This is a genomic window from Acholeplasma hippikon (genome assembly GCF_900660755.1).
Lineage (GTDB): Bacteria > Bacillota_I > Bacilli_A > Acholeplasmatales > Acholeplasmataceae > Acholeplasma > Acholeplasma hippikon.
In genome coordinates this window covers 461,372-519,042 of the sequence record NZ_LR215050.1, presented here as the reverse complement: position 1 = coordinate 519,042, position 57,671 = coordinate 461,372, and the positions used below count along the sequence as shown (strand labels likewise).

Sequence of the window (57,671 nt, the reverse complement as noted above, 5' to 3'; positions counted from 1 at the left end):
ATGAAGAAGCAGTAGAAATAATCAATAAATTTATTTACGATTTAAAGAAGATTATGGTTATTCTAGGCGTGAAAGAAATTGCTGATTTAAACAAAGTTAAATACAAAATCAAATAAAAAAAAGACTTATTGAAATAGTAAGATGTTAGTAGACACAAAAAACTACTAGCATCTTTTTTGTATAATTTATTTATCAGGAGGAACAATTAATGGGAAGACCCAAAGGTGTTAAGAATAAAACTGAATCACGTTACTGGAGTAAAGAAGCAAAATATAAATATGTTAAGCTGGTTCTATCGGGTGAATATAGTGCCATGGAACTAGGAAGAAAAAATAATGTATCTCATGGAATGATATCAAACTGGATTAGAAAATATAATGAAGGTGGAATAGAGGCATTATAGAATAAAAGAAAACCAGGAAACCCACTAACTAAATTCAGTCGTAAGAAAAAACTCTCAGAATTAGAACAACTTCAATATGAAAATATGAAATTAAGAATAGAGAATGAACGTTTAAAAAAAGGATACACAACCGAGGAGGTGATGGAAATAAAATTAAAAAGACAATCCAAAGTGAATACGAAATCATAGATTTATTAAGTAAAGAAATGAATATTGAAAGCTTATGTCTATATATGAGTGTATCGCGTTCTGGATATTATAAATGGGTAAAAAGAAAAGGTATCATAAACAGATACCAAGCAAATAGATTATGGTTAATAGAAGAAATTAAAGAAACTTATGTTAAACATAAGATATGGGGATATAAACATAGAGCATCGTATATTAGAGATAAAACAAATTGATACTTTTCAGATCTTTTATGTCATAAGTGTTGTAAGTTATTAGGTATTCGTTCAAAAGCAAGAATAAAGCGACACAAGGCTGGAAAAGAACATGAGATTTATCCAAATTTACTACATGATTTTGATGCAAGTCGTCCATTTGAGAAAGTATGTACAGATACAACAATACTCACTCATAAAAGTGGTAAATATGACTGGAATCTATATATTGATTTATTCGATAATACAATTATAGCCTACGATATAAGACGCAGTAATTATGGTTTAAGTCCAATAAATCATTATAATGCTGCAAAAAACTTTATAGATGAAAAAGAAAAAAGAGGATATATGAACCTTGACACGATTGTGCACTCTGATCAAGGAGCAATATATACCTCAAGAGGCTTCAACTCTTTATTTAATCATACCATAAAAAGATCAATGTCGAGAATAGCAACCCCTACAGATAATCCAATTGTTGAATCACTTAATGGTTGGATTAAAGACGAACTTAAATATGATTATGATTTTTATCATAGTGATAAACCATTAGAAATTATTAAAAAGTATGTAGCATATTTTAATAATGAAAGACTCGCATACTCATTAAAATATAAAACCCCAATACAGTATAGAACTGAATTAGGGTTTAGATAATTTTTTATGTCTACAAAGTACTGACTACTTCATTATGTCCTTTTTAAATTTTAACGTTTTTTCTTATCTTTTTTCTTATTAGATTTGAAGAAAAATCCAAATGGAATAATATTAGCTAATGCTAAAGCTAAACCGTAGTAATACCATGAGATGATAGGTTTATTTAATGTTAAAGAAGAACTTGGAACTTCATTTGTTGGAACTAAGTGTATTCTTTCGTTATCATAAGCAATATGAACATAGAATTTGGCTTCACCTAATTCAATTTCATAGTATTCAGTAGCCGCAACAACTGGCTTTTCAAATGCATAATATTGGACAGGATTTAATTTAACAAAATTATAATCTAGTGCGAAGAATAAGATAATTAATAATGATAGGATTAATCTGTTAAAAACAAGTCTAAGTAAAAATTTCATGGTTGAGGCTTCCTTTCAATAATAATATGGTATCACATTTTTTTGAAAAATTACATATCCTTTCAAAGATGTGTGAAAAAAAGTATAATGGTATTAAGGAGTATGCATATGTATAAAGAAAACCGAGTGGTTAAAGCATCAGAAATTGGCTTTCATAACCATATTAGAATCAAAGACTTAATAGATGTCATTCAAGACTTAGAAGGGTCTCATATTGAGTCTATAGAGCCACTTTCGGCACTATCAAAAGAAAATAATGTAGGTATTTTATTAAATTACCGCTATGTTCATATAAAGAAATGGCCAGTCTATAATGATGCATTAACTTTAGTAACTTTTCCATACGATACTAAACCTTTTTTAGGATATAGAAATTCGTTAGTTTATGGAAAAAATAACGAGATTATAGTTGAATCATATTGCTTAGGTTCATTTATTAGCATGGACACATTAACACCGTATCGATTACCACTTGATGTGATTGAAGCAATCACTTCAAGCACAAAACATCCAATGCATTATGAAGGCAGAAAAATTAATTTAGATCGTAATCAAAAGTTTGTGAAGGAATCAAAACAAGTTGTTGAAGCTTCTCATTTAGATTATTATAATCATTTAAATAATGCCTTCTATGTTGAGTTTGCATATAATCAATTACCGTTTGATTTTGAATTTGATACATTAGTATGTGAGTATAAATATGCATTTAATTATTTAGATGTAATGACATTAAAAACATATGTAGTAGATAATGGATATATAATATATTTTTATGATGATGAAAATAACTTGAATGTTATTGTTGAATTTAGGAAAGGGAAGTAATTGATAGTTACTTTCCTTTTAATTTTATCAGTTAATGTGATATCATAATTTTGGTTCAAAAAAATAAAAGGAGAGAGAGAAACGATGCAAGTATTTGATTATGAAGATATACAACTAATTCCTTCTAAATGTATAGTAAAAAGTAGAAGTGAGTGTGACACAACCGTAGAATTTGGTAATAGAAGGTTTAAATTACCAGTAGTTCCAGCTAACATGGCAACAATTATTGATGAGAAACTAGCGATTTGGTTAGCGCAAAACGGTTATTTCTATATCATGCACCGTTTTGATGAAGCAGGAAGAATTCCTTTCATTCAAAAGATGAATGAATTAGGGCTATACACATCTATTTCGGTTGGTGTGAAGGATAAAGAATATGAATTTGTTGAAGAAATGGCTAAATTAGGGTTAAAACCTGATTATGTAACAATTGATATTGCGCATGGTCATTCTGATCAAGTGATTGATATGATTCACCACCTAAAAAAACATTTACCTGAAACATTTGTTATTGCAGGTAATGTTGCAACACCAGAAGCAGTTAGAGAATTAGAAAATGCTGGTGCAGATGCAACTAAGGTTGGTGTTGGTCCAGGTAAAGTATGTATTACTAAAATTAAAACAGGATTTGGTACAGGTGGTTGGCAGTTAGCTGCATTAGCGCGTTGTGCAAAAGCAGCAAGAAAACCAATTATTGCTGATGGTGGTGTAAGAACACATGGGGATATCGCTAAATCAATTAGATTTGGTGCAACCATGATTATGATTGGTTACTTATTTGCTGGACATGAAGAATCACCAGGTAAAACAATCCCAGTTGGTGAACAATTATTCAAAGAATATTTTGGTTCAGCATCTGAATACCAAAAAGGTGCTAAAGTTAATGTTGAAGGTAAGAAAATTTTAATTCCTCACAAAGGTAAGATTCAAGATACATTAAAAGAAATGGAACAAGACTTACAATCAAGTATTTCATATGCTGGTGGTAAAGATTTAGAAGCAATTACTAAAGTTGATTATGTTATTGTTAAAAATTCAATCTTTAATGGAGATACAATTTAACAATGGTTTCAGATAATCAAAAATAGGAGAAAAAATGAAAAAAATATTAACAGGTTTTATGATTATCATAAGTATGGTTATACTGGTTTCTTGTTTTAAAACCGAAGAAGAAAAAGAAACTTTTAAAATAACATACATGGTTGATTATAAAACTTATTTAGAACAAACCATTGTTGCTGGAAAAATTGCTTTAGAGCCTCAAAGTCCAAGTAAAGATAATTATGAGTTTAAAGGCTGGTATTTAGATTTAGATTTTTCAACAAAATATGATTTTGTTGATCCGGTTACTAGTGATTTATATTTATTTGCGAAATTTATTGATAGTAACCCTAATAAACCTGAAAACGCTGAATTTACGTTCTATTATATTAATGACTTACATGGGGCAGTTTTAGCAGATGGTTCGAGTATGGGTTTAGCAAGTATTGCCAACGTTGTTTTAACGGATAAAACAAATAAGCCAGATGAAACTTTATTTTTAGGTGGCGGGGATTTATTGCAAGGTCAAATTATTTCAAATTATTATGATGGTGCGTCTGTAATTGATATTTTAAATGATATGAAATTAGATGCCTTCGTTGTAGGTAATCATGAATTTGATTGGGGCTTTGAAGAAGTAATTATGCCTTATTTTAATGGCGAAAATGAACTTCAAGCAAATTACCCAATTTTAGGTGCAAATATTTATGATAAAAATACCTACAAACTAATTGATGATATGGGTGAATACACAATCATTAATAAACAAGGATTAAAGATTGCAGTAATTGGAACGATTGGTTATGGTTTAGAATCAAGTATTTCCTTTACAAGAGTTGAAAAATACATTTTTATAGATCCGGTTGAACGTACACAAAAGTTAGCAGAACATGTGAGAACAAACGAAGGTGCTGATATTGTGATTGCGGTGAATCACCAAGATAGTTCACAATATAATGAAGCAGTTACACGTTTTACTGGTAATCAAACAGTTGATGCTGTGTTTAATGGTCATACACATTATAATTATGTAAGATATGTAAATGGTAAACCTGTGATTCAATCTGGAGCAAATGGCACTTACCTAGGAAAACTTGTGTTAAGTTATGATCAAAAAAATGGTGTAAAAGTAAAAGAAGCAATTAACTTAAATAAATATAATGAACCTAGATTAAATACTGAACATCCAAAAGTAAAAGAAAAGGTTGATTTCTATCATGAAGAAATCGAACCATTGTATGAACCAATTCTTTATTCAAGTAAATATTATTCAAGAGATGAAGTTGCTTATTTTATCACTGATTTAATGCTTGAAAAAACGAATGCTGATGTAGCTATTCATAACTTTGGTGGAACAAGAGATGATATTAGTCAAGGTGAAGGTATGAGTTACTCTAAACTGTTCCAAATTTCACCATTTGATAATACAGTAGTTACAGTTAAAATTTTAGGTAGAAATTTAAATTATGTTTTAAGTGGAAATGCAAATACTTTTAAAACAGGTTTAAACCAAAATAATATAGACCCAAACAAATACTATGTGGTTGCAACTAACGATTATATATATGGTGGCAGTTCAATCTTAAAAGCAGGGCTTGATGTGAAGTATACTGGTTTAACTATATTAGATATGTTTGTTGAAAATGTTGAACTTCAAAAAGAGATGGGCTACTTAAATTGGAATATGGAAAACCGAGTTACATTGACTCAGTTAGTATCAATTACTTTCATTAATAAAAAAGAGTCTTATTTAGAGTTTTAAAAATGGATGTTAACTCATCCTTTTTTATTATTAGGTTAAACATTGACATGTTTTAATTTAGTGTTAGAATGGTTTTATATTATGAAAATAAAAAAGATTTGAGGATTTTACGATGTTAGAAAAACTTACACAGTATAGAAGAGACTTACATCAAATACCAGAACTAGGTTTTGATTTAGAGAAAACAAGTGCATATGTGAAAGAAAAATTAATCTCTTTTGGCTATGAACCAAAAGTAAATGCTAAAACTGGGTTGGTCGCTTTTAAAAAAGGAAAACTTAATCGTGCAGTTGCATTTCGTGCAGATATGGATGCCTTACCTGTAACTGAAATGTGTGATGTTCCATTTAAATCTAAACATGAAGGTAAAATGCATGCATGTGGTCATGATGGACATACAGCAATGTTATTAGGTTTTGCTGAATATGTAAGTAAACAAGAATTATTAAATGAATCTATCGTCTTTATTTTTCAGCCTGCAGAAGAAGGACCAGGTGGTGCTGAGGTAATGATTAAAGAGGGTGCTTTAAAAGATTATAATGTAACTAAAATATTTGGCTTGCATTTATTTCCTGGACTAGAAGAAGGATTAATCGGTATTAAAGAAGGACCATTCTTAGCAAGAAATGCCGAGCTTGAATTCATCATTAAAGGTAAGAGTGCACATGGAGCACAACCACATCAAGGCGTAGATGCAATTTTAGCAGCATCCAACTTAGTTGTAGGTCTCCATCAAATTGTAAGTCGTAACATTAATCCATTTGATCCTGCTGTTATCACAATTGGTACTATTAATGGTGGTGAGGCTGAAAATATTATAGCAAATGAAGTAAAAATCACAGGTACAGTTAGAGCGTTTACCGATGAAGTTTTTGAAACGTTAAAGTCACAAATTTTAAAAACAGTTCATGCCAATAAAGAACAATTCAATGTTGAATATGATGGCTTTATCTTTAAAGAATATTATCCAGCAGTTAATAATGATAAAACATTATTTGAATTAGTAAAATCATCGTTTGAAGAAAATGAATATAAATTGGAAAATGCTTATACATTTAGCGAAGACTTTGCATATTACCAAAAAGAAGTGCCAGGTATATTTTCATTTATTGGAACTAAAAATGTAGAAAAAGATTTTATCTATCCTTTGCATAATAATAAATTCAACTTTGATGAAAAAGTATTAGTTAATGGATTGAATTTTTATATTCGAGTTTCAAAAAAATTAAACTTATTTAAATAACTTTGGTGTTGGTTTTCCAACACCTTTTTTATATAATGAAATCGAGGTATAAGATGAAGAAAAATATTTTTGCTGATCTAAATATTGATCGTGTGTATAAAAATGAGTTTAAAAAGTTAAATGATAAAGATTTTATCGTATGGATTAATGAAATATTTGGTCCTTATGATTTTTCAAGTTATAGCAAGTTAAAGGATGAGATTTTAAATCATTTTGATAAAAACTTAAATGAATATATTATGCAAATAGATGAGTTACTAAAACATGAAATCAAATATGAAAAATACTTCCTACAAGCGCTAAAAGAACTTATTTTAAGTCAAAAAAATAAAGAAAATATTTTTAAATCATTAGATTTATTAACAAAGTATGTCTATAAATATACGAAATCACTAGATGAGATGATTGCTGAAAAACTTAGACATTATAAGTTGCTTATTAAATGAAGTTTGAAGGATTAAATTCAACTTTTTCTAATCATGTTAATCATAAATTTTTTTGATAATTTTATGTAATATAATAGTAATTTATAAATTCTTTTGATATAATCAAAACTGCTTACGGGACCCATTGGGCCTAAAAAGGAGAAAAAGAAATGAAAAAAACTGAAATATTTGACATAACACTTACCAGTGTCTTTGTAGCGATTATTTTAATGATGTCACTTGTTCAACAGCTAGGATTCTTAACGATTTTACCTGGGGTTGCAATTACATTAGTACATATTCCTACAATGATTGGTATTTTTATTTTAAAACCTAGATATGGATTTATTCTTGGGGTAATATTTGGATTGGGTTCGTTAATTGCTTCATACATGTATGGTGCAACTGCATTCGATCTAGCTTTCCATAACCCATTAGTATCCGTCTTACCTAGAGCACTATTTGGTGTTGCTGCTTGGGGTGTTTTCCAAGGATTACAAAAATTAAGTAAGATTAAAAATGGTAACTATTTAGTTGTCTTGCTTGTATCAATTATTGCAATTATAGCAACTGTATTTGGAGCTAGACAAATTGCTATTAATGGTGGCGTTACTAATGAAACTACGATGATCGTAGTAACGTTAATTGCATCTGTATTTGCCTTAGCATTTGTTGCCTTCTATATTTATTTAACAGTTAAAAATAACGAAAAAGAATTATATGTATCTTCAAGTTTCATTGTAGGTACCTTAGTACATACTGTACTTGTTTTAACAGCAGTAGTATTATTCTCAGATTTTTTTGAAATGAGTTTTGGCGATGCTGTTCCTGTAATTTTAGGAGTTGCAGCAAGCAATGGACTAATTGAAGCATTAGCAGCTGCAGTGATTGGAACACCAATTTATATTGCATTAAGACAATTACCACAACTACAAAGAAAAACAAAAAAACATTCAGCATAAATACCCGTTATGGGTATTTTTTTATTCTAAAAATTTTAAATGTAAGATAATGAAACTTTTCACACATTTTCATTGTAAATTATAACTTTCTTTGCAAAACTTTATTTAATTAGGTAAACTATAAGTGTAAAAAACGATGCTAAAAAATTAAATAAAGGAGAAACATTATGAGCACAAAAGATAAACTATTAGTAATTAGAGAGGCTGTTGAAAATCGCCTTAAAGAGGTTTATAAGAAGGATGAATTCAGCAAAGAAGCAGGTTTATTAGAATACATCATGTGTGTGATCGAAGCTGATGATAACACTGTAGACTTTGCAAAAGAATGCTTATTCAAAATGTATGAATAAAGACTTGCCTTTGCAAGTCTTTTTTTCATTGTAAAGATAGTGATTTTGAAGTATAATATAAGTATAACAACGGGGCTGTTTATGGATTCGCCGGGGTTAGGAATCTATTGTATGCATGTACAGGTAGCGCTGTTAAAAACGCGAGGTTAAAATAACCGGAAACAATTCTTATAATTACGCATTAGCATAATAGTCTAAGCGTGGCGACCTAATATTTACCTACGATATTAGCTAGCCTCAGAAAGTAGGGTATACTCGTTAATATGCCTAGGTTATCGAAAGAATCAATACTCGGCTCGTACGTGTTAATTTTGTCAATTTACTAGACACGTATTAAATTATTAAATTGACTAAACATGTAGATTATAATAGAAGATCAATTTCGTACAGGGGTTCGACTCCCCTCAGCTCCACCATATTAGCACAATAGTGTTGATACAATTGTATCGTCCTTATAGAATACGAAAATAGGGAGAATTGAAGTAGTCAATACTTTGTAGACATAAAAAATTATTTAAACCTCAATTCAGTTCTATACTGTATTGGGGTTTTATATCTTAATGAGTATGCTAATCTTTCATTATTGAAATACTCAACATACTTTTTTATAATCTCTAATGGATTATCACTGTGATAAAAATTATAGTCATATTTAAGTTCATCTTTGATCCAACCATTTAGGGATTCAATAATTGGATTATCTGTAGGGGTTGCTATTCTCGACATTGATCTTTTTATGGTATGATTAAATAAAGAGTTGAATCCTCTTGAGGTATATATTGCTCCTTGATCAGAATGCACAATCGTGTCAAGGTTCATATATCCTCTTTTTTGTTTTTGTCTTAAAAAGTTTTTTGCAGCTGTATAGTGATTTGAAGGACTTGCACCATAATTACTGCGTCTAATATCGTAAGATATAATCGTATGATCAAATAAATCAATATATAGATTCCAGTCATATTTACCACTTTTATGCGTTAGTATTGTTGTATCTGTACATACTTTCTCAAATGGACGACTTGTATGAAAATCATGTAGTAAATTAGGATATATCTCGTGTTCTTTTCCGGACTTGTGGCGCTTCATTCTTGCTTTTGAACGAATACCTAATAATTTACAGCACTGATGGCATAAAAGGTCTGAAAAGTATCGTTTTGTTTTATTCCTAATATGCTCCGCTCTATGTTTATAACCCCATACTTTATGCTTCTTATAACTTTCTTTGATTTCTTCGATTAACCATAATCTGTTAATTTGGTACCTGTTTAAGGTACCTTTTCTTTTTATCCATTTATAATATCCTGATCGTGATACACCCATATATATACATAAATTTTCAATATTCATTTCTTTACTTAATAAAGCTATGATTTCGTATTCGCTTTGGATTTTCTTCTTAACTTTATTTCCATCACCTCCTCGGTTGTGTATCCTTTTTTTAAACGTTCATTCTCTATTCTTAATTTCATGTTTTCATATTGGAGTTGTTCTAATTCTGTTAGGTTTTTCTTTAGCATAAATTTAGAAAGTGGATTCCCTGGCTTTCTCTTATTCTCTAGTGCATCTATGCCACCTTCATTATATTTTCTGACCCATGTTGAAATCATTCCATTAGATATATTATTCTTTCTTCCTAATTCCAGTGCACTACATTCGCCCGATAGAACCAGCTTAACATATTCATACTTAGCTTCTTTACTCCAGTATCGTGATTCAGTCTTATTCTTAACACCTTTTGGTCTTCCCATAGTTATGCCTCCTTTTACTTAAATTATACAAAAAAAGATGCTAGTAGTTTTTTGTGTCTACTAACATCTTACTATTTCAAGAATATCCCTTTTTTCTTTCTAAAATGCAAGTCTGTGAATCACTTTATCAAAGTGGTTTGTAGACTTTTTAATTTTTAGGCTCAATTAAAACACGATAGGTCATCTAAAACACGAAAGCATGAGTTTTATATCTAAATAGCAACAGTATTTTTAAAACATAAAAAGAAGTTATTTTAAAATTGATACAAAAAAATATAATATGATAAAATAAAGATATTGAAATCGATTAAATTATGGTGGGGCAATGTTGTTTTAGGGTGATTGGGTATTCGTTAATAAATTTTTTTATATAAATTATGATATATAATCTATTTAAAATTTATAAGAATTATAAATTTACTCTTAGCAAGTTTTTTTATTGAACCACTTCTTGTTTTACATGTAGATTTTGTTTTGAAGGTATATATGTAATGAAATTGTAATATTAAAAAGTATAATAAATATTAAATCTAATATTTTTTATTATTATATAACGATTCAAAATTTTATTAATACATTAGACAAATATTTTGATAAAAAACAATTTAAGGAGGACAATGGAAAATGTTTAGAAGAATTTCTTATACAATAAGCGTAGTAATACTCTTGATTGGGTTTATGGTAATGCTTGCCGGATGTGAGAATTACACCGAAAGTAAAAACTTGATTAGCGTGGATTTTGAAACACGGGAAAATATCTTTTTAAACATCAACGAAACGATTGAAATAGACTTTCTCGAATTATTTAAAGATTATGCCCTAAATATTAAAAAGGTTGAAATGACTAGTTCTGATAAAAGCATATTTACTGTGAAAGGAAGCAAAATTGAAGCTGTCGGTATGGGAACTGCATATGCAAAAACTACAATTTATGATAAAAATACACGGAAAAAACAAACTGTAATTGCAATTAATGTATATGTCGTTAATCAGTCAAAAATGAAAGAAGTAAAAACTGCACAAGATTTAGCAGACATAAGCAAAGATATAGATGGTACATATATTTTAAAAAGTGACATTGACCTTAAAAATTTTGGTAATTGGTTACCGATTGCTGAATATTCTGAGGAAGGTAATCCGATAGGTGGATTTAGAGGAATGTTTATTAATCCCGATGGCTACAAAATAAAAAATCTAGCCATTAATTCGGTAATAAATCTTCCTTCTACGAATCGTAATTATTTAGGTTTAGGATTGTTTGAGACAATAGCGGATGCATATATCGACGGTCTAATTTTGGAAAATATTACCATTAACACATCGTCATATATTACTGATGATTATCAAGATCTCTGTGCAGGAGGGATTTGTGGTTTCGCAATTAATAGCGTGATACGTAATTGCATGGTAGATGGTTTAGTTGTTTCGCAAAAAGTGGCCGGCGGTATCACTGGTATATTTTCTAGGGGACTAATTATAGGATGTGATTTTAAAGGGATAGTTAATAATACATCTCCCACTAAATTTGGTGGTTCAGGCGGAATTGCGGGAATCGGTTATGAAGAAGCACAAATAATCGACTGTGCTGTGGAAGCAACAATCAACGGAAAAATTTTTGCAGGTGGTATACTTGGTCATTATACTGGCCATCCTTTGTACTATGATAAATTAGATAATTATATTAAAAATTGCTCTTTTGAAGGTGAGTTAAATGCTCAATACACGAATGAAATGTGCGGACTTGTAGGATTTCAGTATTAAAAACGATGGCAGTCTTATCAAAATGTATTAGGATTAATATTCAAAAAAATTAACACAACACATACGAAAATTGATAACAGGGGTACGAAATTTACTGACAAGGGTACGAACTTTTTTGAGGGGGTACGAAATTGTATCAAAATTGTCGCTCTAACACATATTGAATGCATAGGTTTGATACATAGTTATCAAGCCTTTTTTCTTTGGCAGAAAGGGGAAAATCTCCTATTCGCCAGTTTTGTAGAGACCTGTGGTAGTCATTTTTTAGGCTATTATTAGGTCTTTTTTTTATTTTCTAATCAACTATTTAACGATTACCCTACTTTTTAACGATTTGAATACTTTTTAACGATTACCCTACAATTTAACGATTTGAATACTTTTTAAACTATTTGAGAAAAATATGACTTAAATTGACAGTTTATTTAATAAATTATGGACGATTTGATAAAAAAGTGCTATACTAATTACAAGACGTTTACAATCAAAAAAGGTGAATATTATGAACTATAAAAAATTAGTTAAAGAAATAAGAGAAAAGCTGATCATCACTCAAGAAGAGTTAGCAGCTCTTTTAGGCGTTTCATTTGCATCAATTAATAGATGGGAAACAGGAAAACATGAACCCACAACTAAGATCAAAAGAAAAATTGTAGAGTTATGTAAAGCAAATAATATTGATTTGGAGGAGAAAGAATAATGGATATTAAAGTTAATAAAGGACAAGAAAGAGAAGAATTGCATCGCTCAATTTGGAATATCGCAAATGAATTAAGAGGCTCAGTAGATGGATGGGATTTTAAGCAATATGTGTTAGGTATCATGTTTTATCGTTATATATCTGAAAATCTTACTTCATATATTAATAAAGGTGAAATAGAAGCAGGTAATGCATCATTTGATTATGCAAAATTATCAGATGCTGAAGCTGAAGTTGCAAGAGAAGGATTAGTAAGTTCAAAAGGATTTTTTATTCTCCCATCTGAACTATTCTGTAATGTTAGAGCAAATGCATACAATGATGAAAATTTAAATGAAACTCTTGAAAGAGTGTTTAAGCATATCGAGGAATCAGCAAAAGGCACTGAATCTGAAAATGACTTCACAGGTTTATTTGATGATATCGATGTAAACTCAAATAAACTTGGATCAACTGTTGAAAAAAGAAATAAAAAGTTAGCCGAAATATTAAATTACATTGGTGATATGAAACTGGGTGACTATCAAGATAACACAATTGATGCTTTTGGAGACGCATATGAATATTTAATGAGTATGTATGCTTCAAATGCAGGTAAATCAGGCGGAGAATTTTTTACTCCTCAAGAAGTGTCTGAACTTCTAACAAGATTAGCAATCATTGATAAAACAAGTGTTAACAAAGTTTATGACCCAGCATGTGGATCAGGGTCGTTACTTCTTCAAGCATTAAAATTATTAGGTAAAGATAATATTAAGCAAGGTTTCTATGGTCAAGAGAAAAATATAACTACATATAACCTTTGTCGTATCAATATGTTTTTGCATGATGTTGATTTTGATAAATTTAACATTGCATGTGAGGATACTTTAATTGCTCCAAAACATTGGGATGATGAACCTTTTGATGTAATCGTCTCTAATCCACCTTATTCAGTTAAATGGGAAGGTGATAATAATCCATTATTAATTAATGATCCACGTTTTTCACCAGCAAGTGTATTAGCACCAAAAGGAAAAGCAGATTTAGCTTTTATCATGCATTCACTTGCTTGGCTTTCGACTAATGGTGTTGCATCTATTGTTTGTTTCCCAGGAATTATGTATCGTGGAGGAGCAGAACAAAAAATTAGAAAGTATCTAGTTGATAACAATTATGTTGATGCTATTATTCAACTCCCTGAGAATCTTTTCTTTGGGACATCCATTGCAACATGTATTATGGTTTTAAAGAAATCAAAAAAAGATACAAATGTTTTATTTATTGATGCATCAAATGAATTCATTAAAGTTACAAATAATAACAAATTGACTCCAGATAACATTCAAAATATTGTTAAAGCTTATAAAGATAGAACTGATAAAGACTATATGGTGAAAGTAGCATCTTATGAAGATGTAAAAAACAATGATTATAATCTTTCAGTTTCTACATATGTCGTTAAAGAAGATACAAGAGAAAAAATTGATATAAAAAAACTTAATGCAGAAATCGAAGAGATAGTCGCCAGAGAAAATATCTTAAGAGAAGAAATTGATAAGATCATCAAGGAGATAGAACATGAGTAGACTTGATGAACTAATAAAAACATATTGTCCTATCGGTGTTACCTATAGAAAAATAAGCAATTTATGTTCTATTGCAACTGGTAAGTTGAATGCTAATGCCATGGTTAATAACGGTAAATATCCCTTTTTTACATGTTCGCAAGAAACTTATAAAATTGATTCATATTCTTTTGATTGCGAGGCACTATTAATAGCTGGTAATGGATATATAGGGGATGTAAAGCACTATATTGGAAAATTTGATGCATATCAGAGAACATATATATTAAAAGACTTTAATGAAGATATTAATGTTAGGTTTTTATTTCATTGTTTTAAACGAGATTTCAGAGATTATGCTCAAAAATTTCAAAAAGAAGGCTCTGTTCCATATATAACTTTAGGTACTTTAGAATCCTATGTTGTGCCCGTTCCACCTATAGAGGTGCAACGTGAAATTGTCAGAATATTAGACAATTTCACAGAGCTTACAGCAGAGCTTACAGCAGAGCTTACAGCAGAGCTTACAGCAAGAAAAAAGCAGTATGAGTATTATAGGGATTTACTGTTGAATTTTGGAGAAGAGGTAGAGTGGAGGACTTTAGGTGAAATCGCTAGATATACAAAAAGTCGTATAGAAGCTAGGGAAGTAAATTCGGAGACATATGTTGGTGTGGACAACCTTCTTCCTGATAAGATGGGAAAGACAACATCAAACTACGTGCCATTAGAAGGCCGTTTAATAAAATATGATATTGGAGACATACTCATAGGTAATATTCGTCCATATCTAAAAAAAATATGGTTAGCAACGGACGCAGGCGGAACAAATGGAGATGTTCTTGTTATACACATAAATGATATAAAAGCTGTTTTACCAAAGTATTTATATTTCGTTCTTTCATCAGATAACTTTTTTGTATATAATATGCAAAATGCGAAAGGTGCAAAAATGCCTCGTGGAGATAAAACTGCAATTATGAAATATCCAATCCCTGTCCCTTCACTTAAAGAACAAGAGCGCATCGTGGCTATCTTAGAGCGCTTTGACACTCTCTGCAGTGACCTAACCAGTGGTATACCAGCTGAAATAGAAGCCAGAAAAAACCAATACGAATACTATAGAGATGAACTTTTAACTTTTAAAGAACTGGAGGTTTAATATGCCAAACTATAACATTATTACTGAATCATCTGATTCTACTGTTGTTACTGAGTATAAACCTGTGGTTTCTAAATCGGATTCATATCAAAGTGAAGCAGAACTAGAAAAAGAGTTTATTAATCTATTATGCCAACAATCATATGAATATTTATCAATTCATAATGAAGAGGATCTAATTAAAAATTTAAGAAAACAATTAGAGATACTTAACAATTATCAATTTAGTGATGATGAATGGGATAGATTTTTTAAGCATAGACTTGCTAATCCCAATGATGGTATAGCTGAAAAAACAAAGATTATCCAAGAAGATTATCGTCAAGTACTTATTAAAGATGATGGTTCATCAAAGAATATTAATCTAATTGATAAATCAAACATCAATAAAAATAAACTCCAAGTAATCAATCAATACACAGTCACTGATGGACGTTATGAAAATCGTTACGATGTTACAATTCTAGTGAATGGGTTACCGCTTGTTCATGTTGAACTAAAAAGACGTGGTGTAGCCATTAAAGAAGCATTCAACCAAATCAATCGATATCAAAGAGATTCATTCTGGGCAGAATCAGGATTATTTAATTATGTTCAAATATTTGTGATATCAAACGGAACTAATACAAAATATTATTCAAATAGTACGAGATTTAATCATATTAAAGATTCACAAAATAAGACTAAGAAGGAAAAAACATCGAATACTTTTGAATTTACTTCTTATTGGGCTGATGCTAATAATAAAATCATTCCTGATTTAATTGACTTTACTAGAACATTTTTCTCAAAACATACAATACTTAATATTCTAACAAAGTATTGTGTCTTCACTGTAGATAAAATGCTTTTAGTCCTGAGACCATATCAAATTGTTGCTACTGAAAGAATTTTAAATAGAATCGAGATTGCAAACAATTACAAGAAATATGGAACAGTTGAAGGCGGTGGATATATTTGGCATACCACAGGTAGTGGAAAAACACTGACCTCTTTTAAAACTGCTAGACTTGCTACTAAGATTCCTTACATTGATAAAGTTATATTTGTTGTTGATAGAAAAGATCTAGACTATCAAACAATGAGAGAATATGATCGCTTTGAAAAAGGTGCAGCTAATTCAAATAGATCAACTGCTATTTTAAAGAAACAATTAGAAGATAGTAATGTAAAGATTATCATTACTACAATTCAAAAATTATCTATTTTTATTGAAAAAAATAAAGGTCATGAAGTATTTAACAAGCATGTAGTAATTATCTTTGATGAATGTCATCGAAGCCAATTTGGTGATATGCATGCAGCAATTACCAAAAACTTTAAAAAGTATCATTTATTTGGATTTACTGGAACACCAATATTTGCAGTTAATTCAACTGTACAAAAAAATGCAAAACTAAGAACTACTGAACAAGCGTTTGGTCAACAACTTCATGCTTATACGATTGTGGATGCAATTAATGATAAAAATGTATTGCCTTTTAGGGTTGATTATATTAAGACAATTGACCTTCCAGGTGATATTGAAGATGAAGAAGTATGGGATATTGATAGAGAAAAAGTTTATATGAATCCAGAGAGAATTAGACTGGTGACCAAGTACATTCTTGACCACTTTGACCAAAAGACTTATCGGAACATAAAATCCTTTAAGCATAGTGTTGTATCAAATGTAAATGAAGTAGTTTCTGCAAGAGATAGAAAAGTAGTTAAGGAGAATAAGCAATCCAATTATATTAATGGCTTTAATTCAATCTTAGCAGTAAGTTCAATAGAAGCTGCTAAAATTTATTACAATGAGTTTAAAAAACAAATGGCAGAAAACCCTGCGAAAGCACTTAAGATTGGACTTATTTACTCATATGGAGCAAATGAAGAAGAAGCTGATGGTATTCTAGATGAAGAAGTACCTGATGATACTACATCACTTGATCAATCAAGTAGAGATTTCCTTGAAGGTGCTATTAAGGATTATAATGCGATGTTTTCTACTAACTATGATACATCGAGTGATAAGTTCCAAAACTATTATAAAGATGTATCATTAAGGATGAAAAATAAGGAGCTTGATTTACTCATAGTAGTAAACATGTTCTTAACTGGATTTGATGCAACAACCTTAAATACTTTATGGGTTGATAAGAATCTAAAAATGCATGGACTTATTCAAGCATTCTCAAGAACTAATCGCATTCTTAACTCAATTAAGACATTTGGTAATATCGTGTGCTTTAGAAATCTCCAAAAGAAAACTGATGAAGCAATATCTTTGTTTGGGGATAAAAACGCTGGTGGTATCGTATTACTAAAAGGATTTAAAGATTATTATCAAGGATATCACGATGAAAATGGATTTTATCGTGAAGGATATGTTGATATGATTGATGAACTTAATGAATCATTCTCATTAGAACAACCTTCATTTGTTGGAGAAAAATATCAAAAAGAGTTTATTGCTTTATTTGGCTCAATTCTTCGTATGAGAAACTTATTAACTTCATTTGATGAATTTAGTGGTAATGAACTAATTAGTGAAAGAGATTTCCAAGATTATTGTGGTAGATATCTAGATCTAAAAGAAGAATGGAAGAATAAAAGTAAAGATGGAAAAGCGGTTGATGTTTCCGATGATGTTGTTTTTGAAATTGAACTACTTAAACAAGTAGAAATTAATATTGACTATATTTTAATGCTTGTTCAAAAATATCATGATTCACATTCGGAAGATAAAGAAATACTAATTAATATTCAAAAAGCAATAGATTCATCACCTGAAATGAGAAGTAAAAAAGCGTTAATTGAAAACTTTATTAAGGGTATAAATGAAGTAGATGATGTACTTGATGAATGGCGTAGTTATGTTGCTGAAGAAAAAGAAAAAGCAATAAAAAAAATTATCGAAACAGAAAATCTTAAGGAATCTGAGACTCGTAAATTTATCTCTACTGCTTTTGAAACAGGAAGTATCAAAACTACTGGAACTGATGTCGATAAGATACTTCCACCAATATCTAGATTTGGAAGCGGGAATCGTGATGAAAAGCGTAAAACAGTATTAGCTAGATTACTTGAATTTTTCGAGAGATTCTTTGGAATTGTATAAGTAATAAACATTTTTTATTATAGTGAAAAGTTAGTATAAATTACATAAAATGCATAATTAAGTTTAAATGGGGTATTATGGATGGAACAAAAAAAAGAAAAAGAAAAGTTAATTTCACTGATGGTAGAAAAAAGTCAAGAGTCGTTTTTGTTAGGAATCGAGATATACAATAAACCTACAATTAAGTATAAAGTAGAAGGTTTTACTTTTTTTATATGTAATGCATGGGAGTTATTATTAAAAGCTCACATGTTAAAAAGCGAATTACCGATTTATTATAAGAATAAGAATAAAAACAGAACTATTTCATTAACAGATGCCATTAAAAAAATAATGACTAATTCTAAAGACCCAATAAGAATTAATTTAGAAGCTGTTGTAGGTCTTAGAAATATGGCTAATCACTTAATTGTTCCTGAATATGCAATAATGTTTAATGATATTTTTATGGCTTGTGTAATGAACTATACCAACAAATTATATCAATTATTTCAGATAAGTATTAATGATAAATTACCCTCAAATTATATAACAATGTTCTTACCATCTCCTCATGATACAATCAATTTAGTAAGTAAATACAATAAAGAAATATATACCAAATTTGAATCAACAAAGAGGTACTTAGAATATATAATGAGTGAAACTAGTAATAACAATTTGATACCACAAACAATGGCATTTACATATCAAATTACAGTAAAACAAGTTAATAATGCACATGAAGCTGATTTTACAATCAGTAAATCAGCGCCAAAAGATGCAAAATTAAAAGTAATTCATAAACCTATAGATTCTGGAATTTCGCATCCATTATCTACTAAGCAGGTGCTTGATTGTGTTAATTCTGAACTTTTAAAATTAGATATAAAAATTGCACCTATAAGTGATGGGAGCAAGACCAATTTTACAACATATACATTTAATTTATATAATCTATTTTACAATATTAAAGAGATACCTGAATATTCATATAAGCATATATTAGGCAATAGATGGTCTTACACTTATTCATATGAATTAGTACAAAAAATTATTGACGATATTTGTAATGATCAAGAAATCTTCAAAAAAATAAAAGATTTCATGAAAATAAAAAAGAACTAACCCTAGGTGCAAAGGAATTCTCGGCAAATGCCTACTACCATTCGGTAACCCAGCTTTAACCCTTCACAAGTTAGTTCACATATATTATACACCAAGTAAAATAAAACACAAATTCTTTGTATAAAAAATGTACTTAAATTAGCAATATAATATCCTTAAGTTTAAAAAGAATCAATAAAAATCTAAATATAAGGGGAGAGAAAATCATGATTGAAGAAATTGAATTTCAAAATTTTAGAAACCTAAATGGAAAATATAGTTTAAATCAAAAATTAAATGTAATTTTTGGGAAAAATAACTCTGGTAAAACAAATTTATTAGAGGGGATAAGATTGGCTTTTTCTTTAATAACAAATGAATATTTCAAAGTTAGAAAATCAGATTTTTATAATAGCGATGATTCAAATCCGATAATTATAAAGGTAAAATTATCTAGTAATGATATACCTAGTTTAAACTATTTTGATTCTGAAGGGAAGAAGTGTGGGTTTATTTTAATAGTAAGAAAAACACAAACTGGCAAGTATATTAAAGTAATTAAACTTTATAATGATGCAGATGTGGATTATGAGATATTAAGAGAGGAAGAAAAGATACCAAATATATACATGATCCCATTAGTAAGAATTGATGATCTATATTCAGATTGGCTTTCTGTTGGGATTTCAAAGTTTATTGAATCAGAAGATAAATATTCGGCTTTAATGGTCGAATCAAAAGAGAGAATCAAATCGTCCATGATTTCAAAAGTTGATTTATTTAAAAAATTTTGTGAAAAATTCAATCAAAATTTTGATATTGAATTAACTGAGCCAAAAATTACTGATGAAAAAGTTTATATTGTCAATGGAGATAAAGAGCATAATTATTCTATAGGTTCTGGATACAAAAGCATAGCTAATATAATTCTTAATACTATGGATGAAAAGCATAATATTATTTTAATCGATGAAATTGAAAATCACTTACATCCAGCATTGCTTAGAAACTTACTTAGGGAGATAAAACAATTTAATGATAATGTCCAAATAATCGCTACTACTCATTCTCCAATTGTTATAAATGAGTTGATGAACGAAGAATTGATAGATATTTCAGGTGCCAAATTAACTAACCTATCTGATTTAAACAAAAGAAAAATAAGCAAATTTTTACATCCAGGGCGTTGTGAAATTATTTTCGGAGATAATATTGTCCTAGTTGAAGGAATAACTGAAGAGTTATTGCTAAAAAATTATATAATGCAACGGCAAAAAAATTGGACTATCGTTAATGTTGCGGGGATTATGTTCGAACCATATATAGAATTAGCTGTATTATTGAATAAAAAGGTAATAGTAATCAGTGATACAGATATATTATTATCAGGACAATTAACTCCAACAGAGAGATATAAAAATTTAGAAAAATATTGTAACGATCGTAATATAAAATTGATTTCTACATACAACACATTGGAATCTGACTTATATAGAGAAGGATTAATTCCAAATGAAGTTTGTTGTTTACTAGAAGAATCATCGCATAATGAGATATTTGTTGCAAAAAATGGTAAAAAAACAGTTATTGCTGAAAAACTAATTGATTCCGACGTTGATTTATCTAACTGGCATATAATTCAGGAGATAGAAAATGAGTTTAACAGTAATTAAATTTGTTGCGGGTGGCGGAAAAACAACTGAATCTAAAAGGCTAATAACTTCTAATAAAAACTGCATATATCTTGCATTTAATAATAAAGTTGTTGATGAAGTATCTAATGAAGGTTTTTTGAGTAAAACAATTGATTCGCTGTTTGTATCGTATATTATTCCAAAATTAATTGATTTGATTCCATTAATCTCTCATGGAGGTAAAATTGAATATGTTTCAAGTGAAAATATTCCTACTTACTTGAAAGGTGTCTCTAATATCAAAATAAAAAGTGATGGATTTTTGTATAATAAAACTCATAAGACTTCTTTTGAATTAGGATTAGAGAATATTGAATTACATCAAATGAATGGATTGCCTAATTTGAATTTTATAAAGTATATATTTGGGAAAGATAAAATAGTTTTGACAGATCAACTAAGAAGTGACCTATGTAATTATTTATTAGACAATTATGCAGACAAAATCAAAGATATTATTGAAGATAGATTTAATGTTTTAATTATAGATGAATCCCAAGACTTAAAAGGTTATCATGAGAGGTTTGCAAAACTATTGGCAGAATCAAATGTTAATCTATATTTGCTTGGCGATGACTATCAAAACATTAATGGTGGAGGAGAATGGTTTGAAAACTTAGAACCTCATTATTATAAAAATCAAAGTTACAGATGTCCCGATGATAATTGCAAATGGATTAGAGATAATATGAGAATAGATATATATGGAGCAAAAAGTGATGGTGGTGTATGTACTATTAACATTAATCAAGTGATCAATTTTGATGACTCTAGAAGAACCTTATTATATCAATCAGCCACTGCAAATATTTCAGAAATAATTAATAATTGGAAGGGACCAAAGTATACTATAAAAAAATCCAAAGGCATGACAATTGATGAGGATGTTGTTATTTTAGGGAAAACCTTAAATTCTAAGAATATGTACACTGCAATTACAAGGACTAGAAAAAGAGTCTATTTAACAGCAAATCTAATATAAATCATTGTAGTGGAAAAATTTTAGGTATTGTGAACTTGGTTTTTACATATTTGGTTATTATCAAGTTGATTAATATTAAGTTTATTTTTACTACTATAATAGAAACATTGCGGTGGCCATAAATGCTACCGCTTTTCCATTATAATAGGGCTTAATTTTGCTTTTTTCTAAAACTGGTGGAAAGGGCTTATAGATATTGCAGCCGCCAAAAATTTCAGCCTTTTATAATAGGACTAATAAGTCCACCCTATTCTATAAATGTCAAGTTAAGAATGTACAATTGTGTGCAGTTAAGATTCCTCAGTTTTATTGTATTTAAGTTTATCTTTAATACGATAAGAGTTACCAGTGATATTAAACAGATAAGAGTGATGAAGAATTCTATCTAAAATTGCTTTAGTAATCATTTCATCATTACCTAATATATTGGGCCATTTTTCAAATGTCATATTACTAGTAAACACAGTTGAGCGCTTAGAATATCTTAAATCGATTAATTGAAAGAAAAGTTTAGATTCTAGTGGTGATATCTCATTAAATCCTACTTCATCAATAATCAGTAATTTATATTTGAAAAAGTGTTTGATTTTTCTTTCGAAACTGCCTTCTTGATAGGCGTTTTTTAATATGTTAATCAGTTTGTTAAACTTTATAAAATATACACTATTTCTTTTAATGGCTACCTCATAACCTATAGCTATTGCTAGATGTGTCTTACCAACACCAGGGTTACCTATAAATACGATATTCATTGCCTCATCATAGAAGTTAGAAGATGCGATACTGCATATCTTATCTTCGTTAACTGTTGGTTGAAAACTAAAATCATAATCACTTAGTTTTCTTAAAAAGGGGAATCCTGCAACTTTAACATTATAGAGTCTATTATTCTCATCTTTGGCGATGACTTCCTTATTTAGAACTTTATAAAGTCCTTTTAATTCTTGGGGTGTGATTTGATCATTAATATGTAGTTCTTTTAAATAATTATATGCACTCTTTAGTTTCAAATAAGTTAATTGATCTAATACATCATTAATCATAGTTAATATGCCTCATTTCGTTCATTATTGTTTCATTTGGTTTATCTTCTAATTTCTTATGATAATTTTCATACATTAAATCATGTTCATTTTTAATATTTAATAAATTATTAGATATCTGGTGAATTGTGATTATTTTATTGTTATAATAGATATGAAGTTCATGACCTTTGACACTTAATCCTACCTTTGAACCAATAAATTTCTTGGGAACAGAATATTTATTTTGTTTGTAGCTGATTAAAGATTCATTGGATACTTTAACTTCATTTAACTTGAGGTGATACTTTTGTCTAATTTCTTTTCTGGGAAGTGGATTTAAGTCACCTTTTTCTTTTTCTAATAAAAATACTCTTGGAAACTTGGTTGCTTGTGAAATAGATTCATTATCTTCTTTGTTAATGATTGCTAGTATCTCATGCACATGCATTAAATCCTTATACTTTCCGTTATAGTTCTTTAATTGATCTACAACTTTGTTTTGAGTCTCTGTCTTACCTTTGGTTTGTGGGCGATATGGCATCGATGGCAGTGGTTTGATATCATAGTCTTTACAGAACTCTATAAACTTAGCAGTTAATAGAGCCTCACTATTACTCGTTCTAGGTTTTTCTACGAACTGTTTTAAGTTATCAATCACTAAAGTCTTTGGCACACCACCCATCTCTTCAAAGCTTTCTGCTAAAAATGACAGAAGTGTTTCAACCTTTGTATCAAGTGTTAATTTCCTAAAATTGGCTCTAGACCATGATAGTGTTAATGTTGGTATATATGTTTTAACCACTTCACCTGTTTCGAAGATGGTTTGCACCTTTTCTTTCATGTCAAATTGGGCTTGTTCACCTGGCTTTGTTTCAAAACACATCGTGAATGTATTTTTTTGATGCCTATCAGATAAACCATTTAACGCATCATCTCGTCTGATATACCTACTTAAACTTGATCTTGAACACGTGATGCCACGTTCTCTTTTTAAGTACTTAAACAGGTGTTCGATGTAATCAAAGCTCTGGTATTTATCACTTAAAACCTAAACGATGTAGTCTCTATGTTGATCTAAATACTTTTCTCTTTGTCTTGTCTTTTTAGGTATTTGACCTAATAGATATTTTTTTACTGTCTTTCTATCTTTTTAAGTGTTTGGCTACTTTTGTTATATTAATTTGAATCAGTCCTTCCTGATATGCTTTACTAAATAATGCGATATCTTCTATGTTAGTTATTTGTTCTAGTAGTATTTTTGTCATAAATATTCATCCTCTCATGGATGATATTGTAACAAAAAAAGAGTACACTTTTTATGCTAAGAATTGGGGATTCTTATTTGCACACTATTGCGTACTCTTATTTAACCATTTATAGTAGTAGGATAAGGGCTTTTAAAATCGCCCTATCCCTACAACAGAAGCATCAATGTCAGCACAAGTTTTCTGCCAGACTTGAAAACTAAAAAAGGAGCGAAGTTGATGAAGTTATTTTTATTGATGGAATCACCTACTGTGACAGCTCAGCAAGCAAAGGTAGCGGTGGTTGGAAATAGACCAATGTTTTATAAGCCAGAGAAAGTAAAAGCAGCAAGGCAGATGCTCATTAAACATTTAAGACCATTCAAGCCTGATACACCATATGAAGGACCGCTTGAGTTACATGTCATTTGGAAGTTTCCAAGAGGTAAAAGGCATAAGAACTTTGAATGGCGAATAACAAAACCTGATACAGACAATCTTCAAAAGATGCTCAAAGACTGTATGACTGAAGTAGGGTTCTGGAAGGATGATGCATTAGTGGTTAAAGAAATAGCCGAGAAGGTTTGGTCAGATGAACCAACTGGTATTTCGATTGAAATTGAAGTATTTGAAAAGTTTAAGGAGGAAGCAGGATGAATGTAAAAGAATACTTAAGTCGATATCATGAAACTGAAGAGAAAATTCTAAAACTACAGCAAATAGTCGCTGAATACTTACGACTAGCAAATACAATCCCAGGTGTTAACTTAGACCAAATTCGAGTCGATGGAACTAGAAAGCTCGATGCTCCATTTGTTAAGTGGATCCATAAAGCATTGGAAGTAGAAGATGAAATCAAAGAACTAACAAATAGTCTTGAAACTATCAAAAACGAAATCTTAGATTGTATCTCTGCACTTAAAAATCCAGAGTACGAAAGATTGCTGATTTACAGATACATTGATTTGTTAAATTGGCAAATAATAGCTGACAAAATGTTTATATCAGTGTCAACTTTAAAAAGATGGCATAATAATTCATTGGAACTACTAAAAAAATAACAAATGACGTATAATAATTATAAAAGACATTCTCAATTTTTAATTTGGAATGTTGTAATTTGAAAATTGGTGTTTTATGGATGATAATAGCAATGAGGTAAGTAGATTAGTAGCAGAAAATAATAAATACAAAGAAAAAATCAATAAATTATTTGGGATTGCTTGTTGGTTATTTCTGGGCTCTATAATTGGCATACCCTTTATAATAGGACTTATTTTAGTTATTATTACATCTTCATATAAGAAGAAAGTTGTTGATAACTGTCGTAGATTATTGATCATTTTGATTTTAGAGCAAGGAGTTGAAGAGTTGCTTGAAATATATAATTACGTTCACTCTGATGAAGCTACACCTTTAATTAAGCAAATGTTAAAAAAAGAATTATTAGGATTCAAATTATCGGACGATAGATTAAGAGTAGAAAAGGAGAATATAGAGTATGTTAAGTGTTGAAAAATTACAAGAAAACAAAAAGTTAATGGATTTGGAAAATGCACTAGTTATTGCAGGCGAAGATATGCAAGCAAATGAGAATCCAATAAAGCGTGCTCATCACCATTTGATTTTAATTATATTATCTTGGCTGATATGGATTGGTTGGGCAGCAAGTGGTAAGAGAAAAAGATATAAGGAAGCGTCAAAGCGCTACAATGAAATATGGGATCAAATACTGCTTCATTTAGTTTTAGAATGTGAATGTAAGAATACTGGTGAAATATTTGATTATATGGCTATGACAAGACAAAATTGGTGGTGGAGAGATAAAGTTAAAGAAAAAAGAACTAAGAAAATTGCTAAATGGTATAGAAAACTTATCGACAAGGGTACTCTTATGGGATGTACTATCACAGAAACAGGCAGTTTCGTTTTAAGCAAATAAAGACATTTAGTTCGAAGAATTTTATATACTAGCATTCCTCAAAGTTATTTTTGCTCAGACAAAAATTGAACCGTTTTGAACCATCGTGAACCATTGTGAATATGTCAAGAGTGTGGTAGTATTATAATGAGCAAAGCTATAAACGAATGGAATACTGGCTTTAAACCCAGCCTAGAAATAATGAGAATTCAGAAATGGATTCTTTTTTATTTTTGCAGAGATACTTGTAGTATTCCAACTGGTGAGTTATTACAGTTTTTTATCTACAGTTGGAGTGATTAAATGAAAGGAAAAATGCTTGACCTATACGAAAAATGGGAGGCTTCAGGCCATCTTGATGACAAGCTCAAGTCGATATCAGAGATGGTATCCAAAAGAGCAACCCAAAGACAGGTCGCTGAATATTGAACTGATACCAAAAACCTGTACTTTGATACAATATAAGTGTATGCAGGAGGGATCACATGAAAGATAAAAAGAAAACAAACTAAAAGGAATAAAGAATGATTTAAAAGAACAAAATAAAGACTTAAGAGCGATTAATACAAACCTTCGTTATGATAGTACGAACCTAGATTTATGGAAACAGAAGCAATCAAAGCTTAATGATATATTAGTTCAAACAAAGAAGAAGCTTGAAACTCAAAACCAGGAACTTGAGCATGCGAAAAAAGCGGTGCAAGTTGGTGACATGAGTAAAGAGGAGTTTGATAAGTTAAAACGAAATGTCCAGTACACTGAAGCTGAACTTGCTAAGATGAATGGGCAGTTGGATAAAACTCAAGACAAAATCAAACAACTTGCTAATGCTAAGTTTGATAAGATTGGAAAACTTGGTTCAACATTAACGAAAAGTGTGACGGTACCTATTTTGGGTGCCGTTTCTGCTTTAACAGCGTTTTCCATCAAATCTGCTTATGCATCTGATGAAATTGGAGACACCGCTGAAAAGATAGGACTATCTGCCGAAGCTCTACAAGAGTGGAATCATACCGCGACCATATTAGGTGTATCAACTGAACGTATGGAAAGAGCATTTGTTAAAGTTAATGGTATCTTAGGGGATATCGCCACTGGTAACGGAGACAAGTATGCTGAAAGTTTGGCATTGATTGTATTATCACTTGATGATTTAGAAGGTAAAAACACTGATGAAGCATTTAATTTAATTAGAGATGCATTAAGTGGTGTTGCTGTTTATAAAAAAGAAGGACTTGGATCAATTAATAACAACGCATATTATACAGTAGCAACAAATGACTATGTACTAGGTAATAATTCAAGTTTAAGAAATGGTGAAGACATTATTTATACAGGTAAAGCAGTCCTTGATTTAATGGATGAAGTGATCCGAAATCAAAAAGATAATGGAGCAACCTCGTGGTCAACAAGCTTACCTATTATTTTTGATAGTATGTTAAGCTTTAATGTAGCATTTGTTGAAGTACGAAAAGAAATATATATATAAAACAAAGGAAGTCTATGACTTCCTTTTTATTTTCTAAACCAGTAACCTCTAGATGTGCCACCACTACCACGATTTTTAGTCACACCCATCATTGAAAGAATAATTGGTACGAGGAAACGTCCAAATGCACCTAGAAAAAATACTGCAATCACAATCAAAATAACTGTTTCTGTCGGGCTTAAAGTAAATGCCCATATTTGTTCTTCACTTGGTAATCTTGTTGTTATTGAATATTTTTCACCAAAAAAATCATAAATATCGTAGTATGTTTGATCAATGTAACTATAAGACCAATTATAGATTTTATACGCAGAATTAGCAATTAATTCAAAGTATAAATTGACAATTCTTTCATCAATATCATCAAGTGTTGGATCGTTAAAATATTCTTCAATTAACATATCGGCTTCAAATGCAGATAAATAAGTACTCATTCTAGTTCCTATTTCAAATACCATTTCTTTATACACTTTTGTACCATTTATCTCTTCAAAGAATAAGAAAATCATAATACCAAGGTCATTTCCGCCAACACCATAACTATTGAAAATAGCAGTAGTATCAATTGAACCTACTGCACCTAAATGCGTAGCAACAACAATTTGTATACCACGTAATTCATCATCTTCAATACCTTCATAAGTCATCGTATCTTCATAGTAATATTGTCCATTTGAAAAGATGTACCACTTTGTTGATTGAAGCAGTGCACCAGCGGCATCGTTAATATAAAACTCTGAAGTTGGCTGGTTTAATGATGTGTATGGTTGTTGACAAGCAGATAGTATAAAAATCATACATGTTGAAACACATATCACTAAACCTTTATAAAGTAATGATTTCATTAGGTATTATGCGTAGGGTAGAACAGTAACAAACTCAGAAGGTAATGAATAGGCGTTTTTTAATTCAAATCCAAAAGCGAAGACATTATTTGGAAACTTTCTAAGGAATGAATTATATAAAAAGACAGTTTCATTATATTGGTTAATAGCAAATGAAACAGAATTTGTAGATGCATTATACTCAGCTAAGAATGCTGAAGTAATACCAACTGTTGTCCAGTTTGATGGATTATCTTCCATATAAGAAACTAGCGTAACAAACATCGATTCTAATGCAGTAAATTCTTGTTCAAGTTCATCAGGTGATGCTTGATTAGCTACAGCATCAGCAAAAGCTTCACGAGCTTGTGTAATCAATCCTAACTGGGTTAAGATTTGATTATCAGCTGTTTGTATAGTCGCTTGATAAGCTAATACTTTACTATATCTGTTATCAATAGCAACATAAATTTGAGTTTTTCTAAAGTACATCAACTCATCATATTCACTTGCTTGGTTGTTAGCCCCAATCCAAGTCCCTAAAAAAAGCGCAATCAAAAGTGCGAAGAATCCGCATACACTATAAATAATTATTTTTGTTTTATTCAACCCAATATCCCCCTTATTGAATGAAATAAATCCAGATGATTAAATTATATAGCAAAAACTTTGAAACTCAAATGAAATTGCATAAAATACATACGCTGAATTGAACTGATACCAAAAACCTGTACTTTGATACAATATAAGTGTATGCAGGAGGGATCACATGAAAGATAAAAAAAAACAAATAGACTATGGAGCGGAGAATTCAAATTAAAGGTCGTTTTAGACATCATTGAAAATGAACTCTCATACAGTCAAGCAGCGCGTAAATATGATATGTATTTATCATCAGGGAGTCTAAACGATACATTGCCTGCAAGATGGATATATCAGTATAGACTCTATGGAAAAGAGCGTTTCTTTCAAACACCAAAAGATTATCGTAAGAATCCAGTTAGAAAGTTTCATAAACCATCCCAAGAGATAGAACAGGATTTAGAACTCAAAGTTAAGCATCTAGAAATGGAACTTGAATACTAGAAGATTACTTATCGCTAAAGTTTAAAAAACAGGAACAAACAAACAAAAATACCAAGTCGTCAAAGAATTAAGGCGGAAATATGCATTAAAAGATCTATTTCTAATATCAGGACTTCCTAAGTCGGTTTATCACTATTATGAGCATCGTAAAGAAACGGATAAGTATCACGATATCAAGATACTGATATTAGAAATTTTTGAAGCGAGCAATCAAACATATGGCTATAGACGCATTAAGCTCGCCCTTCAAAACTTTTATCAGGTCAAAATAGCTTATAAAACAGTTGTAAAGCTCATGAAAGAGCTACATATCGTCTGTAAGGTAAGAAAAAAGAGATATCGCTATATCTCTCAAATATCAAACAAAATTACACCCAATCTACTTAAGAGAGACTTTAAAAAAGATGAAACTAATATCGCATGGGTCACAGATGTATCAGAGTTTAGATTTAATCGTAAACGTTTATATCTGTCTGTCATTCAAGATCTTTACAATGGCGAAGTCAAAGGTTATCAAATATCAAGAAGTCAGAATCAAGATTTAATCTTAAAGACACTGAAGAAATCAATCAACCCAAATGAAGACTTATCAAAGCTTCTCATACACTCTGATCAAGGCATTCTATACCAATCACCTAAATATCGTAATTACCTTAAGAAATCATCATTTACTCAATCCATGAGTGCTAAAGGTAATGCCTATTAAATGTCAGTGGTTGAAAGTTTCTTCGGGACGCTTAAATGCGAAACCATCTACTTACAAAAGGTTAAATCTTTATCTGATTTAATTAGAACAATTGATGAGTATATCCATTGGTATAATCACGATAGAATAAAATTAACTCTAGGTGGCTATTCACCTATTCAATATAGGTTAATGAATCAACAAATGATATAATAACTACAAAGAACATAAAGTACAAGAAAATTGTATCAATTCAATTTACTAATCGCCTCAAGTATCAGGTCTTTTTTGTTGAAAGGGATACATGTTTCCTATCCGCAATTCTTGTCTTCCATAGATTGAACTAAAATTATAGATATCATGAATACCATTACGATAGACAATAAATTTAATGTGCTATAATTTACTTGTAGGAGCGTGAGTACTAATGGTAAACAATGAAAAATATATGATTATGACGGTAGAAAGTTATCCTTTTGGTTGGGAAGTAAAGTACTTCTATTTACCAGTTGGACCAAGGTTAACCATAGGTGACGTAATTAAATCAATAAATGGAAAAAGTTATCGAATTTTAGACGGTAAAACACAATTAAACTTTGAAGATATTGATTTAACCAAATATTCGTTATTCGAGTAATTTTGGGTTTAGATGCATAGGAATTTTCAATGATTTTCATTTTACTACAGTATGTTGATTATTTAGTTGAAGATGATGATTAATAAAGCTTGGGCAACACAGTTCAAATTGAAGAGTCATTATCAACACTTCTCTTTTTAAGTCATTTATATAGGGATGATATTATATTTGCAAAGGTGCTAATTTGTATCAAAATAGGTAGTATTACACATATTGAATGTATAGGTTTGATACAATTGTATCAAACCTTTTTTTCATGAAGAAACGTGAGTTTTCCCCTATTTTCAGGTTTAGGCAGTTTCAAGAGTTGCTAAATATTAGTCTTTTTCTATGCATGAATCAAAAGCCGATTCAACCTTTTAACGATTACCCAACAATTTACACGATTATTCAACAATTTACATTATTATATTCAGGCTCATATTCGAACTATCATGATTTTGATGAACCAATCACTTGGATCACATCACATGAAGAATATTCCGATTCCGATTATCCATTTGAATTAGATGAAGCATATTTTGATAATTATAGTCTCTATACTTATTCGTTTGTTCATAGTGATTTAGGAAGAAATATTTTCATGTATGATAATTTTCTATTGGTAGATAACACTCTATTTATTACATGCGTAATCAATAACGAACTTATCGTTTCACCTGCTTTTGGTAGTTATGCACTTGTATTCGCTATCCCAAAAGGATTAATAAACAACAATGTTGAAGTGTTGGTAGCACCTAATGGTTCTAAAGATTTGATATTTGATGAACTTACTGAAGTCAGAAGTGTATCAACTTTTCAACTTCTTTACTTCGAGTTAATGGAAACACAATTATTTAGTATCAATTTTAATAGAGAAGGTACGTGGTCTATTACAGCAATCACGGGTAGATTATTTAATATATCAAATAATCAGGAGATATCCATGAGTATGTTCTCAGGTCTATATGGCTATCAGGCAACCTTGGAACCAGGCGAATATATTTTTATCTTAGATATTCGTAATAACGAATACTCAAATGAATCCTTTTATATATTTGATTATAATGCAATATTATTTAATGAAGATTGATTCAATAATTAATCAGTGCACTGTGATTATAAATTAGGATGCGTAAAAAAACTCAAAGGTGCATAAATTCACATTTATGTCTTTTTTTGTCGTAATTTACGATGAAAAATGCTTGATGAATCGATCAACGAGTTTAATCTAATAGACAACCTTATATTTTAATGTTATGATGAAATTAGATATTACATTACAAAAATCTCTTTACATCATGATATGTCATAAATATTCGTTTGTTGATACAAAATCTTATAAAAGAAGGTATATTTATGAAGAGTAAAATTTTAATATACATACTAAGTGGTGCTCTAGGTCTAACAGTTATGGTTGGTGCCTTTTTTATTCTTAAACAAACAATTGGTGTTGAACTTGAATCTAGTATTGAGTTAAGCACTGATGGAGTTACTGAAAAGGAAATGAGTATTGTTGGTTTAGACCTTATACCAGGTACAAGTAAAGAATATGTTATTAACTTACTAGCTGATGATGCATCTAGTTATGATATTTCATTGGATTTTAAGAAAAAAGGCGTTGACTCTTTAAAGGAATATATTCATGTTCGAGTAACTGTTGGTGATGTGACAGTTAATAAAACACTTGCCGAATTATTTGAAAAGGGTTTAAACTTTGTCGATGCAAATGCGGATAAAATTTACATTACGTATTTAATGCCTGAGAGTGTAGGCAATGAGGCTCAAGGTAAAGAGATATCATTTAATATAAAACTAACAGTTGTCAAATGATATAAAAAGGGGATAGACTAGATGGGATCTAAGCTAAAGAAAACAGTTAAATTTTTAAGCAATATATTATTTTATTTAATCTTAGCAATATCTTTATTCGTATTAGTACTCGTGATTAGTATTAAGAAGAATAGTGAAGACGCAGCAACTGTTTTCGGATATCAGCTTAGAATTGTTCAATCCTCTTCAATGGAGAAACATGAATCTGTTGACACAAGTCATTTTGACATAAAAGACATTAAGGTTAAATCAGTTGTCTTTATTAAGGTTGCACCGAGTGATAATCAAGAACTAAATGAATGGTATAAGACAATTGAGATTGGCGATGTACTAACATTTAAATATGTTTATACCAAACAAGAGACAATTACTCACCGTGTTATAGAGATTAAAGAAAAAGACTCAGGGTATTTAATTACGCTTGAAGGAGATAATAAAGCAGGCGATTCAAATACCCTAACGCAAGTTATTGATACTACGATTATAGAAAATCCAAATTATATCATTGGAAAAGTTGTTGGACAAAGTTATTTATTAGGATTATTCTTGTACACTTTAAGAAATCCGATTGGCATTATATTAATCATTATTGTTCCATGTTTAATTATTATTATTTTACAAATTATAAAAATTGTTAGTGTCCTACATAAAGATAAAAAAGAAAAAGAACATTCTGATATCATAGCTAAGCAAGAAGAACTCTTAAAACAGCAAGAAGAGTTATTAAGACAAGCTAAAGAATTAGAAGAATTGAGAAAACAACTGAACAAAGAAGGGTAGTTGTAAGTAGGTTGCAGTTATTTTAAACGTGCATCCGAGGCTAATAATTATATAAAATCTCTAGCAAATATAGGATAGAATGAGCAAAAGTTAAGGCAAGGCACAGATGAATAGGGAGATTCATTTGGAATTAAAAAAATAAAAAGAAGGAGGAAAATCATGGGGAATAAAAAGAAAGGTTTGTTAACTTCAGTTATGGCAATTATTGCATGCGTGTCACTGATTGTTGCTGGTACATATGCACTGTTCTCAGATTCAATTAGTATTGATAACCATTTACAAGCTGGAACACTTAAAGTAAAACTGGAAAGAACAAGTTTGAAATGGGCAGAACTAAATCCTGTCACAGGTTATTTAGTTGAACAAACAGACAATGAAGTTAAAGACTTTACTAAATCATCAACGCTAACTGAAAATGTATTTGGTTTAGAAGATGAAGTTTTAGTTGTTCCAAATTCATTCTATGAAGCTACATTAAAACTATCAAATAATGGTAGTGTAGCGTTTGACTATACAGTAAAAATCGTCTTAACAAGTAACTCAAATGCATTAGCAGAGCAATTAAAAGTAACAGTTGATGGTGATACAGTAAATGCTAAATTGTTATCAGACGGTGAAACAATTTTAGTCAGTGGAACGATGGACAAAACTGTTTCAAACAGCGCCAAGTCATTCACAATTAGAATTGAATTCATTAATCAAAATGATAACAATGATGCACAAGATTTAACAGTTGACTTTGATTTAATAGTTACAGCAATTCAAAGAACAACTGAATAAAATAATATTTTTAGGTTATAAAACCAAAAAATACTTAGGGAGAAGTATATGAAAAAGAAAGTTATTACAAGTGCAATATTAACAATTGCTTTAGCACTTAGCATCCTATTAGGTGCGACTTATGCATTATTTACAAGTGAAAGTACAAAAAATATTGAAGTAACGAGTGGTAAAGTAAGTATCGTTGCTCAAGTTAATCAAAGTAGTATTCAAACAAAAGAATTAGGCAAAGCTTATCAAGATGGAGCAGGTAATACTTTTGCTGGAGCTGTCGTTTTCCAAGCAAATGAAATTGTTCTAGAAAGATTAGTGCCAGGTGATGGTGTTAAATTTACAGTAGATATTACAAATGATAGTAATGTCATTGTTAAATATAGAGTGAAAATCTCTTCAGTTGCTCCAGTTGGAGTAGACCCAAAAGACAGTCAATTACTTTTCTCAGCGTTAAACTTTAATGTTGGTGGTAGTGATTTTAATAATGTTATTCTCTATAGATCAGCTTGGACTAATTTAGCAGTAGGTAGTAACCCAGATAGTATTGACTTTGAAATTGAACTTCCAGAAACTGCTGGAAATGAATATCAAGATTTAGCTACGAAGATTGTTTTAGTCGTAGAAGCAGTTCAAGGTAATGCTGAAGTTACTGCTGGTGAAGAAATTATCCGCTTAGATGGTTCAGCTAACTTAACTGATAATGGTATTTCATTAGATATTCCTGCTGGAGCTATCGAAGATGGTCAAATTCCTGTGATTACAGTTTCACATGAAGAAACACCAAACTTTGAAGTAGTTGGTCCAGAAGATGTAGTCATTAAAGTCTTAAAAATTGAACTACCTCAACTAAGACCAAATAATAATCTTCCTATCACTGTTAAAATTCCAGTTGATAGAAAGATGGAAGATGCAGTAGTATATTACAATAATGGAACTATATTAGAAGCAATGCATACTGTTCCATTAGAAGAAAATGGTCAATTCTTTGTATCATTCACTACAACTCACTTCAGTGAATATATCTTATTTGATCGTCCAATTGAAGCAAGAGTCGTGTCAAATACTTTAGAAGTATACTTTAATGCAGAAGAAGCTTTAAGAAGTGCAACATCAGGCGATATCGTATATCTTGAAAAAGACACGACATTATCAGAAGCATTTGTTATTGATAAAGCAATCACACTTGATTTAGGTTCATTTGCATTAAATGGGGATGTAACACTTGCTCAAGATGTAAAAGCAAGAATGGTTGTTCGTTCACAAACAGAATTAAATAAAGCAATTGATTTAGGTTTCAAAGATATCGTTATTGGTCAAGGATTAAGTACAACATTATCAGTTACAGGAAGTGGATTTACATTCAGTAGCTTAGAAGAAGTTGTATTCAATGCAGCGGTTAGAATGCTTACAATTAACGGTTCAAATAATACAATTGACGGCTTAATGGCAAAAACTACATTACCTTCTTCACAACGTAATGCAGTAAGAGATTATGCTATTATGATCAATGGTTCAAATAATACAGTGAAAAACTCAGTTTTATCAATGGGTGGAACACATACTTGGGGTGCTACAATTTTCGTAACAGGAACAACTGCTGATTCAGTAACTACATTTAGTAACATTAGATTAAATGAAATCACATCAGCAAGAGCATTCCGCGGTTTATTATTTAATGGATACAATGGAACTGTAATCGTTGAAGATTCACTGATTACATCAAGTGGTTACACAATTAATATTGATGGTAGTTCATCAACAGGTAAATTAATTGTAAATGATTCCGTATTAAAAGGATGGACTTCATATTCTAAAGGTTATGAAGTTGAGTTTAACAATTCTACATTCGAAGCTGGTGTTTATAATGTTGTTGCATCTTATACAAAGACAACATTCAATAATGTAACGTTCAAAGATAGTATTGAGTTCTATGCACAAACAACAGATGTTGAATTCTACTTTAATGATTCAACTTATAATGGACAACCTATTACATTAGAGAATTTAAACTCAGTAACTAAGGATGATTCAACTGTTGTATTTGTTAATGGTCAAACATTAGGATTTGCACGTGGTGCAGGTACTGAAGATAATCCATGGATTATTGAAACAGAAGAACAATTCCAAAATATTACATCTAAATATAATGATGCTAAATCTTATTATTGGAAACTTGCACCAAACTTAGTCTTCACAGGTGAAAACTGGAAGTCTGTTAAATTAAATGGTTCAATTGATGGTAATGGTGTAAAATTTACAAAACTTGATCAAACATTATTTAGTACAGTTAAAACTGTATCTAAAGCAAATAGCGTGATTAAGAACTTTGATATTACAGCAGATATTATTAATACAGGTTGGACATCAGCTGTTGTTTCAGCAGCTTACGTTGGTATTGATATGATTAATGTTAATGTACATGGTCAAATCATTGGTGTAACGGGTGTTGCTTCATTCATGACATTCTTATATGATTATATTGATGATGTTGTATTTACAATCAAAGATAGTATCTCAGATGCTAAGGTTGTTGCATTAACAGGTTCAGCAGCAGGATTTATTGCACATCCAATGTATCATACAAGATCGAAGATGACGCTTAAAGTGATTGATTCAGCATTTACAGGTACTTTAGTTGGTCAACAAGGATTCTATTGGTTCACAAACTTCTATGCTGGCACAAGTGACATTGAAGCAACTTATTCACAAACATTCTTTGATGCATATGAGTTAGAAAATAATCATTATTACATGAATGATGTCACTAATAAACCATACGTTGGAACTTATATGGTCCCTTCAAATAAGGGTGGTCAAGGTATGATGGATACAATTTATAATGGTCCTAAACAATCATTAAATTCATCTGCATTAGAACTTCCAGAAACTAAGGGTGATCCAATTTCAGTTGTTAAAGTTGAAGGTGCAACAAGAGCAGTAGCATTCTTAAGAATTGCGCCAAATGATGTTAACAATTCAGGTAATTATGTATCAACTTATATGACAGAAGAAATTGATTTAACAGGTGTATTGGCAGGTTCAGTATTCCAAACTTCACAAATTAAATACTTCAATATTGCTATTAATCCTGAAGGTGTTATGTCTTCTGGTCCAGTAGGAGATACATATAATGTTGTTCATTCATTCTATGGACATACGCATAACGGTGCAGACGTTTATGTAATCCAATATAATGGCGATGAAATTGTATCAATTCAAAGTGTAAGAATCGCAGAAAAAAACAGCTAATTTAAACTAATTTTTGTAGGGTTATCTAATTTGGCCCTTTAAAATAGGTGGTGGCAAGTAAGAAACACCCCTGTCAAGAGGATGATGGCAAAACACCGCTTTAAAAAAGATGGTGGCAGCCAAAATAAGAGCACCTGAAGTTATGTCTTCAGGTGCTTTTTTTACTAGCTAAACTCATGATTATTTTAGTTTAATAGGAATATCTTTATTAATTGAATATAACATGCAGTTTCTAAGTCTATAAAAGTTTTTAATACCATTAGCAGACTTGATAACAGTTTTAATCCGATTATTTACACCTTCAATTGGTCCATTAGATAATCTTCTATGATTGACTTTGATAAATGAATTTTTAATCTCTTTTTTCCATTTTTGAAGTGTTTTACCAAAATCTCGAAAAAGATGATGATCATGATTTTTAAAGAGTCGAATAAGTTCGTTGAGCTCATCATCACAAGTTTCATAATCAGCAGTTAAATTAAATTTTCTATACCTTTCTTTTAATCGATATGCAGATTTTAGTGTATCATCTATGGACAACAGATAATCAAAAATGGTTGATTTATGCCAATAGGTATTTAGTTTTTGAACAGGGATTCTACCATCATGTATATCTTCATAATTTTTTAGAAAAAAATAATGGAATTTCTTGAGCATGTAATAATACATATCATCATGTTCAGGTGCACTTTTGTTTAATCGATATCTATTCATAACTTCAATTCTAATATGTCTAATGGCATCATTTAAATTTCTAATGATATGAAAAGAATCAACAGCGATAAGCGCATGAGGAAATGTAAGTTCTATAACTTCTTTATAAGAATGCCACATATCGATAACAAAAGCTTTAACGCGCTTTTTTTCAGGTATAGGAAAACGTGAGAATACTTGAATCAAATAGTATAGGTATAGAGTCAATTAATGCCATTCAAGGTGATGCAACTGACTTAAATATGATTTCAGATGAAAGTTATGATATGACACTAGTATTAGGACCTCTCTATCATTTATATGATGCTCATGAAGTTGATAAAGCAATTGATGAAGCAATACGTGTAACAAAAAAAGATGGTATTATCATGTTCGCATTCATATCAGTTTTTGGTATTATGGTAAATCATTATTATTATTATTATTATTATTATGGGGATTGGAAGTTTGGTGTTGAAGAAAACTTTACACAGGATTATAAAACTAGGCATTTTAAAAATCAATTATTTACAGGTTATCAAATAGATGAATTTGAAAACATATTTAAGAATAAAAGTACTACGTGGTTAACAACAGCTGGTATGGATGGATATATGGAAGCTTTAGAACGAAGAAAAGAATTTAATTTCAGTGATGAAGATTTCGAATCATTTATAAAATGGCATTTGAATTTTGCTGAAAAAAGAGAATTATTGGGAAGCAATAATCATCTACTATATATATGCAAAAAATAAATAATATATAAGTGTTATAATAAACTTGTAAACTGCATGATTTAATTTGAAATTGATTGAATCCGTTGCGATTTAAGGAGTATCCATGGACAATAATCAAAAAGTCCTAATAGGACAGGGCAAAGTATCTAAAGTATATTTAATCGAAGGTGCTGCATATAAGTGTTTTCCAACATCTTATCCCCTAAGTTGGATTCTGATAAAAGTAGGTGCCAAAAAAGTGGATCATCGGTTAAATCAAAAAGTAAATATAGATGATGATATGATGTTCTTTGAGGTTTATAAAATAGTTCAGAGAACATTTTTTGTTTTGTCTTTTTTGACTTTATCAACAAAAGATTAAAGTGATATTTAAGTAAATAACATTGTGATTACTCTTAAAAATTTAAATAGATTAACGATAAGAAAGGATGTATTTTATGCCAACTAAGGTTTTAATTATCAATGATAATCAATCAGAACTTTTAAGTATGAAGAAAATTTTGACAAACTTTGATATTTTAAATGCATTAAATATAAAAAAAGCATTAGATATTTTAGAAAATTCAAACGATATTAATCTAATTATCTTGGATTTAAAAATGACACAAACAAGTGGATTTGAATTTCTTCAAAAAATAAAAGAAAGCGACAAATATAAAGGCATAAGATGCATTATTTTAACGAATCATGACGATATTGAAAATGAAATAGAAGGTCTTAAATTAGGTGCAATTGATTTTATTAGAAGACCTTTTCATCTTGAATCACTAAGGGCTAGAATTGATGTGCATATTTTGTTATTAACTATTCAAGATGCACTTAATCAAAAATTAGACGAACAAAAAATTTCACTTGATGTGCTGTTAGAACAAGCACCAATTGGGATTGCAATCTCGCAACATAACGCAGCGGAACATTTTGCTAAAGAAAAATTAAGAATTAATCAGAAGTATGAAGAAATTACAGGTTGCACAAAGGAAGAGTTAATTCAAACCGGTTGGGCAGCAATTACACACCCGGATGATCTAATAAAAGATTTAGAAAAGTTTAATCAACTCAAACAAGGAGATATTAATAGTTATCATATTGAAAAAAGAATCTTTAAACCAGATGGAAAAATTATATGGGTTTATTTAACTGTGGCCACATTAGAAAGATTGAGTGACACTGAATTTAATTATATTTCTTTACTTCAAGATATAACACACAAAAAAGAATTAGAACTTGAGCGAGAGTATAATTTATATCATGATAAAGTAACGGGATTATATAATAGAGAATATTTCAACAATCTCTTATCTAATGATTTAAAAACACATTCATACTCAAAGATAGCATTAATAGGTATCAACTTGAGTTCTATACAATTGATTGCCGTAAATTACGGATATTTATATAGTCTAGATTTGATTAGACAAACCGCTAATGCGTTAAATGAATTTGTCTCATCAAATCATCAATTATTTGTTACACATGAAACAAGATTTTTATTTTACATGACAAATTATAATAATCGTTCAGATGTAGATGCATTCTGCGAACAAATCTCAGCTCGATTAAAAGAAGTTTTTCATAATGACAAAATTGGAGGAGGAATTGGTGTATTAGAACTTCAGGAATGTGATAGAGAACTTGAAATTGATATGATTTCAAGAAAACTTCTAAAAGCATCAGAAAAATCTAATGGTCTTTTTTCAAAGGAATTTGAAATTTACTATTATGATGACTTAATGGATGAGGAATCTAAAAGAGAAATAATTATACGAAATGCACTGTTAGATATTGTTAATGGTAACAATAGTGACAATGAACTTTATGTTCAGTATCAGCCAATTTATGATTTAAAACAAAACAAAATAACAGGATTTGAAGCTTTAGGTCGACTACATACAAAAGAATTAGGAAATATACCACCGCTTGATTTTATTAGTATTGCTGAAAAAACGAAGATAATTATTCCGATTGGAGAAATAATCACAGAGAAATCACTTAAGTTTTTAAGTGATATAAATAATGAATATCCAAATATTGGTGTTACAATTAATGTTTCAGCTATCCAAATGTATACCTCTGATTTTGTAACTAAATTACTCAATATAATTGATAAATATCAAGTGAATCCTAAAAATGTTGGTTTAGAGTTAACAGAATCAATTATTGTCGTAGATTATGAGCAAATTAATACGCACTTAGATTGTTTAAAAGAAGAAGGTATTCAAATCTACATTGATGATTTTGGTACTGGTTATTCATCTCTTGCTAGAGAAATTGAATTAAAGATGGATTTTTTAAAAATCGATAAGTATTTTATTGATAAATTAATTTATCGCGATCACGACAAATGTATAACTGGAGATATTATTTCAATGGCACATAAATTAGGACATCAAACAGTTGCGGAAGGTGTTGAAGATAAAATACAACTTGAATATTTAAGAAAAAATAACTGTGATAGAATTCAAGGGTATTATTACAGTAAACCGCTCAGTAAAGAGGATGCAGTCAAATTTTTAATACAAGATAAGAAAATATAATTTAAGTTTCAATATATGACTTGGTTTTATATAAACTAGGTCATTTTTTTTGATAGTTATTAAAATGTTTGAAAAAAGTGCTTTATTACTTTACAATATTAAATATAATAACGAATCATAAATTTAATAAAGGATGAATGTATTGTGATAGAATGTCAAAAACCGTTTACTCAAAATAGAAAACGTTGGTATCGCGTACTTAAATTTTTGATGCGATCAAGATATAAAAAACCAGAATTCATATTTTTAGGTGATAAACCTAGTCATGGAGCCATAATTCTTTCAAATCATGTTGGAACCGATGCACCAATGTCATTAGAAATATATTGTGATTTTCCAATAAGAATGTGGGGAACACATGAGATGAATTCAGGTTTGATAAAACTATACAAATATCAATCAAAAGTATATTATCATGAAAAGAAACATTGGAATCTTCATTTAGCAAGATTGTTTTGCATAATTGCTAGTCCGCTCACTAGTCTTTTCTATAAAGGATTAAATTTAATTTCAACCTACAAAGATTTTAGATTCAAATATACATTAGAGGAAAGTTTAAAAACCATTAAGAATAAAAAGGAAAATATTGTTATTTTCCCAGAAAAGTCAGATGAGGGATATTTAGATGAACTTAAAGGTTTTCACGGTGGATTTGTCGTACTTGCCGAGTATTTACTAAGAAATCAAATTGATGTGCCTATTTATGTATCATATTTTAATTTAAAAGAAATGACATATATATTTGGAAATCCTATTAATTATAGTACACTTAAAAAAATGGGTTTAAACCGAAATGAAATTGCAGAGTATCTAGTTAATGAATGCAATAAGTTAAATAAGTTAAATTTAAAAAATGTTGAAGAAGAATCATTAGTGAAAGTATAAAAATAATCATAAAAATTAAAGTATTCAAGGATTTTTGTTATCATAGATTTATTGGGATTGTAAAAAAAACAACATAGGAGAATGTATATATGAAAGTAAAAACAATTATCTTTGATTTAGATGGTGTAATTGTCCATACAGATAAATTTCATTATTTAGCTTGGGAAAAGATTTGTGAAGAAGAAGGATTACTTTTTGATGAGTCAATCAATCATCAATTACGTGGTGTCTCAAGAAGAGAATCTCTAGATTTAATTTTGAAGTATAACCAAAAAGAACTAAAAGATATAAAAAAAGATGAATTGCTTGAGAAGAAAAACAACTTATACAAAGAAAGCTTAAATCATTTAACAAAAAATGATTTAAGTAATGATATATTAGATACATTACTAGAACTTAAAAAAAGAGGCTACTTAATCGCAATTGGATCATCAAGCAAGAATACAAAATTTATATTAGAAAAATTAGAGATTATAAATCTTTTTGATGCGATCAGTGATGGGACGAACATCAGTAGGTCAAAACCAGACCCTGAGGTTTTTCTATATATTTCTAACATACTAAATCAGTCAAATGAAACTTGCTTGGTTGTTGAAGACGCAAATGCAGGGATTGAGGCAGCTAAAAGGGTGAAGATGATTGCTGTTGGTATTGGAGATTCAGTAAGTGAAGAAATTGCAGATTATAAGATAAAAAATATTTCAAATATCATTCAATTACTTGAATTAATAAATAATAATTAAATTTAAAAAAATAACTCAACATCAATAAATATTACGATAAAAATTTTGATGTTCAAACTTTAAATAGATATTTAAAGTTAGAAGGGATCAAAAAGAGTTTTTAATATAAAAAAAATAAAAAAAATAGTTTTTTAGGTGTAAGCGCTTGCAATATAAAGTTGATTGCAGTATAATTCATTTATGAAGACCAGTTAAAACAAAAGGGGGATATTATGAAGAAAATATTAATGTTATTAGCAATCGTATTGCTAGGAACTAGTCTTTTAGCTTGCAACAAAGAAAAGAGTGAAGTCGAAAAAATTATCGATCAAGCTCAAAACATGACACTTGATGAGCTTATGGCTAAAGCTTATGAAGAGTCTAAAGATGCTACACTTTATGGTTTAGGTAACTCAAGCCGTGGTAAAACAGCGGGGGAAACTTTTGTTGCTAAAATGAAAGAAAAATATCCAGATTACAACGGTGTTATTGAGTGGAGCCAACCTAAAGAAAACTCAATTTTCGAAATGTTAACTCAGGATACTAACTCTGCAAGTCCTAAGTTCTTCATGACTTTAATTCAAGATGGTAGCCAAATTCAGTCTAAGATGATTGATACTGGAATCTTATTAAACTTCATTCCAAAAGAATTTAGAGAAGCGCAAGGCGTTGACTTAAAAGAAAATGGTAATCCATTAGCATTACAAACACTTTCTAAAGTATTTATGTACAACCATGGAGATGGTCAACATACATTTGATAATGTTTGGGATTTCGTAGCACAAGGTCAAAGACCAATGTTCATGGGATTAAACTCAGAACCAGTTGGCTTCAACTTCCTATTAATGTTAACTCAAGATAAATACGTTAAAGTTGTTAAAGAAGCATTTGATGCTTTATCAGCAGAAGAAAAAGCTTACTTCCAACCTAAAGTTGATGCTTTAAAGAATAAAGCTAAAGACTTAGGTTTAGGTAAAGATGCTGAATACTCATTAGCATGGATTCAAGAATGGGTAAACAACATGAACGTTAAAACTGATGATGGTCCAATTTCAGTAGATTTAGTAAACAAATCAGCTGCTGGTCAAACAGCATTAATCGTTTACTCTAAATTAAGATCAATTACTGAATCAGCAGAAGCATCAGTAAATAACGTTAAAGTTGCTGCTTATGAATCAGGTTATGTAGGATTTGGTGGTTATGCTTATAAACACTACTTACAAATCTTAAAGAACTCTCCACATCCTTGGACAGCTGCTGCATTCATCACTTACATGTTAACTGATGCTACAGGATTCAATCCATGGGGTAAAGACATTGGTGGATATTCTCCAAACCCAGGAATTAATTTAGATCACTCTCAAGCAGGTTATGTTGACGGTGTTAACGTATTCCCAGCTAAGAATGATAAAGGTGCTGATTGGTGGTTATCAATGGACGCTGGTAAAGGTCGTTTAGTAGTAGAAGATCCAGTTTATGCTTCACAAGTTGCATTCACAGTTGGTGAATGGATCGAAAGTTTATCTAATTTCAAATAATTAATCATTAACTTAGGAGAAAAATTATGAATGAGGCAATTAAAACAGACAAACGAAAGATTCAAAAAAACAAAGTAAAAACATTCTTTCAAAAGCCAGAAAACGTCATTCTTGTTTTATTTGGTGTTGTCTTAACAATTGCTACCATTGCTCCAATTTTAACACTTCTAGTTGATACATTTGTGATTAAACCCGGAAGTTATGCCGCATATGCGACAGGTAAATCTTCCGGGTTTACTCTAGTCAATTGGAAAGACTTGTTTTTTGGGAATTCATCAAAACAGAATTTATGGCTTCCTTTATGGAATAGTATAGTCTTAGCAGTTATGTCATGTCTTGTTTCAATCGCATTTGGTGGAACATTTGCTTACCTTGTGACAAGAACTAACATGAAATTCAAAAAATATTTAAGTGCTATTTTTATCTTTCCATATATTATGCCACAATGGACATTAGCGGTTGTATGGCTAAACTTATTTAAGAGTGCGGCAGTTACAGGGGGATCAAACGGTTTAGTAGCATCGTTATTTAACGTTAATATGCCAGCTTGGTTTGTACAAGGGATGTTCCCATCGATACTTATTCTAGCATTACACTACGCACCGTTTGCGTATATTTTAATCGGAAGTATTTTTAGAAATATGGATTCAAATCTAGAAGAGGCAGCAGTTATTTTAAATACACCTAAATGGAAAGTATTTAGAAAAGTTACCTTACCAATGATTTATCCGGCTATTCTTTCTACAGTATTATTAGTTTTTGGTAGTGCGATGGGTAGTTATCCAGTACCACATTACTTAAAACTAACAACACTTTCTACTAAGTATGTTCAGTTAGGTGTACGTCGTGCTGGACAAACTAGTATCCTTGGTGTCATTATGATGTTATTTGGGGTTGCCATTTTAATGGTAAACCAAAGAGCCACAAAGAGTAGAAAATCATATACAACAGTGACCGGTAAGAGTGGACAAGCAAGTGAAGTTAATTTAGGTAAAATTGGAAGATATGCAATCGCATCATTCTTTATCATTTTTACCTTCTTTACAAGTATTTACCCAATCTTCTCGTTCGCATTAGAAACATTCCTACCAAACCCAGGAGATTATAGCTTCTTAAAATCTGGTGACTGGAGTTCATTAACACTTAAATGGTGGACTCACCGCGGTACTGGAGAAGCAGGTACCTATGGTCAACAAGGTATTTTATATAACACAATGATTTGGAATGGTTTCAAGGGTTCATTAATTGTTGCATCAGTATCTGCATTAGTTGCAGGGACAATTGGGTTATTAATTGGGTATGCAGTTGCGAAGCGTAGAAAGACGAAGTTAGCATCATTTGTTAACAATATCGCATTTTTACCTTACTTATTACCATCATTAGCAATTGGTATTGCATTCTTTATTTTTGGATCAAACTTAGGAATTTACGATACTTATCTTTTAGTAATTATCGCAGGAACAATTAAGTACATTCCATTCTCAGCTAGATCATCTTTAAACTCAATGATGCAGTTAAGTAATGAAATTGAAGAAGCTGCGTTAATCCAAGGTATTCCATGGCGTAAACGTATGACTCGCATCATTATTCCAATTCAAAAAGCTGCAATCATCAGTGGATTCATGCTTCCATTTATGACTGCGATTCGTGAATTAACATTATTCATGCTACTTGTGAACCAATCTAAATTAAGTACAACATTATTATCATATTTTGATGAAATGGGACTTTATGCATTCTCAAGTGGTATTAACTTAGTCATTATTATTACTATTCTATTATTTAACTTTGGAGTAAATAAACTTACTGGAGCAAGTTTAGATAAAGGCGTTGGAGGAGGAAAGTAAAATGCCAGAAATTATATTAACGAACATAACAAAAAGATGGGGCAATTTCTACGCCGTTGATAACCTAAATCTAACAATAGCAGACAATTCATTTGTTACACTATTAGGCCCATCAGGATGTGGAAAAACAACAACATTAAGAATGATTGCAGGCTTGGAATCACCAACGTCTGGTAAAATCACAATCGATGGAGAAACTGTATTTGATAGTGAAGCTGGAATTAATGTTCCACCTAACAAGAGAAAAGTAGGATTCTTATTCCAAAACTATGCTTTATGGCCAAATATGACTGTTTATGATAACATAGCATTTGGTTTAAAAAATATCAAAGAAGAAATGCCTTCTGTTAACTTTGCGGTGAAAAAATTAGATGATTTAATGGAAGTACTAAAAAAAGCACCAGCATTAAAAACTATTTTTGAAGAGTCACTTAATAAAGAAGGCGAAGTTGATGCTAAAAAAGCGACACTTAAAATAATTGACAAGTTTAAAGTATCAAGTTATACAGCAAAATCAATTTTAGGATTCAAACTATATCATGTTGAATCATTTGAAGAAAATGTTGAGAAGAAGTTAGCAGAACTATCTGCACATAAAGATGCTGAAATTCAAAAAATTTCACAAAAAGGCATTACTTTAAATGAGAAATATGAAGAAATTAAAGATGGTAAAGTTATTCTTAAGAAACGTAGATTACACAAAGAAGAAGTTGATTTACGTGTCTATGATGTAGCTAAGATTGTTAAAATTGGTATGTTTATGGATCGTTATCCGAATGAACTATCAGGGGGACAACAACAACGTGTTGCTATTGCAAGAACACTAGCTCCTGAACCAAAAGTATTATTCATGGACGAACCACTTTCTAACTTAGATGCTAAGTTACGTTTAGAAATGCGATCAGAGTTACAAAGACTTCACGTAGATACTAATTCTACATTCATTTATGTAACCCACGATCAATTAGAAGCTATGACTTTAGCAACTAAAATCTGTTTATTAGATAATGGTATTCTTCAACAATATGAAGAACCACTAACTGTTTATGAAAAACCAAATAACATTTTTGTTGCTGACTTCGTTGGTAACCCTGCAATCAACTTTGTTGATGCAGTTGGTAAAGAAGTAGATGGTAAATTTCAAATTAAGATTTGGGATAAATATGATGTGACATTTACTCCAAATGAAAAAGTAAATTATGATAAATGGTTAAAAGAAGCTGAAGCCAAAGCTCTAGCTGAAAAACATGAGTATGCAATCGAAAAAATTAATAAAGATATGCCATTTAATTATGTAGTATCTAAAGTTGAGTCAACTGAATTAGTTTCTGAAGATGCAACAAAACATAAGGCTGATTTTATCTTAGGTATTAGACCGGAATTTATTGAAATTAATAAAGATGGTCAATTTGAAGGTGAAATTTATAGTTCAATGCCAACAGGTATGGAAACAACTGTGAAAATTAAAGTTGGTAAGTATTTAGTAACTGGTGTGGTATTTGGAAATATTAACTATCACATTGATGAAAAAGTCAGATTTAATATTAATACAGATAGTATCAATATTTTCTCAGCAAGTAATCAAAGATTAGTTACTACAGGATCACTAAAATAATTAGAAAACCTTTCAAGCAAAAACTATTCAAATAGTAATTGTTTGGAAGGTTTTTATGTTATATTTAAGAAAAGTCTATAGAAAGAAGAAATATATGCAAGAAATTCATACAAAGAAGTAACTAATTACTGAAAGTGAAAAAACGTATCAGAAATTGATAGATTATATCAGTAGTTTAGATGAAACTTTACAAAATAAAGCATTTAAAACTTCTGACCATGATAAAAATATACGAGATGTTTTAGCTCATCTTTATGAATGGCATCAGTTATTATTTACAGCATATAAAGTTGGATGTGTGGAAATGAAAATACCTATTCTTCCCAAAAAAGGTTATACTTGGAATGAACTTAATCGACTTAATCAAGATATTTGGGAGATGTATCAAGATGTGTCCTTAAGAGAAATTAAAGAAAGATTAAATCAATCTCATTATGAAACACTTTTGATTGTAGAAAAATTAAGTGAAGCAGAACCGTTTAATAAAGGCGTATTTACATGGACGGGGGATTCAACCTTAGCACATTACATCATGGAGCATTTATCACTTCACTATGAATGGGCATTGAACAAAATTAAAAATCTATTGAATGAGAATAAATAAAGGGCTACGCCCTTTTTTATTAAACTAAAGTATGTAAAATAATGTTATCGCTTACATTTAATGTATAATGGACTTAAATAGGGGGTTAATATGAAAGTTGCAAATTGGAAAGATGCAGTTATTTATCAAATTTATCCACGAAGTTTTAAAGATTCAAATGATGATGGTATTGGGGATATACCAGGAATTATTTCAAAATTAGATTATTTAAAATCATTAGGTGTAGACATTATATGGTTATCACCTGTTTATGATTCACCAAATGACGATAATGGATACGATATTTGTGATTATCAGTCAATTCATAAAGATTTTGGAACCATGGAAGATATGGAAAATTTAATCAATGAAGCCAAAAATAGAGGTATAGGTATCATTATGGATTTAGTGATTAATCATACCTCAGATGAGCATCCGTGGTTTATTCAAAGTAAAGATAAAACAAGTCCATACAGAGATTATTATATTTGGCAAGATAAACCAAATAACTGGACTAGTTTTTTTGGTGGTAAAGCTTGGTCTAAAGTCGATGATTCATATTATTTACATTTATTTAGCAAGAAACAACCTGATCTTAACTTAAAAAACCTTAAAGTAATTGAAGAAATAAAGAATATTATGCACTTTTGGCTCAAAAAAGGCATTATGGGATTTAGATGTGATGTTATTAATGTGATATACAAAACATCATTAGCAAATGGGAAAAAACGCTTAGTTTTAACAGGTTTAGAACATTATCATTCTCAAAAAGGTTGTCATGATATTTTAAAAGAATTAAGAAAAGACGTTATGGATTTATATCCAAACGCTTTTACTGTTGGTGAAACTGTTTTAGTTAATACGAAACAGGCAAATGAGTTGATCCTACCTGAAAATAAAGAATTAAATATGGTTTTTGGTTTCCAGCATATGGAAACAGACCAAATTAACAATAAATGGTTTAAAACCAAATTTAAACCTAAAAAATTTATGAAAACAATCTTTAAATGGCAAGAAGAAGTTTTTTGGAATGCTAATTATTTAGAAAATCATGACCAGCCAAGAAGTGTTTCACGTTTTGGTGATGATAAGAAATATCATAGTGAAAGTGCAAAAATGTTAGCAGTTCTTAATTTAACTTTAAAAGGCACACCTTATATTTATGAAGGTCAAGAAATTGGAATGACCAATGCTTATTTTGATTCACTTGAAGATTACCAAGATGTAGAAAGTAAAAACATTTATCAATTAGCTAAGAAGTTAGGTTTTCCAAAATGGTTAAGATATCGTTTACTAAGAACAGCAAGTCGTGATAATGCTAGACAACCTGTTCAATGGGATGCTACTTTTGGGTTTACAAAAGGTATGAGTTGGTTAAAAGAAAATCCAAATAAAAGATATATTAACGTCTTAGATAACTTAAAAAATGAAGATTCAATTTTAAATTTTTACAAAGAATTAATCAAACTAAGAAAATCATCAGATATTCTAAAAAAAGGGGATTTCAAACGCGTTTATTTATCCAAACATGTGTTTGTATATGAAAGATTATTTGAAGCTAAAAAGCTTACCATAATTTTAAATATGTCTAAAAAAATTCATCGCTATCCATTTGAAATTGATGGTAAAAAAATCCTTGGCAATTATAAAGAAGAAAATAATAAATTACGACCATATGAAGCAGTAATTATTTCAAATGAATAGGTGAAAAAATGGAACTTACATTAGATGAAAAAATAGAATTACTTGAAGGGTTAGATGTATGGCATACGAAGCATTTTAATAAGTTATCAAAGTTTATGATGGCAGATGGTCCACATGGACTTAGAAAACAATTAAGTCATGGTGATAATTTAGGTATTAATGGTAGTGAGGTTGCAACGCTTTTTCCTACAGCATCCTTACTGGCCTCAAGTTTTGATAGAAACTTATTAGAAAAATTAGGTAATGCACTTGCTAATCAGGCCAAAAGCCAAGAAGTAAATATGGTCTTAGGGCCAGGTATAAACATAAAAAGAACACCACTTTGTGGAAGAAATTTTGAATACTTTTCAGAAGATCCCTATTTAACTGGTGAATTAGCATCTAGTTATGTTAGAGGAGTTGAATCAAATCGTATTGGTACATCTGTTAAACATTTTTTTGCTAATAATCAGGAAACAAATAGATTATTTATAAATACTGTAGTTGATGAGCGTGCACTACATGAAATATATTTAAAAGCTTTTAAGCGAGTTATAAAAGAAAAGCCAGCATCAATTATGGCAAGTTACAATAAAATCAATGGATATTATGGTACAGAACATCCAATTATTAATAATCTCTTAAGAAACGAATGGGGTTATAAAGGTGTTGTGGTAAGTGACTGGGGTGCAATTGATAATCGCCTGAATGCATTAAAAGAAGGAACAGACTTAGAAATGCCTAGTTCAAAAGGATATTATTCAAAAATTGTTAAAGATAGTCTAAGTGATCAGCCAGATTTAGTTAATTATATTGATGAATCCACTAATAGAATCATTGAGATGATTAATAAGTATCAAATAAATGAAAAAATAGAAACCGATTTTGAAGTAGATCACGAGCTAGCTATTAAAATAGCTTTAGAATCAATGGTTTTATTAAAAAATGACAATATTTTACCCTTAAGTAATCATAAAAAAACAGTCATTATTGGTGGTTTTATTGAAAATATAAGAACTCAAGGTGGCGGAAGTTCACATATCAATCCTTATCGAGTGGATCAAATTAATGAAATATACCAATCTTATTTTGAGCATGCTAAACTAAGTTTAGGATATGAACTGGATCATGATGGTAAGAGTCCATTATTATTTGAAGACGCATGTAAAAAAGCTAAAGAATCAGATCAAGTAATTTATCTAATGGGTTTACCCGAAAGACTAGAAACTGAAGGTATTGATCGAAAGACAATTAATTTACCAAAAACGCAAGTTGATTTATTAAAGGAACTTTATAAAGTAAATCAAAATATTGTTGTTGTCTTATTAACTGGGTCAGTTGTTGACACGAGTTATAAAGATTATGCTAAAGGAATACTTTTAGCATATCTTCCAGGTGAAGGTGGCGCACATGCTATTTTAAAAACACTTATAGGAGAATCTAATCCATCTGGTAGATTACCTGAAACATGGATAGAAAATTTAAATGATGTGCCAAAAATTGGTTATGATAATGCCTCAGTCTATTATGATGAATCAATCTTTGTTGGCTACAGAAAATATAGTTCGTTTAACATAAAAGTAAATTATCCGTTTGGATATGGATTAAGTTATTCTAAATTAACATATGATGACTTTAAGATTGAAGCACATGATACATTTTATTTATTATCAATGAAAATTAAGAATGAATCAGAAATGGATGCTAAGGAAGTTATTCAAGTTTACTTAGAAACAATTAAATCGGGTATTTTTAGACCTAAAAAAGAGTTGGTTGCTTTTGATAAGGTAGAAATAAAAAAACAAAAAGAAAAATTAGTAGAAATTAAAGTTTATAAACAAAATTTAACATTTTATGATGTAACTACAAACAAATTTGTAACAGAAACTGGGAATTATAAATTAAATATTAGTAAAAATGTTGATGATGTGATACATGCATTTGATATTAATTTAGAAGGAAATAAAACATTTGAAGTGACATATCATGAGCCATGGAAATTATATAAAAAAGAAAATTTTAGTAAACTATTTAATCATGATTTACCGCCTAAAAATATCATTTATAAAAAACCATTTGATCTTTCAACACCATTATTTGCATTAAAAGGTACTTTTATGGGTAGAAGAGTTGTTAATTACATCATTAAAGAGGCAACGAAACAAATTTCAGATAGTAAACAAAGTTGGATGAGACAAATTGTAGAAAATTCATTACTTGAAATGCCACTAAGATCGTTAGCATCATTTGGTTCTAGTGTACTAAACTTTGAAATGGTAGAAGGCATTGCTGATTTAGCAAGTAACAAATTATTAAAAGGAATAAAGAAAATTAAAAGGGGACAAAAGGATTTAAAGCATGAATGAAAAAATCAGCCTAAAAACTAAATTAACCTATAGCATGACTGGTATGGGTAGAGATTTGATTTATACACTTTATAGTACATATTTATTAGTATTTTTAACGAGTGCTATTGGTTTAAGTAACTTTGAATTAGGTGCTATCTCAGTGATAATTGCCTTATCAAGAATTTGGGATGCTGTAAATGATCCAATGATGGGGATTTTAATTGACAATACAAAATCTAAATTAGGAAAATTTAGACCTTGGATAGCAGCAGGGGCATTAACTGCCTCAGTATTTATTTTCCTGTTATTCCAAGATTTTGGATTAAGAGGCGTACCGTTTATTATTGTTTTTACAATATTGTATTTATTAGTAGAAATTTCTTATACAGCAAATGACATTGCATACTGGGCAATGTATCCATCTTTTTCAACAAATCAAAAAGAACGTGAAAGTATTGGCTCATTAGCAAGAATATTTGCAAGTATTGGGATGTTTGCAACAATTGCACTAGTTCCTGTGATTTATCCAAACTTCCCTGGAGGTCCTAAACGTGGATTTTTCATGATTGCATTAGTATGTGCAATTGTCTTCTTGGTTTCACAAATGATATTATTCTTTAGTGTTAAAGAAAAGAAGAATCCAATTGCAGATGAAAATCAACCGAAAACAACACTTAAAGATATGTTTAGAATTATCTTTAAAAACGATCAATTAGTTGTTATTATTGTTGCAATTTTGTTATTTAATATAGGATATTTTACAACAACAGCCTTAGGTATTTATTTCTTTGAATATGATTATAACAAGTACGGTGGTATAGAATTTACATTATTTTCAGTTATTCTTGCAGTGAGTACTGTTCTAGCTTTATTAATATTCCCTAAAGTTGTAACGAAGTATACACGAAAACAACTCTTTACATTTTCAATGATTTTAATGACATTTGGATATCTTCTTTTAATGTCAAGTAAATATCTATTGCCTCAAAATATGATTACAATTGGTATTGGGGGATTCTTCTTATTTTTTGGAGAAGGGTTTGTACAAGTTTTAGTTTTAGTTTTATTAGCTGATACTATTGAATATGGACAATGGAAATTAGGTACGAGAAATGAAAGTGTGGTTTTTTCAATTAATCCATTAGTTGTAAAGATGGCAACATCCATTCAAACATTACTTGTTTCAGGTACATTGATTTTTTCTGGTTTAAATGAAAAAGTCATCAAGCCATTGGCGGATTTAATGTCAAGTGATGCAATTCAATTGTTACCAGCAGAACAAAGAATGAATTTTGCAAGAAATTTCATTTCAATGAATATAACGGATAGTATGACATTATTCTTACGATTATCTATGATTATATTCCCGATGATTTGTATTGGGCTTGCATATTTTGTTTATATGAAATTTTATAAGATAGATAAAGTAATGTATGACAAAATCATATTAGAACTTAAAGAACGAAAAGAATCTATAGATAAGTAAATAGATAAAAAAATCACTTCGAAAGAAGTGATTTCTTTTTTTAATATAATGATTTACTTGAGTGAAACAGTGATGAATCGATAAAAACGAGATTATTTGTCTGCAGCAATTTCGCCAGCAGCCTTTAAACTTGTCTTAGTAATTAGCGGACCAAATAATTCATAAATGAATGTGGCTGCTAAGATAACTGCTTTAATTTGTGGTGCATAGTGTGGAACGATTGATTCAGCTACAATAGTTAAACCAATTGCAACCCCGGCTTGTGGAACAAGGCCCCAACCAATGTATTTTTTAACATTTTCAGGTGCTTTACTGATTTCTGCACCAAGTCTAGCACCTAAAACTTTACCAATGACTCTACCCACAATGTAAATGATACCGATTAATCCTACTGTAGTTAGCACAGATAAATTAAGCTCCATACCACTTAAAACGAAGAATAAAATGAATATTGGTGGATTAATACGGTCAACTAAGTACATGACGATATCAAATGCATCTTCCTTAGCCATATTTGTGAATACGGCGCCCATCATCATACATGCTAATAATGGAGAAAATTCAAATTCACCAAATAATTGCTTAAATACCATAGACATTGAAGCAACTAAGAAAATCATTGCAAGTACTAAACTGATACGGTTACCACGACCAGTAAACCATTTAATTCCGTAGTGTAAAATTAAACCAGCAACAAAACCAACACCTAAACTTGATAAGATTTCTAAGAATGGTTTTGCGATACTTAAACCAAGAGATGTTTCACCACCTGTATTACCAATTGCTTGTGCAATAGCTGCAAAGATACCAAAGAAGATAATTGCAGTTGCATCATCAATTGCAACAACAGATAGTAAGTTTTCAGTAACATCACCTTTTGCCTTATATTGTTTAATAACCATAATTGTGGCAGCAGGAGCAGTAGCAGCAGCAATAGCTGATAATACTAATGCAAAACTAAAATCAAAATCCTTAATGATTCCTAGTTCTCCGAATAATGTTAATAAACCGAAAACGACAAGGATTGCTAATAATGATTCAAAAATTGCAATAATAATTGGTTGTGTACCAACCTTTTTAAAATAATCTAATTTAAATTCTGTTCCAATTGCAAATGCAATAAATCCAAGTGCAATTTGAGAAATGATTTTTAATTCTTCAATTCCTTCTTCAGGAATAATATGAATTCCAAAGAGTCCAATAACTGGAACTACTAAGATACCACCAACGATATAACCAGTTACGTTAGGTAGTTTAAATGCTTTGGCTAGTTTTCCGAATAACAAGCCAGTAATCAAGATAATAGAGAGATACAACAGAGTGTTCATTTTAATACTTTAGACCTTTTACAAAGTCGATTGGTAAAGTAAATACAATCCCGGTATTCGGATTTGATAAATCACCAACGACAGATTCGATAATTTCGACGACTTTTGATACCCTTTCTTCTTTTAATACCATTAATATAGTGTTGTTTGGAACATTTTCACGACTTAAAATCTTTTTTAAAGATCCCACAATTGTACTTAGTGTTTCGTCGTTTGAATCTAATAATCTTTGAGCAACGCCAGACGATTTAATAATGGTTGCACCAGTTAATTCGTTTTTTGCGAATTCCTTTACAAGACCATCTAATTTGTCTGTATTGTTTAAGATAAAAACTAATAATTTCATCATATATTCACCTCGTATATTTTGATTGTAGCACGCTCTTATATATATATCAATTAATATATAATAAAAATGAAAAAAGTGTGAAAGAAATGAAAATAAGGTAATAAATAAATTGATTATCAACAAAAATAAAATGAATAATAATAGATAAAAAACGCTCTTATGTAAGTATTTTTAGATTGTTTTACTAGATTTTATAAAAGATAATCTTAATGAAAAAAACAGAATGATTAATGAAAATGGTTGATGAAAAAAACACGTAAAATAAGATTTTAAAAAAATAAAAACTAATTAATAACATTAAAAAATCTAATGATAAGTATTCTTTATAACCACATCACGATTACATATAAAATAAATTTGAAAATAACATGGATTAAAATCGTTTATACTTAGTGATTAATATGCGCTAAGGTCAATTAATTTTTATAAAAACTATATTAACTAAACTGTCATATATTCTATTATCATGTTATGATATATCTAGAAGGTGGGATGAAAATGGCACTAAGAAAAAATGATCTATTAGATGCATTAGACAAGTTAAGGGATGAAATTCGTTTAGAACAAGAAGCACTAACCTTAACTAAAACAGAAGTTTGTACAGATTTAGCACTAAAAGAAATGGCAGATAAAAAACCCGTTAAAATCACTGATTTCCAAGCTGTTGGAGGTTTAGACAGTGATTTTTTAACAATCTATGCACAACGTTTCTTAGAAGTTATAAAATCATACCAAGAAAAAAACACTCAATCTGTTAAAGTATCTAAATCAGCATATCAAGTATTACACCATTATAAAGACCGTTTAGCTGATATTTCAAAATCAAACCCAAATCTATATGTAGGTAAAATTGAACAAATACATAGTTTTGATTTATTTAACTTATCCAATAAAGAAGAAATTATTGAATTTTTATCAAATGCTAGAGTTAAAAATTTAAAACTGGGACTAACTGAGGAAAGCTTAAACACCCATCTAACGAAATTATACAGAGAAGTAAATAAAACTTTTAGAGAAACTGGGGCGTATAACTTATATATTATCTATCCGTTTGTTGAAGGGTATTTTACTAAAGAAAAATTTCCGATTAAGGCACCACTTTTATATTTTCCGGTTAAATTAGAAAGAACTTTAAAAACTTTTACAATAAAAAAAGACAATGACCGTGACATTATTTTTAATAGAGATTTAGTCTTACTATCAAGTAAGATTGAAAGAAGTAAATTAGATTCTGAAATGCCACATATTGAAGTGTATAACGATAAAATACTTAAAGAAATTGTTATCCCTTATTATGAAAAGCATGGAATTAAAATTGAAGTAGAGGATACTGAATTACTCACTTCATTTAAAAATGAATTAAAAGATGACTTTACAAAAGTTGTTGATAAGAAACGTTTTATTTTAAAACACTATGTTACATTGTCTCGCTTTAAACTTTATTCATCATCCATTCAAAAAGACATAGAAACTATTTTATCTCAAAATAAATATAATGATCTTTTAGAAGGATTAATTGATGAAACTAATCTCTTTCAAAA

At 30.0% G+C, this 57,671-nt stretch carries 55 protein-coding genes, 1 other RNA gene and 1 pseudogene (2 of these 57 running past the window's edge); 46 read left to right on the top strand and 11 right to left on the bottom strand.

The features are described from left to right. The 4 genes from fni to EXC59_RS07215 all read left to right on the top strand — a co-directional run. A protein-coding gene (gene fni, locus EXC59_RS02505) for a type 2 isopentenyl-diphosphate Delta-isomerase (protein ID WP_035369425.1) crosses the window boundary here: on the top strand, positions 1 to 116 show its 3' end. Its footprint begins 856 nt before the window's first position; the window shows 116 of its 972 coding nt (coding positions 857–972); its start codon lies off the left edge, out of view; it ends in the stop codon at positions 114 to 116. Positions 117 to 208: 92 nt separating this feature from the next. Next, a complete protein-coding gene (locus tag EXC59_RS02500; protein ID WP_035369427.1) occupies positions 209 to 403 on the top strand; it encodes a helix-turn-helix domain-containing protein in 195 nt (64 codons plus the stop codon). 233 nt (positions 404 to 636) lie between these two features. Then, positions 637 to 807 (top strand): hypothetical protein, encoded by a 171-nt coding sequence (locus EXC59_RS07075; RefSeq protein ID WP_162849168.1) that lies wholly within the window; start codon positions 637 to 639, stop codon positions 805 to 807. A gap of 330 nt (positions 808 to 1,137) precedes the next feature. Further along, the gene (locus tag EXC59_RS07215; protein ID WP_232034469.1) at positions 1,138 to 1,446 is read left to right on the top strand and encodes an integrase core domain-containing protein; all 309 of its coding nucleotides are present in this window, start codon (positions 1,138 to 1,140) and stop codon (positions 1,444 to 1,446) included. Between the two features lie 50 nt (positions 1,447 to 1,496). Here the strand turns inward: EXC59_RS07215 and EXC59_RS02490 are convergent, their stop codons facing one another. Beyond that, positions 1,497 to 1,865 (bottom strand): hypothetical protein, encoded by a 369-nt coding sequence (locus EXC59_RS02490; RefSeq protein ID WP_035368310.1) that lies wholly within the window; start codon positions 1,863 to 1,865, stop codon positions 1,497 to 1,499. 108 nt (positions 1,866 to 1,973) lie between these two features. On the opposite strand from EXC59_RS02490, the gene EXC59_RS02485 reads away from it, so the two are divergent. From EXC59_RS02485 to ssrA, 8 genes are all read left to right on the top strand, one after another. Beyond that, a complete protein-coding gene (locus EXC59_RS02485; protein ID WP_035368311.1) occupies positions 1,974 to 2,690 on the top strand; it encodes an acyl-ACP thioesterase domain-containing protein in 717 nt (238 codons plus the stop codon). Between the two features lie 84 nt (positions 2,691 to 2,774). After that, positions 2,775 to 3,752 carry a GMP reductase gene (guaC, locus tag EXC59_RS02480; RefSeq protein ID WP_035368312.1) on the top strand — a complete coding sequence of 326 codons (978 nt, stop codon included), beginning with the start codon at positions 2,775 to 2,777 and terminating at the stop codon, positions 3,750 to 3,752. A gap of 34 nt (positions 3,753 to 3,786) precedes the next feature. Then, complete coding sequence (locus tag EXC59_RS02475; protein WP_035368313.1) at positions 3,787 to 5,493, top strand: 5'-nucleotidase C-terminal domain-containing protein; 1,707 nt, start codon at positions 3,787 to 3,789, stop codon at positions 5,491 to 5,493. A 112-nt stretch (positions 5,494 to 5,605) separates the two neighbouring features. Then, positions 5,606 to 6,736: a M20 metallopeptidase family protein gene (locus EXC59_RS02470; RefSeq protein WP_035368314.1), complete on the top strand. Its 1,131-nt coding sequence runs from the start codon at positions 5,606 to 5,608 to the stop codon at positions 6,734 to 6,736. 53 nt (positions 6,737 to 6,789) lie between these two features. Continuing rightward, on the top strand, positions 6,790 to 7,182 hold the full coding sequence (locus EXC59_RS02465; RefSeq protein ID WP_162163882.1) for a hypothetical protein: 393 nt from the start codon (positions 6,790 to 6,792) through the stop codon (positions 7,180 to 7,182). A 149-nt stretch (positions 7,183 to 7,331) separates the two neighbouring features. Then, complete coding sequence (locus EXC59_RS02460; protein WP_035368319.1) at positions 7,332 to 8,123, top strand: ECF transporter S component; 792 nt, start codon at positions 7,332 to 7,334, stop codon at positions 8,121 to 8,123. A gap of 167 nt (positions 8,124 to 8,290) precedes the next feature. Then, complete coding sequence (locus EXC59_RS02455; RefSeq protein ID WP_035368320.1) at positions 8,291 to 8,473, top strand: hypothetical protein; 183 nt, start codon at positions 8,291 to 8,293, stop codon at positions 8,471 to 8,473. Positions 8,474 to 8,544: 71 nt separating this feature from the next. Continuing rightward, positions 8,545 to 8,889, top strand: a transfer-messenger RNA (tmRNA) gene (gene ssrA / locus EXC59_RS02450). A gap of 94 nt (positions 8,890 to 8,983) precedes the next feature. On the opposite strand, the gene EXC59_RS02445 is transcribed toward ssrA, so the two are convergent. Both EXC59_RS02445 and EXC59_RS02440 read right to left on the bottom strand, forming a co-directional pair. Next, a complete protein-coding gene (locus EXC59_RS02445; protein ID WP_129614223.1) occupies positions 8,984 to 9,820 on the bottom strand; it encodes an IS3 family transposase in 837 nt (278 codons plus the stop codon). A 17-nt stretch (positions 9,821 to 9,837) separates the two neighbouring features. After that, a complete protein-coding gene (locus tag EXC59_RS02440; RefSeq protein WP_129614222.1) occupies positions 9,838 to 10,221 on the bottom strand; it encodes a helix-turn-helix domain-containing protein in 384 nt (127 codons plus the stop codon). A 624-nt stretch (positions 10,222 to 10,845) separates the two neighbouring features. Between EXC59_RS02440 and EXC59_RS02435 the strand changes: the two genes are divergently transcribed. From EXC59_RS02435 to EXC59_RS02400, 8 genes are all read left to right on the top strand, one after another. Continuing rightward, on the top strand, positions 10,846 to 11,982 hold the full coding sequence (locus EXC59_RS02435; protein WP_035368015.1) for a M26 family metallopeptidase: 1,137 nt from the start codon (positions 10,846 to 10,848) through the stop codon (positions 11,980 to 11,982). A 502-nt stretch (positions 11,983 to 12,484) separates the two neighbouring features. After that, the gene (locus tag EXC59_RS02430) at positions 12,485 to 12,682 is read left to right on the top strand and encodes a helix-turn-helix domain-containing protein (protein ID WP_035368017.1); all 198 of its coding nucleotides are present in this window, start codon (positions 12,485 to 12,487) and stop codon (positions 12,680 to 12,682) included. Beyond that, on the top strand, positions 12,682 to 14,250 hold the full coding sequence (locus EXC59_RS02425; protein ID WP_035368019.1) for a type I restriction-modification system subunit M: 1,569 nt from the start codon (positions 12,682 to 12,684) through the stop codon (positions 14,248 to 14,250). Before EXC59_RS02430 ends, EXC59_RS02425 begins: the two co-directional genes overlap by 1 nt. Further along, entirely contained in the window at positions 14,243 to 15,391 is a 1,149-nt protein-coding gene (locus EXC59_RS02420; protein ID WP_035368022.1) for a restriction endonuclease subunit S, read from the top strand. Before EXC59_RS02425 ends, EXC59_RS02420 begins: the two co-directional genes overlap by 8 nt. Before the next feature lies 1 nt (position 15,392). Beyond that, positions 15,393 to 18,494, top strand: a complete 3,102-nt coding sequence (locus EXC59_RS02415) for a type I restriction endonuclease subunit R (RefSeq protein WP_035368024.1) — start codon at positions 15,393 to 15,395, stop codon at positions 18,492 to 18,494. An 81-nt stretch (positions 18,495 to 18,575) separates the two neighbouring features. Beyond that, positions 18,576 to 19,601 (top strand): DUF3644 domain-containing protein, encoded by a 1,026-nt coding sequence (locus EXC59_RS02410; RefSeq protein ID WP_035368025.1) that lies wholly within the window; start codon positions 18,576 to 18,578, stop codon positions 19,599 to 19,601. Positions 19,602 to 19,807: 206 nt separating this feature from the next. Beyond that, positions 19,808 to 21,253: an ATP-dependent nuclease gene (locus tag EXC59_RS02405; protein ID WP_035368026.1), complete on the top strand. Its 1,446-nt coding sequence runs from the start codon at positions 19,808 to 19,810 to the stop codon at positions 21,251 to 21,253. Next, complete coding sequence (locus tag EXC59_RS02400) at positions 21,234 to 22,256, top strand: C-terminal helicase domain-containing protein (protein ID WP_035368027.1); 1,023 nt, start codon at positions 21,234 to 21,236, stop codon at positions 22,254 to 22,256. Before EXC59_RS02405 ends, EXC59_RS02400 begins: the two co-directional genes overlap by 20 nt. A 290-nt stretch (positions 22,257 to 22,546) precedes the next feature. Here EXC59_RS02400 and istB read toward each other — a convergent pair whose 3' ends face one another. The 3 genes from istB to EXC59_RS07235 all read right to left on the bottom strand — a co-directional run bounded on the left by istB (position 22,547) and on the right by EXC59_RS07235 (position 24,546). After that, entirely contained in the window at positions 22,547 to 23,299 is a 753-nt protein-coding gene (gene istB / locus EXC59_RS02395) for an IS21-like element helper ATPase IstB (RefSeq protein WP_035368029.1), read from the bottom strand. Beyond that, positions 23,292 to 24,122, bottom strand: coding sequence for a Mu transposase domain-containing protein (locus EXC59_RS02390; protein WP_035368031.1), 831 nt, complete (start codon positions 24,120 to 24,122; stop codon positions 23,292 to 23,294). The genes istB and EXC59_RS02390 overlap by 8 nt, the downstream gene beginning before the upstream one ends. A 301-nt stretch (positions 24,123 to 24,423) precedes the next feature. Then, positions 24,424 to 24,546: a hypothetical protein gene (locus tag EXC59_RS07235; protein ID WP_269471598.1), complete on the bottom strand. Its 123-nt coding sequence runs from the start codon at positions 24,544 to 24,546 to the stop codon at positions 24,424 to 24,426. A gap of 219 nt (positions 24,547 to 24,765) precedes the next feature. Here EXC59_RS07235 and EXC59_RS02385 point away from each other — a divergent pair, with 219 nt between their 5' ends. The 5 genes from EXC59_RS02385 (at position 24,766) to EXC59_RS02370 (ending at position 27,935) form a co-directional block, all read left to right on the top strand. Next, positions 24,766 to 25,182 (top strand): RusA family crossover junction endodeoxyribonuclease, encoded by a 417-nt coding sequence (locus tag EXC59_RS02385; protein WP_162163859.1) that lies wholly within the window; start codon positions 24,766 to 24,768, stop codon positions 25,180 to 25,182. Beyond that, complete coding sequence (locus EXC59_RS02380) at positions 25,179 to 25,586, top strand: DUF1492 domain-containing protein (RefSeq protein WP_035368033.1); 408 nt, start codon at positions 25,179 to 25,181, stop codon at positions 25,584 to 25,586. The genes EXC59_RS02385 and EXC59_RS02380 overlap by 4 nt, the downstream gene beginning before the upstream one ends. A 76-nt stretch (positions 25,587 to 25,662) precedes the next feature. Next, positions 25,663 to 26,040, top strand: a complete 378-nt coding sequence (locus EXC59_RS07070; protein ID WP_162163851.1) for a hypothetical protein — start codon at positions 25,663 to 25,665, stop codon at positions 26,038 to 26,040. Further along, positions 26,027 to 26,467, top strand: coding sequence for a hypothetical protein (locus EXC59_RS02375; protein WP_035368034.1), 441 nt, complete (start codon positions 26,027 to 26,029; stop codon positions 26,465 to 26,467). Before EXC59_RS07070 ends, EXC59_RS02375 begins: the two co-directional genes overlap by 14 nt. A gap of 691 nt (positions 26,468 to 27,158) precedes the next feature. Further along, positions 27,159 to 27,935, top strand: coding sequence for a hypothetical protein (locus EXC59_RS02370; protein ID WP_035368036.1), 777 nt, complete (start codon positions 27,159 to 27,161; stop codon positions 27,933 to 27,935). A gap of 26 nt (positions 27,936 to 27,961) precedes the next feature. Here the strand turns inward: EXC59_RS02370 and EXC59_RS02365 are convergent, their stop codons facing one another. Then, on the bottom strand, positions 27,962 to 28,732 hold the full coding sequence (locus EXC59_RS02365) for a hypothetical protein (RefSeq protein ID WP_035368037.1): 771 nt from the start codon (positions 28,730 to 28,732) through the stop codon (positions 27,962 to 27,964). A gap of 54 nt (positions 28,733 to 28,786) precedes the next feature. Beyond that, complete coding sequence (locus tag EXC59_RS02360; RefSeq protein ID WP_035368040.1) at positions 28,787 to 29,368, bottom strand: LemA family protein; 582 nt, start codon at positions 29,366 to 29,368, stop codon at positions 28,787 to 28,789. Between the two features lie 520 nt (positions 29,369 to 29,888). Between EXC59_RS02360 and EXC59_RS02355 the strand changes: the two are divergent. From EXC59_RS02355 to EXC59_RS02320, 8 genes and pseudogenes are all read left to right on the top strand, one after another. Beyond that, a pseudogene (locus tag EXC59_RS02355) lies at positions 29,889 to 30,551 on the top strand (IS3 family transposase); the annotation flags it as partial. Further along, on the top strand, positions 30,552 to 30,743 hold the full coding sequence (locus EXC59_RS07255; protein WP_051658896.1) for an IS3 family transposase: 192 nt from the start codon (positions 30,552 to 30,554) through the stop codon (positions 30,741 to 30,743). It abuts the pseudogene before it with no gap. A gap of 214 nt (positions 30,744 to 30,957) precedes the next feature. After that, entirely contained in the window at positions 30,958 to 31,167 is a 210-nt protein-coding gene (locus EXC59_RS02345; protein WP_035368041.1) for a hypothetical protein, read from the top strand. Positions 31,168 to 31,501: 334 nt separating this feature from the next. Further along, positions 31,502 to 32,239: a hypothetical protein gene (locus tag EXC59_RS02340; protein WP_162163853.1), complete on the top strand. Its 738-nt coding sequence runs from the start codon at positions 31,502 to 31,504 to the stop codon at positions 32,237 to 32,239. Positions 32,240 to 32,505: 266 nt separating this feature from the next. After that, positions 32,506 to 32,979 carry a hypothetical protein gene (locus tag EXC59_RS02335; protein ID WP_162163854.1) on the top strand — a complete coding sequence of 158 codons (474 nt, stop codon included), beginning with the start codon at positions 32,506 to 32,508 and terminating at the stop codon, positions 32,977 to 32,979. Positions 32,980 to 33,000: 21 nt separating this feature from the next. Next, positions 33,001 to 33,759 (top strand): S24/S26 family peptidase, encoded by a 759-nt coding sequence (locus tag EXC59_RS02330; protein WP_035368046.1) that lies wholly within the window; start codon positions 33,001 to 33,003, stop codon positions 33,757 to 33,759. A gap of 159 nt (positions 33,760 to 33,918) precedes the next feature. Beyond that, the gene (locus tag EXC59_RS02325; RefSeq protein ID WP_035368047.1) at positions 33,919 to 34,539 is read left to right on the top strand and encodes a TasA family protein; all 621 of its coding nucleotides are present in this window, start codon (positions 33,919 to 33,921) and stop codon (positions 34,537 to 34,539) included. A gap of 48 nt (positions 34,540 to 34,587) precedes the next feature. After that, on the top strand, positions 34,588 to 37,782 hold the full coding sequence (locus tag EXC59_RS02320) for a hypothetical protein (protein ID WP_035368048.1): 3,195 nt from the start codon (positions 34,588 to 34,590) through the stop codon (positions 37,780 to 37,782). A gap of 180 nt (positions 37,783 to 37,962) precedes the next feature. Here EXC59_RS02320 and EXC59_RS02315 read toward each other — a convergent pair whose 3' ends face one another. After that, positions 37,963 to 38,682: a transposase gene (locus EXC59_RS02315; protein WP_162163855.1), complete on the bottom strand. Its 720-nt coding sequence runs from the start codon at positions 38,680 to 38,682 to the stop codon at positions 37,963 to 37,965. On the opposite strand from EXC59_RS02315, the gene EXC59_RS02310 reads away from it, so the two are divergent. The 12 genes from EXC59_RS02310 to EXC59_RS02255 all read left to right on the top strand — a co-directional run bounded on the left by EXC59_RS02310 (position 38,664) and on the right by EXC59_RS02255 (position 54,453). Then, positions 38,664 to 39,230: a class I SAM-dependent methyltransferase gene (locus EXC59_RS02310; protein WP_051658897.1), complete on the top strand. Its 567-nt coding sequence runs from the start codon at positions 38,664 to 38,666 to the stop codon at positions 39,228 to 39,230. The two genes, EXC59_RS02315 and EXC59_RS02310, sit on opposite strands and share 19 nt — an antisense overlap. Before the next feature lie 85 nt (positions 39,231 to 39,315). Continuing rightward, positions 39,316 to 39,573: a hypothetical protein gene (locus EXC59_RS02305; protein WP_035368051.1), complete on the top strand. Its 258-nt coding sequence runs from the start codon at positions 39,316 to 39,318 to the stop codon at positions 39,571 to 39,573. Positions 39,574 to 39,649: 76 nt separating this feature from the next. Next, positions 39,650 to 41,746 carry a two-component system response regulator gene (locus EXC59_RS02300; RefSeq protein WP_035368054.1) on the top strand — a complete coding sequence of 699 codons (2,097 nt, stop codon included), beginning with the start codon at positions 39,650 to 39,652 and terminating at the stop codon, positions 41,744 to 41,746. A gap of 144 nt (positions 41,747 to 41,890) precedes the next feature. Beyond that, positions 41,891 to 42,631, top strand: a complete 741-nt coding sequence (locus EXC59_RS02295) for a lysophospholipid acyltransferase family protein (protein WP_035368056.1) — start codon at positions 41,891 to 41,893, stop codon at positions 42,629 to 42,631. An 89-nt stretch (positions 42,632 to 42,720) separates the two neighbouring features. Then, the gene (gene pgmB, locus EXC59_RS02290; RefSeq protein ID WP_035368058.1) at positions 42,721 to 43,374 is read left to right on the top strand and encodes a beta-phosphoglucomutase; all 654 of its coding nucleotides are present in this window, start codon (positions 42,721 to 42,723) and stop codon (positions 43,372 to 43,374) included. Between the two features lie 212 nt (positions 43,375 to 43,586). Then, on the top strand, positions 43,587 to 44,891 hold the full coding sequence (locus tag EXC59_RS02285; RefSeq protein ID WP_035368061.1) for a hypothetical protein: 1,305 nt from the start codon (positions 43,587 to 43,589) through the stop codon (positions 44,889 to 44,891). Between the two features lie 26 nt (positions 44,892 to 44,917). Further along, positions 44,918 to 46,738 (top strand): ABC transporter permease, encoded by a 1,821-nt coding sequence (locus EXC59_RS02280; protein ID WP_035368063.1) that lies wholly within the window; start codon positions 44,918 to 44,920, stop codon positions 46,736 to 46,738. Position 46,739: 1 nt separating this feature from the next. Next, positions 46,740 to 48,353: an ABC transporter ATP-binding protein gene (locus EXC59_RS02275; RefSeq protein WP_035368064.1), complete on the top strand. Its 1,614-nt coding sequence runs from the start codon at positions 46,740 to 46,742 to the stop codon at positions 48,351 to 48,353. Positions 48,354 to 48,477: 124 nt separating this feature from the next. Continuing rightward, the gene (locus EXC59_RS02270; protein ID WP_084145036.1) at positions 48,478 to 48,957 is read left to right on the top strand and encodes a ClbS/DfsB family four-helix bundle protein; all 480 of its coding nucleotides are present in this window, start codon (positions 48,478 to 48,480) and stop codon (positions 48,955 to 48,957) included. Positions 48,958 to 49,047: 90 nt separating this feature from the next. Next, complete coding sequence (locus EXC59_RS02265) at positions 49,048 to 50,640, top strand: alpha-glucosidase (protein ID WP_035368066.1); 1,593 nt, start codon at positions 49,048 to 49,050, stop codon at positions 50,638 to 50,640. A gap of 8 nt (positions 50,641 to 50,648) precedes the next feature. Then, entirely contained in the window at positions 50,649 to 52,985 is a 2,337-nt protein-coding gene (locus EXC59_RS02260; RefSeq protein WP_162163856.1) for a beta-glucosidase, read from the top strand. Beyond that, positions 52,978 to 54,453, top strand: coding sequence for a glycoside-pentoside-hexuronide (GPH):cation symporter (locus EXC59_RS02255; RefSeq protein WP_035368068.1), 1,476 nt, complete (start codon positions 52,978 to 52,980; stop codon positions 54,451 to 54,453). Before EXC59_RS02260 ends, EXC59_RS02255 begins: the two co-directional genes overlap by 8 nt. 92 nt (positions 54,454 to 54,545) lie before the next feature. On the opposite strand, the gene EXC59_RS02250 is transcribed toward EXC59_RS02255, so the two are convergent. Together EXC59_RS02250 and EXC59_RS02245 are read right to left on the bottom strand one after the other, a co-directional pair. Beyond that, the gene (locus EXC59_RS02250) at positions 54,546 to 55,751 is read right to left on the bottom strand and encodes a cation:proton antiporter (protein ID WP_197723480.1); all 1,206 of its coding nucleotides are present in this window, start codon (positions 55,749 to 55,751) and stop codon (positions 54,546 to 54,548) included. 31 nt (positions 55,752 to 55,782) lie between these two features. Further along, entirely contained in the window at positions 55,783 to 56,130 is a 348-nt protein-coding gene (locus tag EXC59_RS02245) for a P-II family nitrogen regulator (protein WP_051658900.1), read from the bottom strand. 498 nt (positions 56,131 to 56,628) lie between these two features. Between EXC59_RS02245 and EXC59_RS02240 the strand changes: the two genes are divergently transcribed. Beyond that, on the top strand, positions 56,629 to 57,671 hold the start of the coding sequence (locus tag EXC59_RS02240; RefSeq protein ID WP_035368071.1) for an AAA domain-containing protein. Its footprint extends 2,680 nt past the window's final position; the window shows 1,043 of its 3,723 coding nt (coding positions 1–1,043); the start codon lies at positions 56,629 to 56,631; its stop codon lies beyond the right edge, outside the window.

Bases quoted from the DNA above. Each gene is read 5' to 3' on its own strand.
- EXC59_RS02490 (WP_035368310.1), bottom strand. From the start codon at position 1,865: ATGAAATTTTTACTTAGACTTGTTTTTAACAGATTAATCCTATCATTA.
- EXC59_RS02370 (WP_035368036.1), top strand. From the start codon at position 27,159: ATGAGTAAAGAGGAGTTTGATAAGTTAAAACGAAATGTCCAGTACACT.
- EXC59_RS02365 (WP_035368037.1), bottom strand. From the start codon at position 28,732: ATGATTTTTATACTATCTGCTTGTCAACAACCATACACATCATTAAAC.
- EXC59_RS07215 (WP_232034469.1), top strand. From the start codon at position 1,138: ATGAACCTTGACACGATTGTGCACTCTGATCAAGGAGCAATATATACC.
- EXC59_RS02485 (WP_035368311.1), top strand. From the start codon at position 1,974: ATGTATAAAGAAAACCGAGTGGTTAAAGCATCAGAAATTGGCTTTCAT.
- EXC59_RS02500 (WP_035369427.1), top strand. From the start codon at position 209: ATGGGAAGACCCAAAGGTGTTAAGAATAAAACTGAATCACGTTACTGG.
- EXC59_RS02410 (WP_035368025.1), top strand. From the start codon at position 18,576: ATGGAACAAAAAAAAGAAAAAGAAAAGTTAATTTCACTGATGGTAGAA.
- EXC59_RS02415 (WP_035368024.1), top strand. From the start codon at position 15,393: ATGCCAAACTATAACATTATTACTGAATCATCTGATTCTACTGTTGTT.
- EXC59_RS02260 (WP_162163856.1), top strand. From the start codon at position 50,649: ATGGAACTTACATTAGATGAAAAAATAGAATTACTTGAAGGGTTAGAT.
- EXC59_RS02265 (WP_035368066.1), top strand. From the start codon at position 49,048: ATGAAAGTTGCAAATTGGAAAGATGCAGTTATTTATCAAATTTATCCA.
- EXC59_RS02380 (WP_035368033.1), top strand. From the start codon at position 25,179: ATGAATGTAAAAGAATACTTAAGTCGATATCATGAAACTGAAGAGAAA.
- EXC59_RS02430 (WP_035368017.1), top strand. From the start codon at position 12,485: ATGAACTATAAAAAATTAGTTAAAGAAATAAGAGAAAAGCTGATCATC.
- EXC59_RS02465 (WP_162163882.1), top strand. From the start codon at position 6,790: ATGAAGAAAAATATTTTTGCTGATCTAAATATTGATCGTGTGTATAAA.
- EXC59_RS02375 (WP_035368034.1), top strand. From the start codon at position 26,027: ATGTTAAGTGTTGAAAAATTACAAGAAAACAAAAAGTTAATGGATTTG.
- EXC59_RS02335 (WP_162163854.1), top strand. From the start codon at position 32,506: ATGAAGAGTAAAATTTTAATATACATACTAAGTGGTGCTCTAGGTCTA.
- EXC59_RS02255 (WP_035368068.1), top strand. From the start codon at position 52,978: ATGAATGAAAAAATCAGCCTAAAAACTAAATTAACCTATAGCATGACT.
- EXC59_RS02460 (WP_035368319.1), top strand. From the start codon at position 7,332: ATGAAAAAAACTGAAATATTTGACATAACACTTACCAGTGTCTTTGTA.
- EXC59_RS02470 (WP_035368314.1), top strand. From the start codon at position 5,606: ATGTTAGAAAAACTTACACAGTATAGAAGAGACTTACATCAAATACCA.
- EXC59_RS02425 (WP_035368019.1), top strand. From the start codon at position 12,682: ATGGATATTAAAGTTAATAAAGGACAAGAAAGAGAAGAATTGCATCGC.
- EXC59_RS02400 (WP_035368027.1), top strand. From the start codon at position 21,234: ATGAGTTTAACAGTAATTAAATTTGTTGCGGGTGGCGGAAAAACAACT.
- istB (WP_035368029.1), bottom strand. From the start codon at position 23,299: ATGATTAATGATGTATTAGATCAATTAACTTATTTGAAACTAAAGAGT.
- EXC59_RS02445 (WP_129614223.1), bottom strand. From the start codon at position 9,820: ATGAATATTGAAAATTTATGTATATATATGGGTGTATCACGATCAGGA.
- EXC59_RS07255 (WP_051658896.1), top strand. From the start codon at position 30,552: ATGTCAGTGGTTGAAAGTTTCTTCGGGACGCTTAAATGCGAAACCATC.
- EXC59_RS02345 (WP_035368041.1), top strand. From the start codon at position 30,958: ATGGTAAACAATGAAAAATATATGATTATGACGGTAGAAAGTTATCCT.
- EXC59_RS02435 (WP_035368015.1), top strand. From the start codon at position 10,846: ATGTTTAGAAGAATTTCTTATACAATAAGCGTAGTAATACTCTTGATT.
- EXC59_RS02385 (WP_162163859.1), top strand. From the start codon at position 24,766: ATGAAGTTATTTTTATTGATGGAATCACCTACTGTGACAGCTCAGCAA.
- EXC59_RS02455 (WP_035368320.1), top strand. From the start codon at position 8,291: ATGAGCACAAAAGATAAACTATTAGTAATTAGAGAGGCTGTTGAAAAT.
- EXC59_RS07235 (WP_269471598.1), bottom strand. From the start codon at position 24,546: ATGACAAAAATACTACTAGAACAAATAACTAACATAGAAGATATCGCA.
- EXC59_RS02280 (WP_035368063.1), top strand. From the start codon at position 44,918: ATGAATGAGGCAATTAAAACAGACAAACGAAAGATTCAAAAAAACAAA.
- EXC59_RS02330 (WP_035368046.1), top strand. From the start codon at position 33,001: ATGGGATCTAAGCTAAAGAAAACAGTTAAATTTTTAAGCAATATATTA.
- EXC59_RS02440 (WP_129614222.1), bottom strand. From the start codon at position 10,221: ATGGGAAGACCAAAAGGTGTTAAGAATAAGACTGAATCACGATACTGG.
- EXC59_RS02325 (WP_035368047.1), top strand. From the start codon at position 33,919: ATGGGGAATAAAAAGAAAGGTTTGTTAACTTCAGTTATGGCAATTATT.
- EXC59_RS02300 (WP_035368054.1), top strand. From the start codon at position 39,650: ATGCCAACTAAGGTTTTAATTATCAATGATAATCAATCAGAACTTTTA.
- EXC59_RS02305 (WP_035368051.1), top strand. From the start codon at position 39,316: ATGGACAATAATCAAAAAGTCCTAATAGGACAGGGCAAAGTATCTAAA.
- EXC59_RS02420 (WP_035368022.1), top strand. From the start codon at position 14,243: ATGAGTAGACTTGATGAACTAATAAAAACATATTGTCCTATCGGTGTT.
- EXC59_RS02275 (WP_035368064.1), top strand. From the start codon at position 46,740: ATGCCAGAAATTATATTAACGAACATAACAAAAAGATGGGGCAATTTC.
- EXC59_RS02405 (WP_035368026.1), top strand. From the start codon at position 19,808: ATGATTGAAGAAATTGAATTTCAAAATTTTAGAAACCTAAATGGAAAA.
- EXC59_RS02390 (WP_035368031.1), bottom strand. From the start codon at position 24,122: ATGAAAGAAAAGGTGCAAACCATCTTCGAAACAGGTGAAGTGGTTAAA.
- pgmB (WP_035368058.1), top strand. From the start codon at position 42,721: ATGAAAGTAAAAACAATTATCTTTGATTTAGATGGTGTAATTGTCCAT.
- EXC59_RS02245 (WP_051658900.1), bottom strand. From the start codon at position 56,130: ATGATGAAATTATTAGTTTTTATCTTAAACAATACAGACAAATTAGAT.
- guaC (WP_035368312.1), top strand. From the start codon at position 2,775: ATGCAAGTATTTGATTATGAAGATATACAACTAATTCCTTCTAAATGT.
- EXC59_RS02320 (WP_035368048.1), top strand. From the start codon at position 34,588: ATGAAAAAGAAAGTTATTACAAGTGCAATATTAACAATTGCTTTAGCA.
- EXC59_RS07075 (WP_162849168.1), top strand. From the start codon at position 637: ATGAGTGTATCGCGTTCTGGATATTATAAATGGGTAAAAAGAAAAGGT.
- EXC59_RS02340 (WP_162163853.1), top strand. From the start codon at position 31,502: ATGAATCAAAAGCCGATTCAACCTTTTAACGATTACCCAACAATTTAC.
- EXC59_RS02285 (WP_035368061.1), top strand. From the start codon at position 43,587: ATGAAGAAAATATTAATGTTATTAGCAATCGTATTGCTAGGAACTAGT.
- EXC59_RS02475 (WP_035368313.1), top strand. From the start codon at position 3,787: ATGAAAAAAATATTAACAGGTTTTATGATTATCATAAGTATGGTTATA.
- EXC59_RS07070 (WP_162163851.1), top strand. From the start codon at position 25,663: ATGGATGATAATAGCAATGAGGTAAGTAGATTAGTAGCAGAAAATAAT.